Source organism: Nostoc sp. FACHB-152 (assembly GCF_014697475.1).
Classification (GTDB): domain Bacteria; phylum Cyanobacteriota; class Cyanobacteriia; order Cyanobacteriales; family Nostocaceae; genus Nostoc_B.
This window is the reverse complement of the sequence record NZ_JACJRV010000042.1, coordinates 1-57,671: the sequence shown is the minus strand read 5'-3', so window position 1 is coordinate 57,671 and position 57,671 is coordinate 1. Positions and strand designations below refer to the sequence as shown.

The following is a 57,671-nucleotide window of genomic DNA, read 5'->3' as shown; positions in this document are numbered from 1 at the left end:
TGTTTTACTCCGCCAAAATCAATTAACACCAATTGTTCCCAACCTGTTCTAGCTTGAGTTGGTGGTGCAGTTGATGCTGGTATCCGCAACATTAGATTAGAAGGTTTAATGTCGCGGTGAATAATTTGGCATTTGTGCAATTCTTGTAAAATCTTGACGGCTTGGGTAAACCAATTCAATACTAAGTTTTCAGGGCAGCCTTGAGGATAGCTATCTAGTATTTCATCAAGAGTCGGCCCATTAATTTTTTCCATCACCAAGCAAGCTAATTGACGCTGTTTGGGACTGGACAAATTTACCTGAAAGAAACCATCAGCCTCAACTCTCGGAACACCGGGATGCTGCAAACTAATTAAAACAGCTGCCTCTTGCGTAAACAATTCTTGGGCTTTTGGTGAATCTTCCACCAACACTTTTAATACTTTTTCTGTCTGGGTCTTTTCATCCCAAACTGTGTAAATTTGAGCAAAACCACCGGAACCTAATGGCTGTAATGGCACGTAGCGGTCTAGCAGCTGTAGCAATGCGCCACAACTGTTACAAAATTTGTTTCCCCAAGGTTGGGGATAAGGTCGTTGACAATCAGGATTTATGCAGTGAACCGCTACATTGCCGTGCATCAAGGTTTTTAACTGTTGAGTTTTATCAGTTGCTCAAATAGTTGTCAAATGGTAGTTTTTTGCACTTGTATATTTCTATACATTTACGTGAATCTCGGAAAATGCTCACTTTTTATTATCCCTTGTCATTTTTATATGTTGCCAAAAGTTACCAAAAAATCTATGGGATGAACTCGGTTTAATAGGCAAGAGGGAATAGGCAACAGGCAATAGTTAGGTTAGTAACAAAACTAGCCTCGCCAAATTTCTTCTTACTTCTGCTCTTAACATTAGAATGAGAATTAATGTGACGTTATTTTATAGTCAAAGTGTCAGACTCTCTGCCATTGCGCGATCGCTACCTCAGTTTAATTGATGAAATTGTGCAACTTACCCTCCAGGGCAAGATTAGCTCTGTGGAGATGGTGTACCAAATGTTGCAAAAAGGCATAACATCTGGTACAGGAGAAATATTTGAGCTAGCTGTGAGCGATCGCTTGAGTACCATCCAAAGTCAAGTTGATAGCGAGAAGGACGAACTGAAGAAAGCTAAGGCTAATCGGAGTTTGAGAGCAATTAAAACAATTCAAACTCAATGGCAGCGATATTATGAACAAAATCAAGCCACAGAAGCGATCGCTTTAGCAGTTAGAGATATCACCACAGCCGCAGCCGATGAACGCCTAGCTACATTCCTGCGTTTGACTGACCCTAATCAAAAGCAACCTTTTAATTCATCTCAATTACAGCAACTAGCTAAAGCTTTACTACAATTTGCCCAATTAGATACTGATATAGAACAAATCTCACAAGGTATTACTCGTGGTTTGGCTGCTTGGCAAAGACTTCAAGACCACTTGATAAGTTGGATGTACGAACAAAATCGGGAACTAGGTTTTGGCGGTGTACCTGGAGAAAACGGCCCTTGGGCAACTTGGGCAAAGAAAGTTAACAGTGAATTACCGCAAGCTTTGTTTCGTAGCCTAGCAGGAGAACAATCAGCAATTGAATTTGCCGAACAACGTAGTATTACCCTGAGTGATTGGGTAGAAATGGCGTTGATTTTACAGTATTTGCAACGAGGGTTAGTTAGTTGGTTTGATCAACAACCATATAATGTGCAAGCAGGGTCAAAATTATCAATTTCTACTTACTTGACTTTTGCCGTGGTTTGGAGTCAGTTAGCAAGTGGTTTTGGTAATACTGCGGCGGTGTATGGTAATGGTGGTTCGCAAATGATGCTGCAAATTCTGCGAAACTTTGCCCAACGTCCATATTTCCCTCTTTACGGTGGGATTTTCGCTTCATTTTCGGGTAGTTATTTGCGAAATGCCCTGGACTATTTAGATGAACCTCTACGAAAAGTCGAGGGAACCCAAGAAAAAGCAAGAATATTTACACTTTTAGGCTATTCACAACGCGCATTAGGACAATATCAACGCTCTATTAAATTTCACCTGCAAGCTTTGGAAATAGCGCGAAATGCAGGCGATCGCCCTTGTGAAATTGCCAATCTCAACCACCTCAGCCGGACTTATGTACAAGAAAAAGATTATGCTGAGGCGATTAACCATAGCCAACGAGCATTAATATTGAGTCGGCAAGCAGGCGATCGCACTGGTGAAGCCAATGCGCTGGTCAATTTAGGTTACAGCGAAGTCATGCAAGCACAACAGTTGGAACAAATTGAACCAGAAACTTATGAAATGCCAATTAATTATTTAGAACAAGGATTAAAGTTATTAGAAAAATTAGGCGATCTTCAAAGTAAAGGCTTGTGTTTAAGTAGTTTAGGTATTGCCTATTTAGTAATTGGTGAAGCCCAAACCGCTATCAAATATTTAGAAGAAGGTTTTAAAACAGCCCAGATTTCAGGAGATTTATATCTTCAAGGACGCAATTTAGCTTCCTTATCCGAAGCGTATTATCATTTACAAAATGCAGAGAAAGCCATTTACACTGGTGGCTTGGGAATGTATCTTTTAGAGCAGATTGCATCAAATGAATGGCGGCAACCAGCAGGTTTATTAACAATTTTGCAAGGACAAATAGGCAAAGAAGCATTCCAAAATTTCTGGCAACAACAGCGTGCAAAAATCATTGCGATTATTGGCGTTGATGGGTATGATTACATCCCACAATTGTTGATGCGATATCAGCAAGATATTTAATTAAATTTTTTAGAGTAAAAAGTGCTAAAAATTAAGCTGCTGATAGCAATAGCCAGTTTAGGGACATCGCTGTTTTGGCTAAGTGTGCGTTCTTCTCCAAATTCAATATCTTCTGCTATACCAACAGTTACACCATCCCCACCCAAAACCATTCGCTACTTTGAGCGCAATTTACCCCAAGGTATAGCTCATATTTTGGTGATTCCAGGCAATAGCAGATTTGTAGTAACTTCAGCAATATCACAGAAGGTAAACACTGTAGAAGAATTTGCCCAAAAACGTCAAGCGATCGCTATCTTAAATGCTGGCTTTTTTGACCCAGCCAACCAAAAATCTACATCTTACGTGGTGGTCAATGGTCAATTGGTAGCTAATCCTAAAGATAATGAGCGTTTAGTAAACAATCCCAAATTAAAGCCCTACCTGAATTTAATTTTTAATCGTACCGAATTTCGTCGCTATTTATGTGGACAAATTACGCGTTATGCGATCGCTTTGCATAACCAATCACCGCCAGCAACTTGTCGCATAGTTGATGCTATTGGTGCTGGCCCAAGGCTTTTACCACAACTGACATCATTATCAGAGGGTTTTGTCGATAATGCCACAGGACGCGATGCACTAGGGAGTAAACAGCCCAACGCTAGAACTGCTGTAGGTATTACTCGTGATGGCAATATTATTTTAGTGATGGTAGCCCAAAAACCTGCAAAACCCAATTCTGGTATATCTCTACCACAACTAGCAGACTTAATGAAAACTCTTGGTGCGGAAGAAGCGATGAACCTGGACGGTGGTAGTTCTTCTTCGCTTTATTTCAAAGGTAAAACCTTTTATGGGAAAGTTGATTTACAGGGAAATCCTATCAAGCGACCTGTAAAATCAGTTTTATTAGTTCAGGATAATTGATGTACTTGTTCTGTTTTTGGAAGATTAAGGAATTGGCACAGACCGTAATAACCTATCCACTACACTTCTAGCATTACGTCCACCTCTAGGAATTAGGCGATGGCAAAGAACGTAAGGCACAAGAAATTTGACATCATCAGGAATTGCATAATCACGCCCAGAAATAAAAGCTAACGCTTGGCTAGCTTTTTGTAATGCCACAGTACCGCGAGGACTCACACCTAAAGTAATTTCCTCATCATGTCGTGTAGCCCTTACCAATTCCAGAATGTACTGTTGCAAAGAAGTTTCTACTCTTACTTGAGAACAAATTTGGCGCAATTCCTGTAATGCTGCCAAAGTAATGCAGGGGTGCAACTCATTATTTCTACCTTGCTGGAGATTTTGCAGCATTTCTAATTCTTCTTGCGCTGAAGGATAACCCAAACTCAAAGAAAGCATAAACCGATCCATTTGAGCTTCTGGCAAGGGAAAAGTACCTTGATACTCAATCGGGTTTTGGGTAGCAATCACAAAAAATGGCTGGGGAACTGGACGCGAAACACCATCTACTGTTACCTGATGTTCTTCCATCACTTCCAGTAAAGCCGACTGGGTGCGGGGTGTGGCGCGGTTAATTTCATCAGCTAAGAGTACGTTGGCAAAAACTGGCCCAGGGAGAAATGTAAACTCACCGCTTTTAGGGTTCCAAATGTTAGTCCCAGTAATATCTGTAGGTAGCAAATCAGGAGTGCATTGCAGCCGTTGAAATTTGCCATCTAAAGAACGAGCCAGGGATTTAGCCAGCAGCGTCTTACCAACTCCAGGCACATCTTCTAATAATGCATGACCACCACTTAACAAGGCAACTAGAACCAAGCGAATTGCTTCATTTTTGCCAACAATGGTACGAGCCAGATTTTGTGTTAAAACTTCAATTTGTTCTCTCATGCACCACAGAATAAGTAAGGAATGGGCTAATAGGAACTGGAATGGAGAACAACCTATGCCTTATTCTCCATTCCTGACTTACAGTATTCCCATTCCATCATTGGAAGTTACCATTACTCACTCAAAATTTTCCGAGCGATAGTACAATCCTTTTGAATCTGGGTTTTTAGAGCTTCTAAAGACGGAAATTTTTGTTCTGGTCGTAAAAAATCAATCAGTTGCACAGCAAGTGTTTTACCGTACAAATCGCCAGCCCAATCAAACAGATGTACTTCCACAGATGAATTAGCACCATTAACTGTAGGGCGATTACCAATATTCATAACTCCCAAAATCAACGGTGGCGTAGTTGTGTCTGGTGTTTCACTTACAATGTTCACCCGCACAGCATAGACACCTTGACGGGGTAAAAATTTATCCCTAGGAATTTGGAGGTTCGCAGTCGGAAAACCAATCGTTCTACCTAGTTGTTGACCTTGAATCACAACACCGATGAGGGTGTAAGGTCTTCCTAAACATAGGTTGGCTGTTTTGATATCGCCACTTTCGAGAGATTTACGAATCAGTGAAGTGCTAATAGGAGCCTCCAAAGTCGGATGATCAGCGTGAATCTGTAATGGAACGATGGTGACAGGAATGTTGTACTTGGCTGCGAATAATTGCAAATCTTGAGCGGTACCTTGACGCTGTTTGCCAAAACAAAAATCTTGCCCAACGCTAATTCGCTGACATCGCAATTGTTGTACAAGAATTTTATCGACAAATTCTTCAGGAGACAAAGCTGACAGTTCTTTGTCGAAAGGTAGTAATACTAACTGTTCGACTCCAAAAGATCGCAATTGTTGAACTTTTTCATCCAGTGGAGTCAACCAAGTACGGGGCTTACCCGTAAAAAACTCCTGCGGGTGCGGATGAAAAGTGACAACTGTCGAATATGTACGTTCTTGTGGTTGGGTTTGTGGAGCGATTAAGTTTTGGGAATCTGTTGATATGCCGCTCTCTTGCCTTTTCTGGCTCTCCTCATCTTTGCTGCCAGCTGACTGTAAAATTGGCTGAATCACCTTTTGATGGCCAAGATGCACGCCATCAAATTTGCCCAGCGCAACAGTAGTTGGCGTTAGAATCGATGCGGTTGAAGAAGCAACCCACACAGAACATCCATTTTGAGACAAATTTAGCACGTAGATTCTGGAATTTGAGGTTTATTTAGCTATTCGCCACAAGTAACCTCATGGTACACCGCTTAAAGTTAGACAAACTGTATGGACTGGGCTGTAGGAATTCCCCACATTTGAAGCCTAGAAACTAGCTTCTACCATTAATTTTCTATGTGTCGGTCTGCACTTTGATCAACCCATAGGTTTGTCCTCAAGTTGTCGCGGCTTACTCTGGAGGTAAAATCTCGCGCTGATAGCTCTTGATCACCAATCTAATCTAAAATCTACAATTGCTTGGCAGACAACTTTCACCCAGCAGATTTACTCACAGAAAAAGATTCGGATAAGGGGACTGACACAGGCACTTGGAGAACCATTCCTTCCCGTGCCATAATTGCATCGGGAAACTTCTGTAATGCTTCTTTTCCTACAGCATCCAGAAAATCATCATTGTGAGCAGGATCATGGTGGAAGATGACCAGCGTTTTGACGTTAGCCTCTTTGGCGATTTTCACCGCTTCTTGCCATGTGGAGTGTCCCCAACCAATTTTGGGTGATTTTGGCGAATAATATTCTTCGTCAGTGTAAGTACAATCGTAAATGAGAATATCCGCATTACGTGATAGCCATAAAACATTTTCATCTAATCTGTCGGGAAAATGCTCGGTATCGGTAATGTAAACAGCCGCACCACCACCCCAGTTAACTCGATATCCAACAGCTTCGCCTGGATGATTGAGTGATGCTGTTTCTATGGTAATGTCATTAATATGGATTGGTTGCCCTGGTTTGACATCGTGGAAATGCAAATTAGCTTGCATAATCTGCAACGGCACAGGGAAATTAGGGTGCAGCATCTGGTCGTTGAGACGCTGCTCTATAGTTGAACCATCAGGTGCGATCGCGCCATAAATATGAAAGTTGTTACCCTTGACAAAGCCTGGGACGAAAAAGGGAAACCCTTGCATATGATCCCAGTGAGAATGGGTAAAAAATAAGTGTGCGTCTATCGGCATTTGGCGCAATAACGATTGCCCCAAAACGTGCAGCCCTGTACCACCATCGAAAATTAAGCGTTTACCGCCCGCTTGCATCTCAATGCAAGGGGTATTGCCGCCATAGCGGACAGTGTGTGGACCTGGACTGGGGATGCTGCCGCGAACGCCCCAAAATTGCACGGTAAAATGTTTCTCTATCCTGGACATGGGTGTTGCTTGCTGGACTTAGCGGGCGATTAAGAACAAAAATGTTCTTAGTTTGGTTTAGTCTATGCTGTCTTACCACATTTGGTAGAGAATGTGTTTCTTGGTAGAACAGCATACCCTGTTTAGGGTAAATTGTGTAAGCTTAACAGGAATACTGCAAAGCAGTTATGTGATTTTTTCTGAGACTATATGTATCAGTGTTATCAAATTGCTCCTACTTTATAGCCTAAATTTTGCTGTTATGCATTAATTTGTAAAAGCAGGTAGGAGAGCATAGATAGATATTCTAGGTTTTGGTTGATCAGATTCATTCCGTATTTGCCTTTAGCTAAAATGTGTATAAAATAATCTAGTCTAGAGGAATTTCCCAATAAGATAATTTCTCAAGTCCTGTTGGATAGGTGAGATTGTATTGCAATGGCGTAATGCTGATGTAGTTTTGGCGAATGATATGCACATCAACGGGAATATTTTGCGGTAAATTAAGACCTTCTGGAGGCTCTATATCCTCTAAAACTTCACCTGTTAACCAGTAGTAAGTCTTGCCACGTGGGTCTGTACGCTTGTCAAACACATCTACATAGCGTCTGACACCTTGGCGGGTAAAAGTGACTCCAGCAATTTCTTCCCACTTGACAGCAGGCACATTAACATTCAGCAACATTAAATCTGGTAAAGGTTTAGCTGCGAGTTGGTTTACCAGGATTTTGGCAAACTTAGCAGCTGGGAGAAAGTCTTTATAGGTGTGGCTGGCAAGGCTGAAAGCAATACTGGGAATGCCTTCAATTACCCCTTCCATTGCTGCCGAAACGGTTCCTGAATAGAGAATTTCAGTTCCCAAATTAGCACCTTGATTAATACCAGAAAGCACCAAGTCGGGCGGAGATTCTAGTAAAGCCCAAAGTGCGAGTTTTACGCAGTCTGAAGGAGTACCATCACAAGCCCAAGCTTTAACTGCGGGATGAAAAATTGATTCGACAATTTCGGCGCGAATTGGCTGGTGCATGGTTAGTCCATGCCCCGTTGCCGATCGCTCTCTATCTGGACAAACTACAGTTACATCATGGCCGGCTTCTGCCAAGCAATTAGCTAGGGTACGAATACCTAAAGCAAAAATACCGTCATCATTGCTAATGAGTAATCTCATAGGCTAATAATTTACAGTCAACTGTTAATGGTCAACACTTAAAGACCGATTGTCAGTGTTTAATATCACAACTTAGAAAATAAAATTCATGCTCTCATGCTCAATCGCCTCTAAACTGGTAAAAAGAAATATGGTTATTTGTCCTCTGTCATTTGTCCTTTACTAATGACTAATGACTATTGACCAATGGCTATTGACTATTGACTATTAACTAATGACTAGCAATTTAGAAGCTCAACTTTTAGCATTACAGCAGGAAGGAGAACAAGCGATCGCTGCCGCAGATACCCTAGAAGGCCTAGAGGAACTCAGAGTTAGCTATCTGGGGAAAAAGGGGCAGCTAGGGGCGCTATTGCGAAGTATGGGGCAGATGAGTGCAGAGGAAAGACCGAAAATTGGTGCGATCGCCAATACAGTTAAGGAATCCTTGCAAACTAGTCTAGACAAGCAACGTGCCGCTTTAGAAGCCGCCAAAATTCAGGCACAGCTAGAAGCAGAAACGCTAGATGTGACAATGCCCGGAATTTTCCGTCCCCAAGGTCGCATTCATCCCCTCAATGGCATTATCGACCAAGCATTCGATATTTTTGTCGGTATGGGCTACACCGTAGCTCAAGGGCCAGAAATGGAAACCGACTATTACAATTTTGAGGCTCTCAATACGCCACCCGACCACCCTGCCCGTGATATGCAGGATACCTTTTACCTGCCAGACGGTAATTTACTGCGGACTCATACTTCCTCAGTGCAAATCCGTTATATGGAAAAAGAAGAACCACCAATTCGCGTTGTGGCTCCAGGGCGAGTTTATCGGCGTGATAATGTAGACGCAACGCACTCAGCAGTTTTCCATCAGATAGAACTTTTAGCCATTGATGAGGGGCTAACTTTTACAGACCTCAAAGGCACAATTAAGATGTTTTTGCAAGCCATGTTTGGTGATTTGCCGATTCGCTTCCGTGCCAGTTACTTCCCGTTTACTGAACCTTCGGCTGAAGTCGATTTACAGTGGAACGGGCGTTGGCTAGAAGTTATGGGCTGCGGGATGGTTGATCCCAATGTCATGAAATCTGTAGGCTATGACCCAGAAATTTACACTGGATTTGCTGCTGGCTTTGGTGTAGAACGCTTTGCAATGGTGTTACACCAAATTGATGATATCCGCCGTTTGTATGCTAGCGATTTGCGGTTTTTACGGCAGTTTTAAAATAGTCAAGAGTCTATAGTCAATAGTCAAAATCAAGTAGCTATTGACTAGATTTTTGATTATTGACTCTACACAAATTTATTAGTTTTAGTCTAGCAAATACTCAATTACTATCAATGGAAAACTAAATTTAACTGAATAGGTGATTGCTTAAAATATTAGTACACAACTCCGTAAATCCTAGCTTTTTTAACGCAAAGGTACTCTGAGGTTAGCGCATTCGCCGTCAGGCGTTACCGCAGGGTAGGTGCGCGGAGGTTTTATCAACAGCAATTATCGCAATTTCCACAATGCCAGTTAGCTGCTTCTTGAGTGAAACCAAAGGCTTCTAATAAAAACTGCCAACGACATTGTTTAGTTGTTAAATATTGCTGCATTTGTTTGGTAGCGTGTAATTGTGTAGGCGGTTGTTTTTGCAGTTTTGATTCAATAGAATAATGGAAAGGATCGAGCCATTTTAGCTGTCCGCTACTGTGGAGTAATGCCAGTGCTACAGATGCATCGGGAAATTGCCGCGTTACTGTATTAATATCGCCTTGTTTTGGCAGTTTTTTAACTAATTGTTGTGCTGTTTGTAATTGCAATCGCATTTTTTCAGCAAAAAACTTTTGTCTTTGTTTATCTCCTGAATCTAACCATCCTGTAGGTTCACTCACCAGTGTTAGTGCTTCTGCTGGTTTACCATCTCGTCCTGCGCGGCCTATTTCTTGCACATATTCAGATAGTAAATGTGGTGCGTGATAGTGGATAACCCAACGAACATCTGGTTTATTTATCCCCATTCCAAAGGCGCAGGTACAAACTACAAAGGGGATTTTGCCACCTAACCAGCTTGCTTCGACTGCGCGGCGTTCGGCTGCACCTAGTCCAGCGTGATAACTGGCTGTAGCATAACCCATCTGGGTTAACCATGCTGCTAAATCTTCGCTATCTCGGCGGGTACGAACATAAATTAAGCCAGATTGTTGCGATCGCTTTTGAATAAACTGGAGTAATTGTTGTTGTCTTCCTCGTGGTGTCCAAGCTATGCGGACGCTAGGATGCAGATTAGCACGGTAGGGATTAAGACGAAAAATTTCAGGTTTTTGTAATTGTAAAACTGTTTGAATAATATTTTGAGCTAAGGGATCTGCGGTAGCAGTAAAAGCAGCAATACTAATTTTTGTTCCTGGTGGTTTTGATTTGAGTAATGCAGGCCTTACTGCTCCTAATCTGCGGTAAGCTGGTCGAAATGTTTCTCCCCATTGCACTAAACAATGCGCCTCATCAAGAATTAAAGCGTTGATTTGCAATTGTGGCTGACACAATCTTTCCCAAACTGGTGGACTTAATAAAGTCTCTGGTGATAAATAAAGTAATCGCAGTTTTTGTCTTTCTAGTGCTTGCAGTGTTGCACGACGTTGGGATGAAGACAGTTCGCTATGCAAAAGTGCTGCACTAAGATGGCGTTGACGTAGTTCTTCTACTTGGTTTTCCATCAGTGCCACCAAGGGAGAAACTACTAATGTTAATCCTGTTTGTAATAGTGCTGGCAGTTGGAAACAAATCGATTTACCTCCACCTGTCGGCATAATAATTAGTGCATCTTTTTGTGCTAATAAACTGCTGATTATTTCTCCCTGTGGTGGGCGAAAATCTTCGTAACCCCAGATTTTTTGGAAGGCTGCACGAACATCTTGCCAAGATGTTTTTACGGGTTGATTCATAATGAGAAATAGTAGATGCGCCCTTGTTTATACATCTTGAATATGCCCTAATTGTGAATATAACTGCTGTTATTGAACATAAGCTTCAGTAATTTCATCATTATTTTATTGCACAAGCATTCAAGTCCTATTTTAGTTATTCATAACATTGTTGAATAACTGTTGAAATATGCAGCAAATTAAAGTAGTCATTATTGCCTATTTATTAAACACATAAAAAATTTATTATGATTGAAAAAATTACAGGTGAGCATACAATACTCGAAGCTCTGGAAAATCTTTATACTAACTCTTTAACAGTTGAAGAAGCTTTAGAGATAATATGTAGTGTTTTTAAGGAAAACCTTGCCCAATTTTCAGCTATAGAGAATATACATAATGCAGGTAAAATTGCTAATCTGCTTTCTGCGAAGCTTTTTCCATCTCGCATACTGAGCAGAGTTGTATTGCAATGGATTCAACAGGGACGCTATCAAGAATTTACTGATGATCCAGACTTTGAATATGCTGTTTTAAGAGGCTGTGCAGTTTTACTTTGGATTGTAATGAAGGAAAAACCTTCTAAAACGCTGAGTATTTCATCAGAAAGATTATTTAAATATATTGATGATATAGGTGCATTACCAGACGATTATATTGAATAAATAATAGTATTGATAACAATAATTTCTTGTCTCGCGCAAAGGCGCAAAGCCGCCAAGATTTAAAATTCACTTGTCTATTAGGTAGAATTTTTTTATACCAGAGGTTTAATGTTTTCAGATATCGCTGATATTTTCTATGGCAAATATTTCTGCTGATAATTCTCCTTGGGCAACTTTTGTAACAGAACCCGTCATAGAGATATTAAAGTCATCTTTGATTTGAATTAAAATTTCTCCTCCAGGCATTTGTACGGTAATAGAGGAATCACATAAACCAAGTTTATGGGCAACAGCCGCCGCCGCGCTGCTACTACTACCTGAAGCTAAAGTGTAGCCAGCACCTCTTTCCCAAATTTCAATTTTGATGGTGTTGCGATTTAGTACTTGCATGAATTGAACATTAGTGCGATTGGGGAAGAGGGGATGAGTTTCTAATATTGGTCCATACTTTTTAGCGATCGCTGCATCAACTTCAGCTAAAGGAATAACACAATGGGGATTGCCAATTGTGGCTGCACAGAAAGTAAAAGTTGCATCGTCAAGATTGATTTGTTCTTGGATTACTTCTCGGCGATCGCCAACTACTGGGATATCATTACTCCAAAAGCTAACTCGTCCCATTTCTACCTGAACTGTTCTCCCTCCATCTTTGATAACTGATTGCACTACTCCGCCTACTGTTTCTATAGAAAATGGTGCTTCATTAACTAGTCCTTTATCCCATAAATAACGCGAAAAAATCCGCAGTCCATTACCACTTTTTTCTGCTTCACTTCCGTCTGGATTGAAGATACGTAAAGCAAACTGTGCTTTTTCTGAGGCTAACGGCCCCAACAAGATACCGTCAGATCCAATGCCAAAATTTCGATGACAAATTATTTTGATTTGTTCAGGGGTTAAGGGAAACGATAAATCTTGGGGATTGATTACTAGATAGTCATTGCCTAAAGCATGATATTTGTAAAACTTCATCTCAACTTATCCATTCGATTCTATGGCTTGGGCTAACTGCTGCACAAAGCTTTGATGTTCGGTAGAATTTAGCCCAGTTTGTAATATAGTTAATACCTGTTGCATATTACCAGCTAGCAATGCAGAGGCATCTAACCACAATCCTGGAAAGGCTTGACTTTGAAATATACCTGCTTCATTGGCTTGAATATTGATATATTCTCCTGCTTCGAGGCAGAACCAATCAAGACGTTGCTCAAACACTTGCCACACAATGTATTCTTTAATTCCATTGCGTCGATAAGCACGTTTTTTGTCACCTAAATCAACTGTGGCACTACTAGCGGCAATTTCGGCAATCAGTTCTGGTGCGCCTTCTACGTATCCATCCTGGCTAAACCGTGATTGCCCACCTGCTTGAGAATCAATCAATAATACCGCGTCGGGTTGGGGTTCGTTGTCTAAGTCAAGGCGAACAGTTGGATTATCACCAAGACGCACTCCTGGGGTAGCAATTTTGTAATTCCATAACCAACCGATTAAGTCGGCGTGAGGTTCAGCATGGGGTTCAAAACGCAGAGGTGAGGCCATATAAACAGTTCCTTCAATCAATTCAGCTTTTTTTAATTTGGGCATCGCATTGTAGCGACGTTCAAATTCAAAGCGCGTCAAGCGATCGCCATTTTCTAATGGAGGAACTGTCAAACGTGGAATCATAGTTATGGCAGTAAAGTTTACTTTTATCCTACAACAACTACAATTTTGTAAGTTATGCCGATAATGGTAGCTGAATCACAAATTCAGTACCTTGACCTGGTGTAGAGTTAACTGCAATTTTACCACTGTGTTTTTCGACAACAATTTGCCGAGCGATCGCGAGTCCTAACCCCGTGCCTTTTCCGACTGCTTTAGTAGTAAATAAATGGTCAAATATTTTTTGTTTGACTTCTTCAGTCATGCCAATTCCATTATCAGCGATGGTAATTTCTACTTGGTTTTCCTTTAATAAAGTCGTAATTGTAATTCGGTTGGGATTGGCTTGAATATCCTCAAACATTCGTTCTTTATTCGCTTCTTCTAATGCATCAATAGCATTAGCTAGAATATTCATAAATACCTGATTTAATTGACCAGGAAAGCAGTCAATCTCTGATAAATTGCCATATTCTGTTACAATTTCAATTTCTGGACGCTGTTCATTAGCTTTCAACCGATGTTTGAGAATTAAAATTGTGCTATCAATACCTTCATGAATATTAAATAAGACTTTGTATTGTTTATCAGCACGAGAGAAAGTTCTTAAACTAGTGCTAATATTTTTCAGGCGATCGCAAGCCATAATCATGGCATCAATAGCCTTGGGTAAGTCTGCTAAACTAAAATCTAAATCAATTGTCTCTGCATGATCTAAAATTTCATCACTAGGATTGGGTAGACTTGCTTGATAAAGTTTTAAGTGTTCAACAATATCTGCAATGGTAGGTTGAGTTTGTTTAAGGCTGCTATAAATAAATCCTAACGGATTGTTCATTTCATGAGCCACACCAGCAACTAAATTGCCCAAGGCAGACATTTTTTCACTTTGGACAATTTGTAATTGTGCTTGTTGTAAATCTTGTAATGCTTGCCCAGCTTGTTGATAAAGCCTAGCATTTTCTAGGGAAATAGCAGCCTGGGACGATAATAAGTTAATAACGCTGAGGCGATCGCTTGTAAACGCTCCACTAACTAAACTATTTTCTAAATATAAAATTCCAATTAATTTACCTTGATTCAAAATAGGACTACACAAAACACTCTTTGGTTGATAAGTAGCAATGTAATTGTCTGCTACCCAATTTACGTTTTGGGCGATGTCATCAATTAATAGAGTTTCTCTAGTCTGTCTAACTGCATAAATTAATTTACTAGGAACCTCTTGACTACTATCTAAAGCAATTGCTGTTAAAGGAATCGGTTGTTCTGTTTCTAAGTCTTCTGCTGTTGCAATTGCTGTAACTCTCCAAATATTTTCTTCTGGCAATATTAAAGCAATTTTATTAGCTCCCGAATTATGTAACAAAATTCGCATGAAGCTGGTAATCAAGCTATTTAAATCAATTTCTCTAGAAAGTACCTGAGAAACTTTCAAAATAGCAGCTAGATCGAGATGTGCGGTAACACTGGAACTATGAGAACCAGAGGATGAAACTGATGTTTGATTTTTATGATTCGTTACGCTGTGATGAGTAACTGTTTCCAGAGGATTAATGTTAAGTTGACGTTGTTGCAGAATTGGTTGCAACAGTTGCGGATAATTTTTTTCTAAATCATCAGTTTTTGCTTTCGCTCCCCAGCGAGCATAACAATAGTAAGCTTCTTGCATATAGGTTTGGGCGATCTTTTCTTTGCCCCAATTTAAGTAAAATTTTGCTGCTAGCTCATTACTTAATGCTTCTTCTTGAAGATATTTATTTTTTTTAGCTGCTGAAATAGCACGTTCATAATACTCAATTGCTTTGAGCATATCTTCCATGACTCGCGCGGTTTCTGCTGTAACTAAATCATACTTGTGTTGAAAATTCATGGGAGCATGACTAGCACAAAATTCCATGATTTCTTGATTGGCTAATACTTGATTTAAATAATGCTCTTGTTGAGGGCGATCGCATTCAGAATATTGAGCCAGCAAGGACAAGGAATAATAAAAATTATGAGCAGCAACTACTAATAAACCAAAGGCTCCATCGCTATACTCAATGGCTTGCTCTGCATTAATTACAGCTAGTTTATAGTTGCCGAAAGTGTAAGTAGTAATAGTTTTTGCAAGATAAATTGTAAATAACGACTGATGATTGTGTGTATTATGAAGATGCGATAATGTCTCTATTTCCTCCACATCCCAACCAGTTAACTTACATTTATTAAATGATTTGCCCAATAAATTTAAAGTAACTTGTCGCCAAATTTTGGCATAGTCAAGGCAATGCTTTTGTTTAAGTTCTACAAGTATATTGATATATTGTGCTTGTCTTTTTTCAACAGTATCTAAATCCTCCCCAATCAGTAATAAATGGGTACACTCAGCCATCATCGAATAGGCGGCGTGTTCAATATCTCCAAATTCAAGCCCACTTTGTATACTGTCTTGTAAAAATTTAAGTGTGTTTTCACCATGCTCTTTATAAGCACAGATAAAAACACCAAAAATCATATAAACTCTAGCACTCACCGCTTGACTTTGATGTTGCTCTAAAAGCATTAAAGATATCAAGCCAGCATGATAAGCATTATCAATGTCTTTGATTACCGCACAAAGAAGTACACTATAACACCCATAAACAAAAGCAGCTAAAGATGAATTTCCCTGTTCCTGACAAAGATTGAGCATTGTTAGTGTTACCGATGGAAACATTTCTGGTTTCACATGATGAACAGCAGGCGTAATACTCATGAGCAACTGTATCCCAGCTAGAGATTCGGGATTGCTCATGTCGGGAATATCAACTAACTTTTCTAAAGATGGTAGTTGATACCAAGAATTTACCTGTGATAAATCAAGTGATATCAAAGAAATTTTTAACTGTTCTAGGGCTTTAATTCCAGTTTCAATAGCTTTAACTTGTTCATCTTGAGCAATATATATTTGAACTATCAGTTCATAAGCTTTAATTCTGTCTAATATCTGTGTGGTTTGCTGTAATATTATCTGGGTAAGGTTCAGTGCTTGTTCAAAGTTAGTGTTTAAATATTCTGCGTTTGCCGCTTCTTCATACAGTGCTAGGGTAAGCCCATACTGACTTTGCCAGCTATCTATTGCTAACATTTTTATGCCTACCATGAGATATTCAACGGCAGCAGTGTAAGCGGTAGAGGTCTTGGCTTTGCGTCCAGCCAACAGATTCAATTGAGCTAGTTGATTTCGTTCTTGCTGTTGAGTAACTAAGTTCAAACCTATGTTTAATTGGCTAACTATTTGAAATATTTTTTCTTCTTTTTCAGTTTCAGAAATATTATTGATTAGTAGTTGACCTAGTTTTAAATGAGTAGCTTGTTTCTGTTCATTGGGAATTAAAGAATATGCTGCTTGTTGGACGCGATCGTGCAGAAATTTATATGTAACAGACTGAGATATTCCGGAAGTAACTGTTTGTCTTTCTTGTCCAACATAAAATTTATAAATATCATCTCTAGGTAAAATTAGCCCTTCTTGTAAAGCCTTCCATAAACAAGCCGCTGTTTCTACCTCATCTTGTTCTGAAACAATCGCCAAAGTTGCTAAATCAAATTGATCACCAATACAAGCAGCTAGTTGCAATACATATTGCGTTGATAGTGGCAATTTTTGCAGTTGAAGTGCCATAAAATTGACAACATCATCTGTAACTGCTTGCTGAGTAATTTGTGAAATGTCACATTGCCAACAGCCTAATTCTAAATTAAATTGAATTAATCCATCGTGATGTAATGCTTTGAGAAACTGTGTGGTAAAAAATGGATTACCTTGGGTTTTTCTAAATATTAGAGTAGAAAGGTTCCATGCTATCTCTTCTGGGCATTTTAGAGTATTAGCTACTAACTTATTGATTTGGATTTGACTCAGGGATTCTAAAGTAATTGAGTTAATAGTTACTCCTGTTTTTTGCAATTCACTCAAAGCCAATATGAATGGATGTGCTGAGTTAACTTCGTTATCACGATATGCACCAATTAATAAAAGATGCTGGGTATCAGCCATTAATAGCTGCATTAACTTTAATGATGCCGAATCTGCCCATTGCAAATCATCTAAAAATATGACTAACGGATGTGTGACGGTAGTAAATACTTGAGTAAATTTTTGAAATAATAAGTTAAAGCGATTTTGTGAAGCGTTTCCTGATAATTGGAGTGCGGGTGGTTGTTTACCAATAATTTGTTCTAATTCGGGTATAACATCAATAATTACTTGCCCGTTGTCTCCTACAGCATCTAATATATTGCATTTCCATTGCTCAATTTGGGTATCGCTTTCTGTTAATAATTGACCCATTAAATCTCGAAATGCTTGCACAAATGCACTGAACGGAATATTCCGATTAAACTGATCAAATTTGCCTTTAATAAAATACCCACGTTGTCTAACGATGGGTTTATGAATTTCGTTGACAACTGCTGTTTTACCAATACCAGACAAGCCAGCTACCAACATCATTTCTGTTGCACCTTGGCTGACTCTATCAAAAGCTTGGAGTAAGATTTCTACTTCAGCTTCTCGACCATAGAGTTTATCAGGGATGATGAAGCGATCGCACACATCTCTTTGAGCAAGGGGAAAGTCTTCAATTGAGCCTGTTTCTTTTAGTTGTACCAAGCACTTTTCTAAGTCATACTTAAGACCTAATGCACTTTGATAGCGGTCTTCAGCATTTTTTGCCATTAATTTCATGACAATATTCAAAAGAGCTTGAGAAATATTTTTATTCTTAACGGAAGGAGGCGTTTTCGCCAGATGACAATGTACTAATTCCATTGCATCATCTGCTTGAAAGGGTAATTCTCCTGTAAGTAATTCGTAAAAAGTTACGCCTAAAGAATAAAAATCACTGCGGTAGTCAATACCCCGATTCATCCGACCTGTTTGTTCTGGAGAAATATAAGCAAGTGTTCCTTCTAAAATGTTAGGGCTAACAAGAGTTTGAGTTTCTCTTGTTAATAAAGTTGCAATGCTAAAGTCAATAAGTTTAATTTGTTTTGTCTCTGGATTAATTAATATATTGCTCGGTTTAATATCTTTATGAATAGTGTTATGGCGATAAAGTATATCTAAGGCATTGCAGAGAGCGATCGCTATTTGTAAAAATTCTTGTAGAGATGTGATAAATTGTGTCTCTACACACCATTCTTTCAAGGAAATTCCCCTAAAGTCTTCCATTACTAACGCATAGCTATTTTGATATGGTTCTAGGCTATAAGTTTGAATAATTAGGGGTGAGTTGATATTCTTGGCAATAGTATATTGATTGCGGAACTGTACAAGTTCACTAAAACTCGGATAAAGATTTTTGAGTAATTTAATAACTACAGGTAGTGAGTCAGCTTCTCGATATCCCCGATAAACAAGGGTTCTGGAACCATTGTAAAGTTCTTCACTGATTTGATATCCGTAAATACTGACTGGAGTCATAAGTACAACATTAAAGTTTGAAGATTTATAGACTTAGTGTTCCCAAAAGGTTTACACAAATCTAGAAATGTCAAGTAGTGATATAAAACTTTAATTGATGACTCCAGATTATTACTTAAATAGAATTAATTCAGCACCTTTAGCACTGGCACACAAGTATTAATTGTTGAGATTATATAAAGAGATCAAGGGTGTAGAGTCAGAATTTTTGACCAAGCCCGCAATGGGAACGGGTGTAGGGTGTAGGGAAAGAGAATTCAGCCCCAAAGATGAAGGTACAAGCCCCTGATTTTAATCATGGAAACAAAAAAGATGTATTTCAAGACACGTCGATGCTCAAAACACAGCGTCCTTGCTTGAAACCCCTGCTTTTTAGAATGGAGTTCCCCACACCCTACACCCTATACCCTGTTCATTTCTTCTTGCTTTTCTTTGGTTTGCAAGGATGCATAAAGACGATTTAACGCATTAACATATGCTTGCGCTGATGCAACTATGATGTCTGTATTGGCTGCATGGCCGGAAAAGACTCTCGACTCATGGCGTAGACGAATAGTTACTTCCCCAATTGCATCAATCCCTGCGGTTACTGACTGCACAGAGAATTCAATTAGCTGGTTGGGTACGTTTACTACACGGTTAATTGCTTTATAAACTGCATCTACTGGCCCAGTACCGATGGCTGCATCGGTTAATTCTTCGCCATCTGGGGTGCGGAGGGTGACTGTAGCTGTAGGACGAGCGTTGCTACCGCAGGAAACTTGCACTAATTCGACGCGGAATAAATCGGGAGCTTGTTGAATTTCATCATTCACAATTGCTTCTAAGTCCCAATCAGAAATATCTTTCTTTTTGTCTGCAACTTCCTTAAACCGAACAAAGGCTTTGTTTAGTTCGGTTTCTGATAGTTCAAAGCCTAATTCTTTCAAGCGCGTGCGAAAAGCGTTTCTGCCAGAATGTTTACCCAATACTATTTGATTGTCTGTTAACCCAATCAATTGGGCATCCATAATTTCGTAGGTAAGTTTATTTTTTAATACCCCATCTTGATGGATACCAGATTCATGAGCAAAGGCATTGGCACCAACAATTGCTTTGTTTGGTTGTACGAGCATTCCTGTCAAACTAGAGACTTGACGGGAGGTTTTGTAAATTTGTCGGGTGTCAATATTGGTTAATGATTCTTCAGATTCAACTGGTCGTCCTAAGAAGGGATTAAAGTATTGTCGGCGGACGTGTAATGCCATTACTAATTCTTCTAAAGCCGCATTACCCGCACGTTCACCAATACCATTGATGGTGCATTCTAATTGCCGTGCGCCATTTTTTACTGCTTCTAAAAAGTTAGCAACTGCCAAGCCTAAATCATTATGGCCGTGAACGGAAATAATTGCTTGATTAATGTTGGGGACGTTTTCTTTAATGCCCTTAATTATTGCACCAAATTCACTGGGAGTTGTGTAACCAACTGTATCAGGAATATTAACTGTGGTTGCACCAGCTGCGATCGCCCGTTCTAATACTTGATACAAAAACTCCGGATCGGAACGTCCCGCATCTTCTGGGGAAAACTCCACATCATCAGTGAAACTTTTAGCATATGCGACCATTTCTTCCGCGATCGCAATTACTTCTGACTTCGTTTTTTTCAGTTTGTATTGCAGGTGAATATCAGAAGTTGCAATAAATGTATGAATTCTGCCCTTCGCTGCCCCTTTAATTGCTTCTGCGGCTGTTTTAATATCATCGTGTCTAGCTCTTGCCAAACTACAAATTACCGGGCCATTCTCTGTGCCGACAATTTGAGCAATTTTGCTGACTGCTTCAAAATCTCCAGGACTAGCAAAAGCAAAACCAGCTTCAATAACATCCACTCCTAAGCGGGCTAGTTGCTTGGCGATCGCCAGCTTTTCATCTATATTCAGCGTTGCGCCTGGACATTGTTCGCCATCTCGGAGTGTAGTATCAAAAATGATAATTCGCTCTGGTTTAGTCATCTTTTTAGCTCGTTGTTTAGTTGTAATTCTTATTTTGCTTTAAATATTTGTCACCTTAGGGTTTTACTCTAATTTTTGTAAATATTTATTGCTAAGGCACTTGACCATCTACTTTTTCTATTCGGTCTCTAATATCATTTAAATCTATATATCTATCCGTAGCATTACGCAATTCTCTAGCGATCATTCCTTCTGTAGACACTACTGTAATATGTGTATTTTTAGATCTTAATAATTCAATAGCTCTTTCAAAATCCCCATCACCACTAAATAAAACCACCCGGTCGTACTGGTCTACAGTATTAAACATATCTACTACAATTTCTATATCTAAATTAGCTTTTTGTGAATAGCGTCCGGAAGTATCATCATAATATTCTTTGAGAATTTTCGTTCGGACTGTATATCCTAAACTGATGAGAGCATCTCGAAAACCTCGTTGATCTTGAGGGTCTTTTAAGCCAGTGTACCAAAATGCATTAATTAAAGTTGTTTCTGATTGCTCGTGTTTAAAATATTCTAAAACTCGCCGTGGATCAAAAAACCAACCATTTTTTTGTTGAGCATAGAACATATTATTTCCGTCTACAAAAATAGACAGACGATTCATAGGGGAACCCATAAAAATTTACACCTAATATATAGAAATGAATTTAGATTGAACAATAAATTATAGCAACTCTTAAAACATAAAATTCTTAATATCTCTGAAGTAACTTTTCATGTATGGCTTTTATCCTACCTCTTTCAAAGCATAAATTTGGCACTAACATAAACCCAAGCTGTTGGGTGTTCAACAGTTTAACCTCTATCACTATATAAATACGTCCTCTGATCAAAATCTACCAATAAAGTTGACTGAGTAACAGCATAGTTAGTTATATAAGTGTCAATTTTACTCCTAAAGAGGTAAGGCATAGGTCTGAAAGGAAGATATTTACTGTTGGACAGATATGAATAAAGTTGAGTTAAGTTAACTTATCGGTTAAGGCAATTAGGGAAATCATAGCAGCAGGGAAGTACAAGAGAGATTTCAAGTATATTAATCCACATATAGGTTTTACTGTTAACAAAAGCTCAGATTTTTAGATATAGAACTTAAGGTTAAAGGTGGAAGTCACCTAAAAGTAAGCTTTCTGGATATTATTTCTAGGAAGCTTACTGTGTCTCCAGAAATGAGAATTTTACCGCAAAGCAATATAGAGTCGGAATATTTCCGGCTCCACTCAAGGGCATAATCTCTACAGGGATGTTAATTCAAGAGTCAGCCAGACATTAGGTGGGCTGAGAGAGTGCTAAGTTTGGGTTGGCTTAACCAACTGTGCAGACTAACAGACAATAGATTACAAATGTATAAGCTTCTCATTTAACTTTGATATCAATGTGTTTTTACTAATAAAGGGGACTGAATAAATAAATTAAAGTTGTACGTAAACCAATTATTAACATGATATGGCAGAAGAACCTACATCTAGCGCGAATAAAAAATATGTCTCTACTGCCAATATAGCGTCAGGCAAACCCACAAAAGTAACTCTCACAGCATCTAACCAATCTCAACTCGTGGCTCGCTTCAACCATTTTTTAGTGGCTGCTTCCACAATTGGAGCAGCATTAATGGCTGCTTCTGGTTGGGGCTGGGTTAATTTGATGGAGAGTCAGACAATTTCTGCATTTTTTCAACTGCGGGGAACGATAGTACCGCCAGCCGATATCGTAATTTTGGCTATTGATGATCAATCAATTTCAGTTCCCAAACAGTACTATAATTTAAATCCACAACAGTATGCCTACCTAGAACCACTGAAATCTTTTCCGTTTAAACGTGCTGCTTATGCTCAAATTATCGAAAAATTAGTCAAATCTGGGGCGCAGGCTGTTGCCGTTGATGTAGTTTTTGATACGCCAAGTAGCTATAGTAGCGAGGACGATCTCCAACTCCAAGCTGTATTAAAAAAATATGGTAGTAAAGTGACATTAGCAGCACTCTACGAAAATTCTGAAAGCCATCAAGGCACGTTTATGCAACTGACTTTACCGCAAGACATATTTCAAGTAGGTTCAGTTGCTTATGGGTCAGTAAATTTCCCTCTAGAGGCAGATGGCAAAGTTCACAAATTGGCAAGTGAATTTTCTAAACTTTTAGCAACAGATAATGTTTTGACAGAGAAAGTAGCTTCTTTTGATGAAGCAGTTTTAAGCACAGCACAAATAAAATATCCCCAGCCAAAAGGCGATCGCATTTATTTTTGGGGGTCGGCGGGAACATTTGAACATATCCCTTTATGGTACGTCCTTGATTCACAAAACTGGAATAACTATTTGCAACAAGGCCGAGTTTTTCAAGACAAGATAGTTTTGATTGGCTCAACAGATAAGTTAAACAATGATTATCATCCGGTAGCTGTTGCTAATATAGCCGAACGGATGTCTGGGGTGGAAATTCATGCCAATGCGATCGCTACTTTAATGCAGAATAAAGCGATCGCTCAAGCAATTTCTAGCCCTGGTTTGGCAGGTTTATTTGTGTTGATTTTAGTAGGCGGTACAGTCTATGTTGTTAGTAAAACTAAGAACAATCTCAAAAGATTTTTGGCAAGTATGGCTGTAGCCTGCATTTGGGGAGGAATTAGCTATTTCAGCTTCATCTATGGTCAGTTAATTTTCCCGACGGCTATACCAATGATAGCGATCGCATTTAATGGATTGTCTTTTCTAGGAACGGAAATGGCCAGAGAAAAGATGAGAACCCGCCAATTAGTAACTATTTTTCAAAAATATAAAACATCTCCTGTTGTCCAAGAAATTATTAGCCAACAGAATGACCTGCAAGATTTACTCCAGCAAAGAGATTTAGCCGTATCAGGAAAAATCCTCGCCGGACGCTACAAAATTGTCAAAGTTTTAGGTTCTGGAGGGTTCAGCGAAACTTACATTGCTGAAGATTTGCAACGACCTAGTTATCCCCACTGCGTTGTTAAGCAACTCAAACCAGCCAACACGCAATCCAAAAGTTTAGAACTAGCTAGACGTTTATTCAACTCAGAAGCACAAACCCTGGAAAGATTAGGTAATCACAACCAAATTCCCCAACTGCTGGCTTATTTTGAACAAGATAATGAATTTTATTTAGTACAAGAATATATAGTGGGTCATTCCTTAGCTAAGGAACTACCTTTAGGTTACGGTTTGCCAGAAATCGTAGTCATCCAAATTATCAGGGAATTATTGCAAATATTAGTATTTGTTCATGAAAACGGTGTCATTCACCGAGATATAAAACCCAGCAATATCATCCGCCGAGATATTGATCACAAGCTAGTATTGATTGACTTTGGTGCGGTTAAAGAACTATCCACACCTCAAATTGAAAATATAGATCAAACCCCATTTACTATTGGGATTGGTACTAAGGGTTATGCACCCAGCGAACAATGTTTTGGTCGTCCCCAATATAGTAGTGACATTTATGCGATCGCGATGATTGGTATTCGAGCCTTAACTGGAATTCCACCCCATGAAATCAGCAGAAGTGAAGATGAAGAGTGGCAATGGAGACATAAGGCTTTTGTCAGCGATACCCTAGCTGAGATTCTCAGCAAAATGGTCTTGGATGATTTTAAGCAGCGATATCAGTCAGCATTAGAAGTGTTAGCAGTGCTTGATGAATTGACAAGTTATCAGAATATTAATACTGTGCCGACAGATAAATCTTTGATCAATACATTTGATGATTCAGACGCACCGACTACACCTTGGCCAGGCAGTTGAAAATAAAAAAGTTAGTAGCGATCGCACATTGAATAAACCCTATTATATCATATCCAGCTAATCATTTCTGATTCCATACATCTGTGCAGAAACGGCAAAACTCTCTCCCCTGCCCATCTGCCACCCTGCGGCCTTAATGATAAGTCTTTAAATAGAAATTACCTGCTCAAATGTGAGTTGGTCGAAGATTTCTTGGATGCGTTCGCGTAAAGCTTGTAAAGAAGAGAAAAGTTGATTTTTAAGTGGTTTCTTGAGGAGTTGCCAAAGTCTCTCAATCGGGTTGATTTCAGGGGCTGATGCTGGTTGAAACAGAGGAATAATATTTTCTGGCCAACAGATCTTTGAACTTGTATGAGCAGGTGCTTGGTCAACCTGTAAGATAGCGTAATCCGAGCCTAATTGTTGAGATAGCCAGTCCAAGAACTGTTGAAAACATTCGCCATCCAGTTTTGGGTACTCATAATGTTGTGGTCTCCAGTCAATGGTTCAATTGCACCATAAATCCACGCATTTATCCCGTGGCCATTTCACCTCAACAGTAGGTTTAACACCGGAAGCGGTAATCACTTTTCCAGTGAGAGTAGTGAAGTCCAACTCTTGGAATATGCGCCTTATGTATTAACAGGCTTTTTTTGGAAACCAATTGTGAATTTTTTAGGGATGTTGTTCAATTAATTAGGTCGGTAGACTACTTGCACAAATATTGATTTTTAACGTGTGGAGCAAGAGTCTTGATGCAAGAAGCCTATGAAAATTAGAGGCGATCGCCAAAAACTAAACCCGCCGAGACGGGTTTTTTAATTAATTATGTGAATGGATAAAGGCGGGTGCGGGAATTGAACCCGCTAGTCCCCGGAGATGGTGGAGACGTTAACCGATAACCCTAAATTCTTCGTCCCAAAGGGCAAGTTGCGAACAAGGGATAACCCGCCGAGAAGTGTGAAGTATGAAGTATGAAATTTTATACTTCATACTTCAGCCTTTTTACAGTTCACCTGTCGCTAGCATTTGGATGATGCGAGGTGTACCAGGGTCAAATCCTGCTAAATCCCAAGACAGTGGATCTTTGGGATCTACCAAGGTGATGCGATATGGTGTCAAGGTGACGTATACAGCCTTCACATCTGGATTCACTTTTTTGCGATACTCCTTCAAGGCTTGACTAGGATGCTTATATCCAGCCCAGCTTTCTGAGTCAGTCCAGAAGCAGACTACATCAGCTTTGAACTTGTTTTTAATCATCCAGTCGTAAGCTACCGACGCATCTGTACCACCGAAGTTTTGGTTGCTGGCTTTACGCACAGCCGAACTAAAACTATCTTTGGCAGTGATATCTAAGTCCCGGAATTCGGTAGCAAAGCCGCGAATCATGTAGTTTTTCTCGGCTTTGGCTGTGACAAGTGCCATTGTGGTGGCAATTTCACAGCAACTTAGCCCCATGTCTGCAACTAAGCTACCCATCGAGCCGGAAACGTCTACGGCGTGCATGAAGACTTTGCCTGTGGGTTCTACGACATCAAAAGACAACTCAACAGCTTTTTCTAAGATGTCTACAATGCGAGGAACTGGGTTCCAAGTTTTCTTGCTGCGTCCAAGTCTGCCGCCAGACTCGTAGGTTTTGAGGGCTTTCAAAACATCGATTGGGTGAATGCGACCTTTACGCAGATGTTCTTTGTTGTTGAGAACTCCTTCCACACGCCCTAAGTTTGCACTTTCGTCAGCACGTAATACACCCAGTTCAGTTAATGAACCCAGGTTACGCAACATTGCACCGATAGGCATTTCTTGAAATAGCAACTGCCAAGCTTGCTTATCCATATTGCCCACGGGTGCAGCCATTTCGTGGGTTAAGCGTCCTTGCAAAATGGCTTCATGAGTTTGCTCAGGGTTGCGCTTGAGCCATTCATACCACCAAATCTGCGCTAACGCTTGTGAGGGTATCTCTGTTGGTAATTCTGACCAACCTCTGACAACCCATTCAAATAATTGACGGTGATTTTCTGTGGGTGGTTTGACGTGGAATAAACGCAAAGCATCGCGGTTGGTGAAGCCTTGGCGTTGTTGATATTTCAACAGTTGATAAGCTAAACCCTTGACATCTTCCCGTGATAGCCAAGTTTTACCTGCTTCCCGCACAACTTTACCAAAGCCCCGCAGAGATTTGGTGTAGTTCAGCCATTCGTAGAAGTGACTACCTGTGCGAACAACTTGAGGAAAGATTTCACCAAAAGCTTGTTTTGCTTCCCCTGTTTCACCCATTGATAGCAACACTAAAGCAAGGATAGGTGCGCTGTTGTTAATAGCGCGTCCATCGCTAGCATAGAGAATTTCTTCGGCGACACGGCTGGGATTTTCGGCAACAGCTTGGTTGACAACCGCTACAAAATCTTCAGTTAATTCTTGTTTACCAGCATAGTAAGTGCTTTGGGCTGTCCCAACTAACAGACAACGCCGCAGCATTTGCCAAATGCCAGCATCAAACATCCAGCCACCAGAACGTCCTTGAATCATCTCGGATTCCCGTCCGGGGATGGGCTGATTTTGTGGGGTGGTTGTCTTGTTTTTAGTGAAGAACTTATAGTTCATGGCTTCATCTCCCAGCCCTTGCGGGCAAAAATGAAAGGTGGCAGGGTAGGAATCGAACCTACAGCCCTCCCGATTATGAGTCGATAACCCTCATTCGTCGGCCTTTGCAGGCAAGGAGTGAACAAAGATGTTTTTGGCGCTCTACCATTGAGCTACCTGCCACATGAGAATTTAAAAGTAGGTTTGGTGTGACGGGGCGGGACCTGAACCCGCAAAACTTACGTTGCTAGATCCGATAACCCTCAACTCTTCGGCCTTTTCAGACAAGGTATGAATTAAGGCTATTTTCAAGTGCGTTTACCAATTTCGCCACCCGCCACATATAAGATTGTGAATTTAAAATTTAAGCTTTGCCTAAAGGGTTTTTACGGATTTTTTCATTAAGAATTATGAGATTTAGACTCAGCATTTTGTTTAGGTGTAGCGGAGCAGGATTTTCACCTGCACCTCCAGAAATTTTTCTCAAGGGTGTTTTAAATTATTTGCGATAACCCTCGATATGTCGGCCTTTACAGGCAAGGTGGGCGCTCTGGTATTTGAGCTATCCGCTACAGTTTGGGGCTAACTCCTTTGGGAAAATCAGCTTGTAGTATTTAATGTAGTATATGTAGTATTAAACGTCAATAGGTTAGGTGATTTTTTCTTGAGGGGAAGCGAGGGATATATTTTTAAACGCAAAGGGGTGCGGAGATTGACGCGGAGTTTGTGTAGGGAAATATTTCTTAATGTTTGTGTAAAATTTTTGTCTTGGCTGAGGATTTGTTGATATGGCAAAAATTTTTTGCTTGTTTTTGCCGAAAATATGGGTTGGTTGAGTGTTAAAAGGTTTAGATTGGCGATCGCACTCCTGTATTTTTCCGTAATTTTGCCAAAAGATACAAAAACACGTCCCAATTTTTGCCAATATAATATATTATTTCCCAAAAAATTCGCTTGGCAAAAATCGGCATGAGTGAAAAAACAATGGAAAGTGGCGGGAAAGGTTTTCTCGTTCTACTTTTGCCAATATCGTTTTTAATAGTTTTCCTGGTTTCTACCTGGAGATTTTTGCTGGCGCTAGTTGTTTTGATTATTGGTTTCAATATTTGGCAGCAATATCAATGGCAACAGTGGTGTCAGCGAGTTAACCCGGTTTTCCATCAGTTGGTTCGGGAAAACCAGGGAAAACTTACACCGATGGATTTGGCAATTCGAGGTGGTTTTCCTGGCCCAACGGCAAAACGCTATCTCGATGGCAAAGCTTCCGAGTTTGGTGCAAGTATAGTGAATGCTGGCTCAGGCAATGAAGTGTATTACTTTATTACAGCTAGTATTCTGGGTAATATCCTTGACAGTAGCGAACCTGTCAAAGTATTATCCCCTCAACCTGTGACTACGGCGGCGCGATCGCTTTTAGCACCGCCAGAACCTCAGCCAGTAGCCGCCGAACCAGAATCAGAAGTTGAATTAGCACCAGTAGCGACTCATGAAGCAGTCAAACCAAATTTAGCAAAACAATTAATGTTCGGCTCGCTGATTCAATCGGAACTGGCGAAACGGTTGAATGTTTATTCCAGCACTGTGTACAAACGACGTAACGATCCAGACTTTCCGGAATGGAGTCGCAACCGCGACCCTGATGGTATAGCTTGGACTTTCTCGGAAAAAACTAAGGAATTCTTTCCTGTAGAAGAGTGATGAATAATTAAGAGTGAAGGCTAAAGAATAAAACTTCAGACTTCACACTTTAGACTTCATACTTCTAACCCAACCGCTTCGGTGATGGAATTTAATTTGTTTTGTTCTAACTTGGATAGCAAACCAGTCAAGATTCGACGCACCATCATTGGGCCTTCATAAATCCAGCCCGTATAGACTTGAATTAGGCTGGCTCCCGCAGTAATTTTTTCCCAAGCATCTTCTGGGGAAAATATGCCCCCAACCCCGATAATGGGAATTTGCCCTTGGGTTTGCTGCCAAATAAACTTAATTATTTCTGTGGAGCGATCGCACAATGGCGCACCACTAATCCCGCCAGCTTCTTCTTGCGGTGGTTTACCAGTTGGGTAAATTATCTCTGTTTTCAGTCCATCACGGCGGATTGTGGTGTTTGTGGCTATGATTCCTGCTAACTGATAGGTTTTAGCCAATCCAATAATGTCGGCGATCGCTTCCCATTCTAAATCAGGTGCTATCTTGACAAATATTGGTTTATATGTATTGTTTTCTTTTTGTAGTACGTCCAAGATAGCACCTAGCATGGCAGCATCTTGGAGCGATCGCAATCCGGGAGTGTTGGGTGAAGATACATTCACCACAAAATAATCGCCTAATTCTTTAAGTAAGCGAAAACTGTTGAGATAATCTTCGGCGGCGGTTTCTAAAGGTGTAATTTTAGATTTGCCTAAATTTATGCCGATGGGTATCGAATGATTGAACTCCTTGTTTTCAGTTAGCCTAGCCGCCATTGCTGCTGCACCCTGATTATTAAAGCCCATACGGTTAAGAACAGCTTGATCTAAGGGTAAGCGAAACAATCGGGGTTGAGGATTACCGGGTTGTGGATGAAAAGTGACAGTCCCTAACTCTGCGAAGCCAAAACCAAAGTTAGACCAAATTTTTGCTCCTACCCCATCTTTATCAAAACCTGCTGCCAAACCGAGCGGGTTGGGAAAATTTAACCCAAACAAATTTTGTTCGAGACGGCGATCGCGCAGACACAAAGACTGCTGTAAACTGTGATTGATTAAGCCAGCAGGAGCATTATTTGTCTGTGATAACCAATTTAAACTGCGAATAGCCTGCTGATGTAACCACTCTGCATCTGTTTTCAGAAAGTTGAACAGTAGCGGACGAAGTGCAACTTGATAAATATCCATGTGAAGAAGGGAGTAGAAAACTTGTTGACTAGATAAGCCAAGAAAATATAGATTAGGACATTTTGAGAGCGTAAAAGTCAGGAACACTAATTTTTTCACCTCCCTCCTTGAAAGTGCTGAGTAAAAATACTAGTCTCTAGCCTCTAGTCCCTCTTTCATCCTGATTTTTGCCCAGCCATATATAACTTAGGCTGCTTTTTTGGGCATCTTATATATAAAAAGCGATGTTAACCAAAAATCCAATGGGGCAGCCACAAAGACCAATAGCCGCCGAACAACAGATCATTGCTTTAGGACGTGTCCTCCAAACTATCAGAGAAGAGGATAATATTGACGTTCTGATTGATACGACTATTTCTTATATTAAAGAGCAGTTTGACTACAATCTGGTTTGGATTGCTTTATATGACCGTCTAAAACATACATTGATTGGTAAAGGCGGCATTGCACCTGATGGTGACAATAAATTTTTACGCAAACAAGTTCCACTTAGCCCTGGCGACCTTTTAGAACAGGTAGTGATTGAACAACGTCCCTTGGGTGTTGCAGATTTGCGGCTGGAACCTCGTGCCGCCGAATGGCAGGAAATTGGCAAAAAATTTAGTATTCAGGGAACGATTGTTTTACCTATTCGCTACAAAGACCGTTTTTTAGGCTTGTTATTATTTGGTTCGGAACGTTGGGGATATTTGTTATCAGGCGAAGCCAAAGCTCGTTTATTAATGGTTTTAGGCGAATTAGGGGCAGTGCTTCATCAAAAAGAAGTGAATTTGCAGCAACAGCAAACTAAGCATCTTGATGAACCATTATTATACTTACTAGAAAATTTACGTACTCTCAATAACTTAGACCAAAAGCTGAAAGCAGTTGTCCAGACAACACATCAATTTGTCTACCCTAGCCGAACAAATATTTACTGGTTTGAGCGACAAGGACGTTATTTTTGGTGTCGGATGAGTAATCATCTGGCTAATATTGGTAGGCAAAACAGTCAGCAGCAAATAGCTGCGGGGATGACAGTTCAGGATTTAAGCGAATTTTATTATGCTTTGTCAGTCAATCAAATTGTGTTGATTGGTGATGAGCGCAGTTCCCTAAAAAGCCATTTTACTGCCAAGGTACTGGAACGCTTACAGGTGCGATCGCTGTTAGCCGCACCTATTCTCTGGCAAAAGGAACTATTAGGTTTTCTGGCGGTGGAAGCTAATGAACCCCGCATCTGGACGGAAGCAGACAAAAACTTTGTTCAGAGTGCCGCCGGGTTAATTTCTTTAGTTGCGCCCACCGAAACTATGGAAAATACCGTCAAGCAAATTCAAGATGATGCCCAATTAACTAGCCAAGTTGCCCAAGCTATTTATAACGATGATGACCTGGATGCAACTTTACGCAATTGTGCGACTAAAGTTTTAACGCGTTGCTCGGCTACTCGCTTTTTACTATTACAATACAATTCTGATTTAGATAACTATCAAATTATTTTTCAAAGTCAGCCACAAAATCGCCGACCTTTAACATTGACCTTAAATGCTCTCAAAGATATGGATGAGCAGATGTTGAAGTTAGCAAAAACGGCGGTAGAGGTAGAAAAAGTAGAAGAAGATTTGCGGTTTTTTAACTGGCGACCTGTCTTATTAGAACATGGAATGCGATCGCTGTTAGTTTGTAACTGCGCTCAAGGTCATAAACCAAACATACTTTTAGTAATTGCCCATGAAACCAATCGTAGTTGGTCAACTTTGGAAAAAGAATTGTTATGGGCTGTCGGTCAACAAATTGGCGTGATTGCACGACAGTGGCAACTCCAATCTGATACTGTACAACAGCAGCAAATTCTGCATAGTGTTCAGCAATGCTTAAGTATCCTGGAAAAAGCTCAAAACCCCACAACTCAGTCAGGAAAAAAACATCTAGAACGCATAGCCCTAGAGCAAATAGCCCATATTCTTAATTCTCCTTTGGCTGTGCTGTTATCGTGGTTGCCGGGTGAGAATTGTGCAGAAATTATTCCCGGAGTCATTCATGATAGTCGGTTTGGGGTGGTAGCAGACAAACTAATCCCGATTGAGACTGAGGCTTTAATTCAGTGGGCATTATCCAAAGATGATTATGTGTGTGTGTATGCAGATGATTTACCACTAGAAACGAGAAAATGGTTAAATGGTCAAAGCATTGGTCAAGTTTTAGCGATCGCACTTCGGACTCATGCTGATTATGCACCTACAGCTATATTATTAGTTGGCGATCGTCGAGACAGACATTGGACATCACAAAGCCTGAATGCTACAGAAATGTTGGTGACACAGTTAGCTTGGTCGCGTCGTCAACAGCAAATTACTAAACTACTAGAGTCTGCAAACCAAGAATTGCGACAACTCAATTGGTACAAACATCGTCGGCTAGAAGAAATTCAAAGAACAGCAACACAGCTATTAACCCAGATACATGATTTAGGGATTCCCACTAATGAACTTACACAAAGCCGCTATAAGCTATTACTGCGGCAATTAGACCATACAACAGCTGCCATGACCGCCCTAGTCAAACTTGAGCAGTGGCAGTTGCATCAGAGTCATGAGACAATGCCCATAGCCACCTTGCTGAAGCGATCGCTTGAACGAGTTGACAATCTACTGAAACAACGTAAACTTTGGGCAGGTGTGCATGGTTTAGGACAATCCGCTACAGATGCAGATTCCGGAAACACTGGGATATTTCTCAAAGGATTGCAACCTTCTAGTTATCCATCATCCTTAGCGATCGCTGGCGATATAGTGAAATTTGAATTAGTACTGTATGAAGTATTAGTTGCCGCCGGGAACCGTTCTCAAAGTGGTGGCAGAATAGATATCTGGTGTCGCCGCTTAGATGATAAGCAGTTAGAACTGTCAATTACAGACAATGGCATTATTGAACCGCACCTATTAGCAGCACTACAAAATCATCAATCCAAAGATATACTAGCGGTTTCACCACTTAACCAACCACCGGGTTTACATCTGCTAATTTGCCAACAGCTAATGCAGCAGTTAGCAGGAGAGTTACAGTTCTATCAGTTACCAGATCATCGGGTAGTTAGTCGTTTACTATTACCATTAGCTGTTGAGCAAATTTGATTAGGCATCTGGTTCAACACCGAGCGAGCGCAATTGGGCAATTAGGCGTTCGGCGCGTTGACGTTCTTGTTCTGCACGCTGGGATTCCTGTTCGGCACGTTGACGCTCTTGTTCTGCACGCTGGGATTCCCGTTCGGCTCTTTCATCACCACTCAACAATAAATTTCCTTGTAAATCCCACCAGCGCAGCCAAGGTAATTCCACGTTTTGATATTCTCCCTGCCATATACCTATTTCAACCCTCATAGATTCTATTGGATAATGCCCACGTTCATTTGCTGTTAATAATTGATACTTACCACCAATTAATTCATAAACTTCTATACTGGCTTTTTTCGCTTCATAAATACCGTAAAAAGCCGGACGAATTACCTGTTCGTAAATCCAGAATTTACCTTGCCAAGGAGTTTTATCTCTCTCTTCACTGCCATCTCCAGAGACAAATTCTAAAACAATTAACGGAGCGATATGTTCTCTCCAAAATACATAAGACCTGCGTGTTAAACCATCAAGCAAAGGCGGCACATTTGGTACATAAAACCAATCTGGTGCTTCTGCGCCTTTCTCTAGGGGGTCGGTTAAAGACCAGTAAATACCTAAATCCTGACCAATACAATATTGACCATCAGGATGTAATTGTTTGAGAACTGGCGTAATCGAGTCAGTTAGTACAATGCTTTGGGGATGTTCTTGCCAATTTTTCACAAATTTACCGTCTGATTCCGGTAGCTGTGTATGGTCTGGAAAAGGAGTAAGTTCCGTTGATTGATTAATTGCAGAGGTCATAGAGCTACCTTTGCAGGGATAAGGGTTGTTTTTTAGTTTAACAATCGCTCGGCAGATTGTAGAATCAACCCACAATGGCAAATTGTACTTTAACTCTGTGTTCGGCGTAGGAACGGAACTTTCAATTGTAATTCCTGTGTAAATTTTTACTCTGATTAACAAAAAACTTAACATATTTGGGAAAACTAAATCTGTAGATTGTAACGATTTAGCAGTATGGTCAGCCTAAGAGTCACCATTCCCGGATATCACATAACGGAAGAACTGTACAACGGTTCAAGAACCCAGGTTTATCGGGGGTATCGGCAAAATGACTCATTACCTGTAGTGGTCAAACTGCTGAAAAACCCTTTCCCTAGTTTTAGTGAATTGGTACAGTTCCGCAACCAGTACACCATCGCCAAAAATCTCAACTCACCGTTAATTATCCAAACCTACAGCCTAGAACCTTATCAAAATGGCTATGTCTTGGTGATGGAAGACTTTGGGGGAATTTCTCTTCAGGAATGGGTATTAGCCAGAAACTTGCAATCTTTAACAGAATTTTTACCGATAGCGATCGCGCTATGTAACACCTTAGAAATACTTTACCGCGAGCAGATTATCCATAAAGATATTAAACCCAGCAATATTTTAATCAACCCACAAACAAAACAAATTAAATTAATTGACTTTAGTATTGCATCTTTGTTACCAAGAGAAACCCAAACTCTAATCAGTCCCAATGTTTTAGAAGGAACACTGGCTTATATTTCTCCAGAACAAACAGGCCGGATGAATAGAGGAATTGACTACCGAACTGACTTTTATTCTTTAGGAGTCACTTTTTACGAATTACTCACAGGAGAATTACCTTTTCAAGCAGACGATGCAATGGAGTTGATACATTCTCATATTGCGAAAACACCTCCGGCAATTAACAGTAAAAATATTCCTCATGTGCTTTCTGATATCGTCATGAAATTGATGGCAAAGAATGCTGAAGACCGTTATCAGAGTGTATTAGGGCTAAAATTTGATTTAGAACATTGTTGGCATCAGCTAAAAGAAACTAATAAGATTAACAGTTTTGAAATTGCTCAAAGGGATCTGTGCGATCGCTTCATCATTCCCGATAAACTCTATGGCAGAGAAGCAGCAGTAGATACTTTATTACAAGCATTTGCCAGAGTTAGCTTAGGGGCAACAGAAATGATGCTGGTAGCAGGCTTTTCTGGCATTGGAAAAACTGCTGTAATTAACGAAGTTCATAAACCGATTGTTAAACAGCGTGGTTATTTTATTAAGGGTAAATTTGACCAATTTAACCGGAATATTCCTTTGTTAGCATTTGTCCAAGCTTTTCGCGATTTAATGGGGCAATTGTTAACAGAAAGCGATACTCAAATTCAGCAATGGAAAAACAAGATATTAAATGCTGTTGGCGACAGTGGACAAGTAATTATTGATGTAGTTCCTGAATTAGAACGCATTATTGGTAAACAACCATTAGTCCCAGAACTCTCAGGAACAGCAGCCGAAAATAGGTTTAATTTAATATTTCATAAATTTACCGCCGTCTTCACCAGCAAATCACACCCCTTAGTCATCTTTTTAGATGATTTGCAATGGGCAGATTCGGCATCATTAAAGTTAATCCAACTATTAATGGCTGATACAGAGCATCTATTGTTAATTGGTGCCTATCGTGATCATGAAGTCACACCAATACATCCATTAATATTGACTTTGGGTGAAATTGAAAAAACACAAGCAACAATTAATACAATTACCTTAGCACCTTTAAGCCAAGGGCAAATCAATCAATTAGTTGCTGACACACTTAAATGTACAACAAAATTGGCATTGCCTTTAGGATTATTAATATTTCAAAAAACCCAAGGTAATCCGTTTTTTGTGACACAGTTTCTCAAAGCATTGCATCAAGATAAACTTATCAAATTTAACTTTGAGTTAGGCGGTTGGGAATGTGATATTACACAAGTAACTCAGCAAGCAGTTACAGATGAAGTTGTAGATTTTATGGCATTTCAATTACGAAGACTGCCTTTCTCAACTCAAAACATTTTACAGTTAGCAGCTTGTATTGGTAGTGAATTTGATTTGGCAACTTTAGCCATTGTTTCGCAAGCATCAGAAATCGAAACAGCTACTAATTTATGGAAAGCATTGCAGGAAGGGTTGATTTTACCAATCAGTGACATTTATAAGTTTTATCAAGGAAACACAAATGACAGATTAGTAGGAAAAAATGACCATAACAATCAACAATTAGCCAAATACAGATTTTTACACGATCGCGTCCAACAAGCGGCTTATTCTTTAATTCCCGATCGCCAAAAACAGAAAACTCATTATCAGATTGGACAACTACTGCTAAAACAGATTTCACCCGCAGCCAGAGTTGACCGCATTTTTGAACTGGTCAATCAATTAAATCACGGGACTAGTTTAATTACACAACAAACAGAGCGAGAGCAACTTGCACAACTTAACCTCACCGCCTGTCGTAAAGCCAAAGCCGCCACTGCTTATCAAGCGGCTCGTGAATACATCACAGTGGGAATATCACTGTTAGGCGAAACAGCTTGGCAACAACAGTATGATATGACCCTCGCGCTGCACGAACTAGCGGCTGAACTAGCAATGCTCTGCGGTGACTTTGAGACGATGGAACAGTTCATTAATATTGTCATCCAACAAGCGCACTCCTTACCCGAACAGGTTAAGGTTCACTGCATTAAAATTCAATCTTACATATCCCAATATAAATTTACTGAAGCGATCGCGATCGCTCAAAGCATCCTGCAACAGCTTGGCGTTACCTTTCCTGAAACACCCACACCCACAGATATTCAACAGGTATTTCAAGAACTCGCCCAACTAATTGGCAAGCGGGAGATTGAAGATTTAGTTAACCTACCTGTAATGACGGATGAGGTAAAACTTGCAATTGTGCAAATTGCCAGTAGCATTATCTCTGCGGCGCATCTCACGGGTTCCCCTTTGCTACCATTACTCGTTGCGTTGTCAGTGAAACTATCAATTCAACATGGCAATACATCTGTTTCAGCCTTTAACTATGCGATGTATGGCATTATGCTGTGCAATATGCTGAAAGATGTAGATAAAGCAGTCAAATTTGGTCAGTTAGCACTGCAACTCGTCTACAAATTGGATGCTAAAGAAACTAAATCTGAAGTCTTAGCGGTACTGGAAGCATTTCTTCTGCACCGCAACTCTCATATCAAAGACACCTTACTACTTTCTCATGAAGGTTACGCGACTGGACTGGAAGTAGGAAACATCGAGTTCGCTGGAAATAACGCTATTAATTTTTGTCTTAATTCTCTTTGGTGTGGTCAACCACTGGTCACTTTAGAACAGGAGATTAGCACCTATTGTCATGAGTTGCTACAACTGCACCAACTGACCACAGCGAATCGCTGTCACATTTTTTGGCAATTTGTCTTAAATTTATTAGATTTGTCAGAAAATCCCACCATTTTATCAGGTGAAGCTGTTCAAGAAACAGAATTTCTCCCCATGCTGCTGTCTACCAACGACTTATTTGGAGTGTATTGGTTCTATTTGAGTAAGCTGACACTCTGCTTTTGGCTTGGAGAAATTGAGCAAGCGACAAACTACGCAGTCGAAGTTAGACGTTATGCAATTGCTGGTGCTGGATTTGTTGGTGAACCTGCGTTTTATTTTTACGATTCTCTGATTGTTTTATCACAGTTGAGTTCAATTCCCGACGAGAAATCAGAAACATTCCGGCGTATAGCAGAAAATCAAACGCAACTACAGCATTGGGCGTACTATGCGCCGATGAATCACCAACATAAGGTTGATTTGGTAGAAGCAGAGAAATATCGGGTATTAGGATTGCTATATGAAGCAGCAGATTATTACGATCGCGCCATTTTTGGAGCTAAAGCCAACGGTTACATCCAAGAAGAAGCTATAGCTAACGAACTTGCAGCTAAATTCTACCTCAATTGGGGTAAAGATAAAGTTGCGGCAGGTTATATGCAAGAAGCTTATTACTGTTATGCTCGTTGGGGTGCTAAAGCTAAAACTAACGACTTAGAAAACCGCTATCCTCAACTGTTGCAATTGATTCTGCAACAGCAAAAACTGAACTTTAACCCCCTAGAAACTATCGCCTTTCATCCAGTCGTTTCATCAAATCGGACTTCTATTAGCGACAGCACTAGTTATTCTAACGTTCTGGATTTTGCCTCTATCTTTAAAGCCACTCAAGCAATTTCCAGTTCTCTGAAATTAGACGAACTCATTGCCAGTCTGCTTCAAATTATCCTGGAAAACTCTGGCGCGAAAAAAGCTGTACTACTACTTCAAGATTCTACTTGGCAAGTTCGAGCCACTGCTTTGATCAAAGATGGAGAAATAGAGACTATTCTTGAAACACAATTACTAGAAACTTGCCAAGATATTCCTGTCAAACTCATCCATTACGTTAGAAATACCCAGCAAACAGTTGTCATAGATAATGGCAAAACAGATATACCAGGGGTAATTGGGCAATATATGCTAATACATCAACCCCAAAGTGTACTGTGTACGCCAATAGTTAATCAAGGGCATTTGGTGGGTATGCTCTACCTCGAAAATAAGTTAACTTCTGGGGTATTTACGAGCGATCGCCTTTCTATTTTAAATTTCTTCTGCACACAAGCCGCAATTTCTTTAGAAAATGCCCAATTATATAATCATCTCCAAGAGCGAGAAAAGTTTCTCACTAGTATTTACGCAGGTATTGGCTGCTCTATTTTTGTGGCTGATGTCCGAGATAATGGTAGGTTTGAGTACACAGGATGGAGCAAATCTAGCGAACTAGCAAGTGGTATTTCTCTTGCTGAAGCTTTGGGTAAAACTCCACAAGAATTACTAGGTGTTAATGAAGGTGAGAAAGTATATCAAAAGTATCTGCATTGCTGCCACAATGGAATACCACTTACCTATGAAGAATGTCTGCAATTGCATGGACAGGAGACTTGGTGGTTAACTACACTTAGCCCCTTAAAAGACGAGGCTGGCAAAGTTTATCGCTTAGTTGGAACAACTATTAATATTAGCGATCGCCGGCAAGCCGAGAAAGCCGTTACAGAAAAATCTCAAGCACTCGCTACAGCTTTAGAAGATTTAAAAAACACCCAATTACAAATGGTACAGAATGAAAAAATGTCTGCTTTAGGTAATTTAGTTGCCGGCGTTGCTCACGAAATGAATAATCCTTTGGGTTTTATTTCAGCCAGTCTTAAACAAACTCAACCTACGATAGCTGATATTGTTGAACACTTGAAACTTTATCAAGAAAGTTTACCTAACCCTAGTGATGAAATTAAAGACCATGCTGAAGAAATCGATTTAGATTACAGCTTAGAAGACTTACCCAAAGTAATTGATTCTATGATTATCGCTTGCGATCGCCTGAAAAATATTAGCACCAGTCTCCGCACTTTCTCCCGCGCTGATCAAGATTACAAGGTACTATTTAATATTCATGAAGGTATAGATAGCACAATTTTAATTCTTAAGCATCGCCTCAAAGCTAATGACCAACGCCCAGCTATAGAAGTTATAACTGAATATGGCAATCTACCCCAGATTGAATGCTTTCCTGGGCAATTAAATCAGGTATTTATGAATATATTAGCCAATGCAATTGACGCTTTAGATGAATTGAGCTTGAAAGTAAATCGAGTCTTAAAGCTGCAAATTTTTCTTCAAACATCGGTGCAGGATAAAAGCGTTGCAATTAAAATTGCAGATAATGGTGTTGGGATGGATGAAGAAGTAAAGCAAAAAATATTTGACCATCTATTTACTACGAAAACTGTAGGAAAGGGAACAGGTTTAGGCCTGGCGATCGCTCGTCAAATTATAGTAGAAAAACACGGTGGTTATATTCAATGTAATTCTTCTCCAGGGCAAGGTACAGAATTTGTCATCTTAATTCCAATTAAATAGTCAATTAGAGGAAAATTCATGTACAACAAATCGCTCGAAGAAGAAATACTTTTTTTACGTCAGGAAAACGCTATTTTAAAGCAAAAAATAGCAAAATCTACCAGTGAATTTCAAGCAGAGATTGCCAAACTAGAACAAAAGCTGCAAGCATCTCAACTCCAGTTAGAAAGCAATACTTCTCAAGCAGAATTACTGGCAATGTTTAATGCCATAGAAGATGTAATTCTGGTTGTTGATGCTGAGGGGCGATACTTGAAGATTGCTCCTAGTTGTGCGCCGTCACTGTACAAACCTTCTGCAGCAATATTAGGTAAAACTGGTCATGAAGTCTTACCTCCTGACCTAGCTGACTCTTTCCTCGACTGTATTCAACAGGTACTTAAAACTAAAAAGACTGTAAAGATAGAATACAGCTTGCCTTTAGGTAATCAAGAAGTTTGGTTTGAGGCTAGTGTTGCCGTTATGAACGAGAATACGGTAGTTTGGGCAGCCAGAGATATTAACGATCGCAAAGCCACGGAAGCGGCTTTACGTCAACAAGAAGCCCAATATCGTAGTATCTTCGAGACTGTTAATGATGGTATTAGTGTTGTTGATTTAGATACTGGTAAAATTGTTGCTGCTAATCCTGCTTTTTGCCAGATGCATGGCTATACTCAAGAAGAATTTTCCTACTTAAACCCCACAGCCTTTGTTCATCCCAACTCTTTTTCGCAATTTGGAGAATTTATCAATACCATCAAGATGGGAGGTGAATTTCACACTCAATCTGTAGATATCCACAAAGATGGAACTTATTTTGATATAGAAGTCACAGGGAAACTTTTTGACTACAATGGCAAGCCTCATGCACTTTCGGTAGTGCGAAATATTAGTGAGCGTAAACAGGCAGAAAAAGAGCAACGCCGACTATTAGCTATTTTAGAAGCAACCACTGATATTGTAGGTATGGCTGATGCCGACGGCAATAGTTGCTATCTCAACCAAGCAGGTCAGAAAATTTTAAACATTCCCGCTTCAGAAACCAACAAGTTTCATATTAGTGAGGTATCAATATCAGACAACTTCCAGACTGAGATTATGCCTACCGTAATTAAAGAAGGAATTTGGTCGGGAGAATCTATATTTTGCAGTCGTACTGGAGAAGCATTTCCAGTCTCTCAGGTGATAATTGCCCATAGAAATGAACAGGGAGAAATAGAATTCTTCTCAACCATTGCCCGTGATATTCGCGATCGCCAACAAATTGAAGTGCAACTGCGACAACAAGCAGAAGATTTAGCCCAAACTCTAGAAGAACTTCAGCGCACTCAGGCACAAATGATTCAAGCAGAAAAGATGTCGAGTTTGGGAGAACTAGTTGCCGGAGTTGCTCATGAAATTAACAACCCTGTCAATTTTATTCATGGTAATCTCAGTCATCTTGAAGAACATACTCAAGATTTATTGCGCGTAATTAATTTATATCGATCTAATAATCTACCCGAATTTGAAATGTTATGCGAAGAAATTGATTTAGAGTACATTCAAGAAGATTTACCAAAAATATTAAGGTCTATGAAAGTTGGAACTCAGCGCATCCGGCAGATTGTGCTATCGCTACGTACATTCTCACGCATGGATGAAGCTGAATTTAAAGCCGTGGATATCCACGAAGGGATAGACAGTACTTTAATGATTTTGCAACATCGCCTCAAAGAAAAGCCCCAATTCCCTGAAATTCAAGTAATCAAAGAATACACCTCATTACCGTTAGTAGAATGCTACGCCGGACAACTCAATCAGGTGTTTATGAATATTCTCGCTAATGCTATTGATGCCTTAGAAGTGGGAATAGGGAAAGACAAACTGCCGACAATTACAATTACTACTTCGGTAATTGATGTTAATTGGATAAAAATTGCGATCGCTGACAACGGTATGGGAATGCCGGAGCAAGTTAAACAAAGAATTTTTAATCCATTTTTTACCACCAAGCCTATAGGCAAAGGGACAGGTATGGGATTGTCCATCAGTTATCAAATCATTACCGAAAAACACGCAGGCAAATTAGAATGCCACTCCAAACCAGGGCAGGGAACAGAATTTGTGATTAAAATTCCAATTCAACAGGTAGGTTTGCAGATTTCTTGAATAGTGCAATTATTTAGAAGTTATTTATAAAGTAAAAATGAAATGGCTGTAGGGTGTGCTAGGCGGATATTGCCGATATAAATTGTCACGAAAAAATTATAAATTCTTAAATGTTGCCTAACGACAACAAATTTGTAGGAAACTGGTTATAATTATTTTCCGTCTGAATCGCAAATTAATTTGAAATATTCACTGTATTTATATGGGGCGTTATCGTTCTAAATCTGACCTACCTACAAAAATCTGCCCGGTATGTCAACGTCCCTTTACTTGGCGGAAAAAATGGCAAGATTGCTGGGACGAGGTGAAATACTGCTCAGAACGTTGCCGTCGTCGCCGTTCTGATGCAAAAACAGAATAAGAGGTAAAGGCTGAAGTATGAAGTATAAAGTGTGAAGTGTAAAATCAACTGTAAATCAGACGCAAATAGCGCATATATATAAATGAAGGTACAGGTGCAACCTAAATTAATTATTCATGGAGGGGCTGGTAGTTCTCTCCACGGCAAAGGAGGCGTAGAATCAGTACGCCAATCGCTCCAAGCAGTTATAGAAGAAGTTTATGCTTTGTTATTGTCGGGAGCAAATGCTCCTACCGCAGTGGTACGGGGTTGTCAACTGTTAGAAGATAACCCCCGCTTTAATGCTGGTACTGGTTCGGTGCTGCAATCTGACGGTCAAATTCGGATGAGTGCAGCTTTGATGGATGGGATGTCAGGGCGTTTTAGTGGTGTGATTAATGTTTCACGAGTAAAAAATCCCATTGAGTTAGCTCAATTTTTACAAACCTCTCCAGATCGCGTGCTATCAGATTACGGTTCAGCAGAACTAGCACGGGAGTTACAAGTTCCAAGTTACAATGCTTTAACTGAGTTGCGCTTGCAAGAGTGGATTCAAGAGCGTCAAGATAATTTTAAAAGAGCTATGGCTGGGGTAGTAGCCGAGCCAGAGTTATTGGAAACTAGCAATGCTGGGCGCGGTACGATTGGCGTAGTAGCGTTAGATAGTCATGGTGGTCTGGCCGCAGGTACTTCCACTGGCGGTAAAGGCTTTGAACGCATCGGTCGGGTTAGTGATTCAGCAATGCCAGCCGGGAATTATGCTACTGGTCATGCGGCTGTTAGCTGTACTGGGATTGGCGAAGATATTATCGATGAGTGTTTAGCACCCAGGATTGTCGTGCGGGTTACGGATGGGATGTCGCTCAAAGATGCGATGCAACGTTCCTTTGCTGAAGCCCACGAACATCAAAGAGATTTAGGGGCGATCGCCTTAGATGCCAGTGGTGCGATCGCTTGGGGTAAAACTAGCCAAGTCTTACTCGCCGCCTACCACGACGGCGAAAAGTTTGGCGACACTTTAGAAATGCCTGTTGGCACACAAATTGGCTGTATAAACTAGCGTTAGAGACGTTGCATCGCAACGTCTTTACTTGTTTTTTCGCCAACCTGGTTTGACTACCTGACGGCTACGGGCAATTACTAAGCTATCATTGGGAACATCTTCGGTGACAGTAGAACCAGCAGCCACGTAGACATCATCACCTAAGGTAACTGGAGCTACTAACACGCTGTTAGAACCGGTTTTGGTGCGATCGCCGATTTTAGTTTGGTGTTTCTTCACGCCGTCATAGTTAGCAGTAATTGTACCTGCACCAATATTGACTTGTGTGCCAGTAGTCGCATCACCTAAATAAGAGAGATGGGCTACATTGGTCTTATCGCCTAACTGGGTATTTTTTAACTCCACAAAGTTACCTATCCGGCAGTTATTACCGACTTGGGCATGACCGCGTAAATGAGCGTAGGGGCCAATCCGAGTTCCTGATTGCACAATACTATCAGTCACCACAGAATATTGGACTGTAACGTTTTCACCCACCTGGCTATTCTCAATTAAACTTCCCGGCCCAATACGGCAGCCTGTTCCAATGGTGGCGTTTCCCCGTAGATGAGTTTGGGGTTCAATAATCACATCGGGTTGTAATTCTACAGTGTCATCAATGGTGATGCTGTTCGGGTCGATGAGAGTCACACCTGCCATCATCCACTTTTCTTTGATGCGCTTTTGCAAAATTTCGTAAGCTGTGGCTAATTGTAGGCGATCGTTTATTCCTAAAATTTCTTGATAATCTGCGACATCCACGGCCATAACTTTCCCGACTTGAGTCACAGCATCGGTGAGGTAGTATTCTTTCTGGGCATTATTAGCTTCTAAATGAGGTAATACTTTGGCTAAGTCCTGCCAACGGAAGCAGTAAACCCCTGCGTTAATCCGTCGATTTTGCCTTTGGGCAGGAGTACAATCTTTGTCTTCTACAATTTGTTGGACTATATTTTCACTATTACAAAAAACTCGCCCGTAGCCTTTAGGGTCAGGTAACTGGGCTGTAAGGATAGTGGCGGAGTTTTGATGTTCTTGGTGAGTTTGCCATAGCTGTTTGAGAGTTTCGGTACGTAACAGTGGCACATCACCATTCAGTACAAGTAAATCTCCGGTGTAGCCTTCCAGATGAGGGAGTAATTGCTGGATGGCGTGACCTGTTCCCAATTGAACTGTCTGTTCGATAAACTCCAAGCTGGAGTCTGACTGCATAGCGGCTTTCACTTCTTGAGACTGATACCCGACAATCACCATTCGTCGTGAGGGTGAAAGCGGTTCTACACTTTCAAGAACTCTTTCTACTAGCGATCGCCCACCTAAAGTATGTAAAACTTTGGGTAAGCTTGATTTCATTCTTGTGCCGCGTCCTGCCGCTAGAATTGCTACAACTACCATAATCAAAGCTATGAACTATAAAGTATAAAGTATAGGATTTCACGCTATCCTATCCCTGCCTATCTACAGGTTTTACCTGAAAGTACAGCCTTTATAGCGGGGAACTGGCTGGAAAGTATTTTAGAACTTACGCATGAGTTACGGAATAACCTAGACGCGCTAGCGGCTTCCCGTACTCCTTCTCTCTTTGGGAGAAGGGTAGAGTACCACAAAGACGCAGAGAAGCCAGTGCGTTGCGCGGCTTTGCTGACTTGTAGCAACTGGTGCGTCACGGAGAAATAAGAGTTTGAGAGATATTTTGCGTAAGTCCTATTGATGTCTAAACTATGCTTTTACTGCTATGTTTTTCAGACTTTTCTATTATTTACTGTTGTAAGCACGAATAAATTTAGCAAATTGCTGCATCAATTCAGGATTACGCCAACCTGCGTTAGTTTCTTCTTGCATTACGGCTAAAGCTTCTTCGGTGGTAAAAGCTTTTTTATAAGGACGTTCGCTAGTTAGAGCATCATAAATATCAAGTATTTGGAAAACTTGGGCCAGGTAAGGAATTTCATCTCCTTTTAATCCATCGGGATAACCTGAACCATTCCATCTTTCGTGGTGATGGCGAATAATGGGAATTACACCCCGCATACTACGCAGTGGTTGACAAATTTTTTCCCCAATAATCACGTGCTGACGCATCATCTCCCACTCTTCTGGAGTAAGTTGCCCTTTTTTCAGCAACACTGCATCAGAAATACCCACTTTACCAATATCGTGAAGATAACCACCCCAGATTAAATCTCGCATTTGAGAGCGAGAAAGATTAAGATATTCCCCAAAAGCTTGCCCTATCTTGACCAACCGTTCGCAGTGGTCGCCTGTATTAGGGTCACGGCTTTCAATGGCTCTAGCAATAGAAAATAAGACTTGTTCAGCGTGGTCTAAGTCTTCATTTAACCGCTTTTGTCCTACTAGAGACTTCGCACGCGCTGCTAGTTCTACACGGTCAAAGGGTTTGGTGAGAAAATCATCTGCCCCAACTTCGATGCCGCGAATACGCGATCGCCGATCATTCAATGCTGTAATAAAAATTACTGGAATTAGTCTAGTATTTTCATCCTGCTTGAGCAACTGACATACTTCAAATCCATCCATTCCTGGCATCATTACATCCAGCAAAATCAAATCTGGCTGTTGTTGTTTTACCATTACCACCGCAGTAGCACCGCTATCTGCTTCAATTACTTCATAACCTTCCATTGACAACAAAGCCGCAGCTGTCATTCTACTAGCAGTATGGTCGTCTACCACTAAAATTTTTGGTGCTTCAGCATCAACGCCATTCACTTTGGAGCCTTTACTTTGTAATGTTTTTGATATTGATGTATTGAATCCACAATTAATCTCCGGTTTTTTCCATGCAGATCCTACTTGAGCAGGATCAAGTATTACTTCTTCCTGAGATAAGCTGAGTGGATAATTATCTGAGTTTTGCCATTCTATTTTGCGATTTTCTTCTACATTCTTATGTATATTTTTTATGTTATTTGATACACTAAAACTCTGTTCATTATTGTTGATCAACTTGGAACTCCAGTGAATCACAAAGGCACCCCATTTTTTATAATAAGTGAGCAGTCTTTCTCTACGAAATTAATTTTATGTCTGTTACTATAGTTTACTTTGTCTTTCTCCAAGATTTCTGTACTAACATTAGATTAATATTGTAAATAACGCAGATTATATTTTTTTACAAAAATAAAATAAATATTTAGATAAATTTTGTTATCAAACTTCCTAAGTCTTGATTTGAAAATACTAATTTAGTACAAGATTTGACTCAGTTTTTCTTGAGTATTTTTTAAAATTACAGGCGTTACAATATTAACTTGAACTCATTTAAATTGCCTAAGTTATATTTTAATAGTTTCATTAAATTTTAGAAAGAGTAAGTTTTTTGTCAAAAATTTTCACTGACTAAAAATTTACTTAATTTAATATTGCTTAACATATATTATTTAATAGCAAAAGTTTTCAACTGAGTAAAGGTGTTAACTAATGGTTTTGGTTGATAATATAAGCCTTCGTTTGGTCATTCTCCTAGCTATTAACCGTAATTACCTTAATTGGGCAACATTGTAACTACCTCATTACATTACACAAATTTAAATTAAAAATTATGACATTAATATGGATCAGATCACAAAAGAAAAATTTAACGATCACAGTTATCGACTCAACGAAGAATTACGGCTAATAAAATCATTGGGTTGGTTATTCAATAACCAACGTTTCCGCCAATGGGAGGTAGGTTCCAACGAACAGGATTTTTGTTCTTGTTGTCGCCGCGTGATGATTACAGAGGCAGAATCTTTTAATTGCGGATCGCGGTAAGGAATAGCCGCACGAGTTTGCAAATGTTCTTGTTCTTCTAAGGAGAGAGGAGGGAGTTCGGATGAGAGGGAATGATCATTGATTTTTCTACCTCCTTCATCTCTAGGGTATGCGGCTAAGGTACCTGGCGATCGCCTGCCAACAGGAGGAGTAGAACCTATTTGTAAACCAGCCAATATTAGTGCTGTGCGAACAGCCGCAGCACAAGAATAAGTTGCCAGCAAGCCATTCTTGTGTAAAGAGAGTGAAACTTGTTTCAGAAATTCAACAGTCCATAGCTGAGGACACTGAGGCGGGGAAAAAGGATCTAAAAAAATTGCATCTGCCTGGAAACCCGATTGATTTAACTTTACAATCGAGATTCTGGCATCACCGATCATTAACTTAGCGTTGAGGCATTGTGTTTGTATTTCCCCTGCAAACGCTAACCGAGTCAAAATGTCTGAGTATTCGTAATTCCAGTTATCAAATAAGTGATTGGCGATCGCCGCCTGGGGTACAGCCGGATTTAGTTCTAAACCGATTAATTCCACATGACAACTCGGATTTATTGCCCAAATTGTCTGTAAAGCGGCTGCGGTGTTGTATCCTAGACCATAACAAATATCTAGTAACCGCACAACTGGTTTTTCCGCAGCTTGAGCCAATTGCGTCGGTTCCACAAATTTAAAATAACTCTCCTGTTTAGCTCCAAAATGACTGTGAAATGACTCGCCAAACTCTTGTGAGAAAAAGGTGAAAGAACCATCCGCAGTTACTTGTGGTATAAAGTTATCAAATTCTGGCATCAGATTTTTTATTAATTAGTAGCTAATAAATGTAATTAAAGCTTTGAGTTTTTATGGTTGATATCCAACTTTTTGTTTCCCCAGTATGGCTTGTTGAACATCTTAACGATTCACAAGTTGTGATTGTGGATTGTCGCTTTTCTTTGGCTGATCCACAATTAGGACAAAAACAATATCAAACAAGTCATATCCCAGGGTCATTTTACCTAGATTTAAATCAAGATCTCTCCAGCCCTGTAGGGAAACATGGTGGCAGGCACCCTTTACCGGATATTAACCATCTAGCTCAGAAATTATCAGCAATGGGGGTAAATTCTCCAGAAACTTTAGTTGTAGCTTATGATGATTCTCGCTTGGCTTTTGCATCTCGTCTATGGTGGTTACTACGTTATTTAGGTCATGAGCGCGTAGTTGTGATGAATGGAGGCTTTAGTGCATGGCAACAAGCCAGTTATCCAGTTACAGATGTCATATCAAAACCCGAAACAGGTAATTTTATTCCTCAAATTAAAAACGAACTGGTAGTAGATATTGAAGTAATAAAAAGCCGCAAAGATTTACCACAGGTAGTATTAGTAGATTCGAGAGAGAGCGATCGCTACCGGGGTGAAAGGGAGCCAATTGATAAAATAGCTGGTCATATTCCTGGCGCAGTTAACTATCCTTGGCAAGAAGTTACAGATTCATCAGGAAATTTACTTTCTCAACTAGAACAACAACAAAGATGGGGAAACATCGCCACAGCCGAAGAAATTTTAGTTTACTGTGGTTCTGGTGTAACTGCTTGTGTGAATTTGCTTTCTTTAGAATTAGCTGGCATTCGTACAGGTAAACTTTATGCTGGTAGCTGGAGCGATTGGATTAGTTATATGTAGCAATTAGTTATTTGTTATTGGTCAAGAAGCAGCGCAAAGCGCGTCTACAAGTCGGGAAACCCGCGATCGCGCTCTGCCTCGCCTTTGTGCGAAACAAAAAAATAAGGACTAATGGCTAAAGACAAATAATAAATTCTAGAATTCTCCTAGCTTCAAATTGTAATAAACAGTCAAAAACCAACCATCAAAATCAATATTTTTGTCTGTAGAGTCACCAAAACTGATGCCACTTTGTAAATTTAAACTACTGGCATCAGAAACACGGTAAAAAATATGTCCAAATATGCGATGGTACTCGTCGTCTCTTTGCCGTTGCGTAAAGTCTGACAAGTTAAACTGATAATTTATCCCAACTTGGAGAGGTTGTTGTACCTTATAATTTAATGAAACCCAAACAGAATTAATTATCCGGCTACGGTTATCAGGTTCAGAAAAATTGGCACTAAATTGGTAAAAGCTATCTAGTGATAATTTAGAATTCAATGGGTCTCGCCTTCCCAAAGACAGCCGTAGTGAGTTTTCATTTAAAAAGCGATCGCCTGCGGCAAAACTGTTGCTATTCCTAGCATAGAAAAATTGTTGGTTACTCCAAGCAAGTTCCCCGTACATCCTTGACGAAAATTGTTGATAAAGTCCAATGTTAAAACTGAGTTGGTTGTAATTGAATTTCGATTGCTCTGTATAGCGAATTAAGTTACCATCAATTGAACCGTTGATATAAGTCTTGGATGTTAAAGGAAAATAGGCCGATGCCAATCTGAGTCCATAAAACATTAAGCCATCTTCTGTGGGGAAAAACTCAGACGAAAAAATGTTACTTGAATAGAAATAGCCTACCTGAGCTTGTAGAGAACCTATAGGTTTAAACTTAGCTACTGGCTGTTGTATTGGTGGGGTTGGCTGTCGTGGCCAAGGTCTTGGCTTAATCAGTAATTCAAGTTCTTGAAGGTCATTAGCCTCAGTTCTTGGCTGTGTTTGTGGCAAAGGTCGAGGTCTTACCTGTAGGTTAAGTTCCTGACGTTTATTATTACTAGGATTTGATCTTCTTTGTTGCAATAGCTGCCTTAATCGCTCTAACCTTTGTGATCTATCGGTTGAAGGTTCATTAAAAAGTTCTTCTATAATTACTGGTATTGGCGAAGACTCAGGAAATACTTTTGGCTGTCCTTCTATTTGTGGTAGATCAGTATCTCTATTAGTATCTTGTGGCTGGGGTAATGGTTGATTATCTGGAGTTGTTGGTGATGCGGGATTAGATTGGGCAGTAAGTGCTTTTATTTGTAGTAATTTTGAGGGTATATTTTCTGCTGTTACTAAATAATGAGGCTGCCGTATTTGTTCATTAAAGTCATGTAATTTAATACCCCACGCTGCATTTTCTCCAATACAAAAATTGCTTGCACCACTCAAAGTTAAGAAAGTTACAGAAAAAAAATTTTTCCAGTCCTTTGGTTGCATTAACATTTATGCTTGATATACAAAAAATCTCACAATTCAGTTTTATGATTAAAAATCTAGAAAGTATATTCATCGAAACAAATTAGTTAATTTTGATATTATTTTTTAATACTTGTAGATTTATTAATAACTTAATGACTAAAATATTTAATTAAATTTACTTTAATTTAATTTAAGTTATAAAGTTAACAATGTCAAAAGTATAATACTGCGGTACATATAGCCCCTTATGCGACATTAAATAAATTATCCCAGTTTTGATATATTTATGTATATGAAATCTTTCCGCTTTTTGATATTTAGTTTATTGGGAGTTATATTCATACCTTTGCCCAATCAGGCAAATGCGACGACTCCCCTAACGCGCGCTGAAATTCAGAACTTGCAAAATTTCGTACAACTGCTACCTAGAAACAACAAAAAACGCCCAGCACGCAAATTAGATCCAATAGTTCCTGGTGATGGATTAGCCACCGGTAGATCATCTCTAGCAGATTTGCGTTTCAACGATGGTTCTTTAGCACGAGTTGGGGAAAGGGCGGTATTTCAATTCTTACCTAAGGTTCGGAATTTCAGGTTGTCAAATGGAACGGTATTGTTGCTGATTCCACCAGGAAGAGGACAGACAAGGATACAAACACCAAGTGCTGCTGCTGCAATTCGAGGTTCAGCCTTATTTGTCCGCTACGACCAACAAACAGACATCACAGTTGTTGGCGCACTTACAAATAGCGGTATTGAAGTCTTTAACCGAGAAGGTTCTCAAAGTCAGGTTTTGGCAGCAGGACAACTGATGGTGATAGTTAAAGGTCAATTTCAAGGTTTATACGATTTTGATCTGAGAACTTTTTATAAAAATAGTGATTTAGTTGAAGGCTTAAATTTAACCAAGCAAAATATTACACCCAATCCAGATCCAGCGATCGCCAGTGTTCAAGTTGAAACTGCGGCAGCTTTAGCAGTACAGTCGCCTGTAGTTGGTCAAGGTGTGATTGAAAACCCATCTTTTCTAGAATTATCCGCTAATTCTCCAAGTTCTTCCACCCAAAGTACTGCTTCTGATAATTCTCCAGTTAACTCCTTGGTAGAAACAGGACAATTTTTACCAGATACGCTTAATGAACCAAACAATAATGACAACATCATAAATCCTGATCAGCCAATTCCAGATAATAATTCTGGCAATCCCACAGGTAATAATCCGGGGAACAACCCAAGTGGGAGTTCTGGCAATCCCACAGGTAATAATCCAAGGAATAACCCAGGCGGGAACCCCAGTAATCCCGGTAATCCCACAGGTAATAATCCGAGGAATAACCCAGGCGGGAACCCCAGTAATCCCGGTAATAATCCTGGTAACAACTCAGGTGGTAATCCCGGCAATCCCACAGATAATAATCCCGGCAATAACCCAGGTAATCCCGGTAGTAATCCTGGTAACAACCCAGGCGGAAATCCCGGTAATCCCGTAGATAATAATCCCGGCAATAACCCAGGTGGGAACCCTGGTAATCCCGGTAGTAATCCTGGTAACAACCCAGGCGGAAATCCCGGTAATCCCGGTAGTAATCCTGGTAACAACCCAGGCGGAAATCCCGGTAATCCCGTAGATAATAATCCCGGCAATAACCCAGGCGGTAACCCCGGTAATCCTGGTAACAATCCAGGCGGGAATCCCGGAAATCCCGGTAATCCCGTAGATAATAATCCCGGCAATAACCCAGGCGGTAACCCCGGTAATCCCGGTAATAATCCTGGTAACAACCCAGGCGGGAATCCCGGCAATCCCACAGATAATAATCCGGGGAATAATCCAGGCGGGAATCCTGGCCATAACCCAGGAGAAAACGAATATCCTGCTCCTTAAAATTCTTAAAAAAGAAACTAAATCGGTAATTTATAGTTATCGATTTAGTTTCTTCCTCGTAATTTAGAAATATCTACTCTTTAGTAATTACAGCCTTGCAATACATTTATCTTCATGGTTTTGCTTCTGGGCCTAAATCTGCCAAAGCACAGGCTATATGCGATCGCTTTGCTAAAATTCAGACACAGCTAAAAATTCCAGACCTAAATACTGCTGACTTTTCTCAGCTAACAATCACGCGTCAAATCAATCAAATTGCGGCAGAATTTCCAGATGATTCTGCACCAGTCACCTTAATCGGCTCAAGTTTAGGCGGCCTAGTATCGGCTCATTTAGGACAGCAATACCAACAAGTGCAACTCTTAATTCTATTAGCACCAGCCTTTGGTTTTTTATCACATTGGTTGCCAAAGCTAGGAGATGAAGCAGTCAAGCGTTGGCAAGATGAAAATTATCTTATGGTCTACCATTACGGGGAAAAGCGATCGCTACCTTTGAGTTACGATTTCGTTACAGATGCACAACAATACCAAGAGGATAAGTTACAACGTCCTATTCCAACGCTGATTTTGCATGGTATGGAAGATGAGGTTATTCCAATTACCGCTAGTAGAGACTTTGCGCGATATCGTCCTTGGGTAAAGTTGATAGAACTCGATAGCGATCATGCTTTAGCAAATGTCACAACAGAAATTTGGCAAGCAATTTGCCTGTTCTGTCAGTTACCGTAACGCGGTAAAATATGGAACTCTCCCATTATTCAATAACATAGTCATTCGTAATTTTAATTAATGACTATTGACTAAAAATTATGCTTCCTTTTATCCGCTCAGATTTAGCCCAATTCACTGCTTACAAACCTCACCCCAGCAGTAATACATCTGAACCAGTCACCACACAGTTTGACCGACTGGATACAAATGAAAGTCCTTATGATTTACCACCTGAATTAAAAGAAAAACTAGCCTGGACATATCAAGAAGTCATAGAAACCAATCGCTATCCTGATGGCGGACATGAGCAACTAAAAGAAGCGATCGCCGAGTACGTGAATGAATCGGCTAATCTCTCTCCAGCAGTATTTACATCTGCCAATATTTCTGTAGGGAATGGTTCAGATGAACTAATTCGCTCTTTATTAATCGCTACTTGTCTGGGAGGAGAAGGTTCAATTCTAGTAGCTAATCCCACTTTTTCTATGTACGGGATTTTAGCGCAAACTTTGGGCATTCCAGTAGTGACTGTAGGCAGAGACGAAACCAATTTTGAAATAGACTTAAAAGCTTCAAAGTCTGCAATAGAACAAACTCAACATCCACCTATTCGGGTAGTTTTTGTTGTCCACCCCAACTCTCCAACGGCGAATAAGCTAACTAAGGCTGAGTTGACATGGCTGAAAAGTTTGCCAGAACAGATTTTAGTAGTAATTGATGAAGCTTACTTTGAATTTAGCCAAGATACCTTAGTCGGTGAATTGGCACAGCGTCCTAATTGGATAATTTTACGCACATTTTCTAAAGCATTTCGTTTAGCTGCACTGCGTGTAGGATATTGTATTGCTCATCCAGAAGCGATCGCTATTTTAGAAAAAGTTCGCTTGCCTTACAATCTTCCTAGTTTTTCGCTAATCGCAGCTAAGACAGCTTTGCAAAACCGTCAACTCTTACTCAGTGCAATTTCACCAACACTCACTGAACGAGACAAATTGGTCACAGTTTTGTCGCAATATCAAGCATTACAAGTTACAGAAAGTGCTGCTAACTTTCTTTATCTGCGTCTTAAACCCAATACTTATAACTCACCAGATACTGCTTTAAAAAGCATACATCAAAAACTCACAAGCTCTGGCACACTTGTGCGATTACTTCCAGGAGGATTGAGAATTACTGTTGGGACGGCAGAGGAAAATAACCGTACCTTGGAACGAATACAAGCCGCTTTAGCGAATCTTGAATCTTAACTATATATACAGCAGTTTTCGCCCCAATAAGTTACATTACTCTAGCCTAAGAGCCGCTTTTCCTTATCTACTTGTACTGCACTCAAACGAAAAACGCTGTATTAGTAATTAATATCGAATATCTGCTCCGCCGCCCAAACGGCGTACGATACTTACAGTCTGTGGCAATACTCCTACTAAAAGGGCAAAAGCTTTATCCGGCAAATGAGCCACCACCTCTGGGGGAAAATACTGTTCAAACTGATCTAAAATCTTTTGAACTCGCTGTTGAGGAACTGAGTTTTCAGTAATCTGTTTGATCAACCGAATCCATTGTCGGCGTATTAAATAAGCTTTTTGACGCTCTTCATAGGATTCGGGAGTTAATAAAGATAAATTACCAATAGGCAGAGCGATTTGACAATCACTATCGTAGTCCCCACCTACGGCTGCTCCCGGCCCAGCAAATTCTGCATGGTAACGTTTAAAAAGTATTAATCCATTTCGCTTCCGACTGTTGATAATAAAAACCTTCCCACTGTTCAGCAGTGTGAGGATATCCGAGCCGCACGATTGCTCAGTTCCATCTAGCATCACAAAATGGTCAAGGAAACTAGTGTCGGGGTAATAAGTTGAAACCATAGTAGTTTGATAGCGTAGTCGCTTTTCGCTATCCATGTTTTCTATAAATTTTGAATAATTTAGTAGTTGTTTGCACTTCAAGCGATAACTTTGAATTAAACGAAATTAAAATCTTTGTGTTTTTTATTGTTAAACTTTTTTGTCAGTTTAGTTATGATAAAGGACAAATTATTATTAATCTGCAATTTATGTGATTATATTTTATGAGATTTAGCGTAATTTGTCTGCCAACTATTCTAAAAAAAGATTAAAGTTTTTATAAAGATGAATAAATCAAATGCAAAGTTATTATGAGGTAGATTTTACCTACCAGCGTAATTTCACTGATGACTTTATCATATTATATATTTTATATTAATTAATTTTAAAACTTTGAAGATTAAATAAATTGTATGTATGTTATTTTTCCTTACAAATAAAATAGACGTATTTATATTTTTCATCAGTTACATGATTAAAATTTTTGGATGTTAGCTACTCTATGACTAGTAGTTGATTTTTTTAAAATCTCCCTAAATGTGGAAATACAGAAAATTGAAGATAGTATTTCTACTTAACCACCTAAATAGTAACGATTAATGAGAGAATGTTGGAATTAAAGTCAAAAAGTGCCGAACCCAAGTTTTAGCCTGCAACCAAAATTGGATTAAAAACACATTTTTATCGTACTCAAATATTATTTTAGTTTTTAATTACCTGAGTTTTGAGTCAAGCTTGTTGGTGCGATCGCCTTATCATAATTTTGAGCCATACCCAATAACTTAGCTGATTGAATCAACAGCCAGGTGCTTGTGTAAGAATAAGTGACGAGGACTTTTGAGAAAAAATAAATTCCAATTATATTCTACTTTGTGCATCCGATATCCTAATTTAAAATAAAGTTGCCTCGCCTGATGATTATCTTCCAAAACATGGAGATATAAGTCTTGATAACCCCACTCTTGGCAGATATTTTCACAGCTAGTCAGTAATCTTGAGGCCACACCATGCCGACGGTATTGTTGGTCAACAGCTAAGTTAGACAGATAAAGAAAACTTTTACCACCTTGTTTCCAAGATTCATGGAAACGCAAGCCCAGTTCTACGGTTCCTACTAACTTATGAACCCCAGCATTAGTAACGTCAACCGCAACTAAACAAATATGATGTGGTGCAGATGATGACAAACGCTGTCTGAAGTCCTCATAAATTCCTAAACGTAGTAACGGAAAAGCCCATCCCCAGAAACCATTTTGAGAGTGAAAGCTTTCGGCAATAATTTGAGCAATACCAGCCAAATCAGCAGGTGTAGCCGCACGAATATGGAATTGTTTGGCAACTTGATTAGCGGCGGATGTGATTGGTTGTTCGTGGTATGAGTTAAAAAACCAGGATGTCAAGGTTAGTTTAGTATGAATTGCATTTAACGAAAATCTTCTCAAATATCCTAAAACACCTTTTGCTACTGTAAATACAATTATTTTTATATACTTAAAATTTCAAGAAATCATTATAGGTGTTGTAGGTTCTTCTGTAAGTGGATAACACACTCAGCATCTTTCTGCACAATAAATCACATCAATCGTCACAAGCAACCACATCCACTTCAGAACTTACAGCGTATTGCAAACGTATGAGGTACAGTAACAAGGGATTGTAACCCAGTTCTTTAAATCTGTACGATTAATAAAATCAACTAAGTAGAACGGCGTAAATATTTGTAGTTGGGAAAAGGCAGGAGGCAGGGGGCAGCTATGCTGGAGAAAACAGGGTTTCTGCCTGATTAACCTTTCTTAACATAGTTTTGTTTTTTCCCACCTACTTACTTACACTGGCAATTAGATGTGTATGGCCAAATGAAAGCGACTTCTGTCGGCAGTCATGGCTTTGACTAGCTAAAGGATAATTATAACTCCCAAACCTGAGAAGGTTTAAGGAAAACAATGCTCTAAGTATTTTCACTATGGTTTATAGGCAAAATAACTTTTAGTGTTCATTCTACTTAGTTGCAGTTAGCTAGTGACCTTAACCCAGTACACAATATCTTAATTAAAGAAAAATTAATTTGCAATTATCACCATATAGTTGTGCAACTGATGGTTATGCCTGCTAAATTAGAAAAAACTCATGGTCTAATAGTATACTTTGCTTTTAAAACGTATTGTTGTGATATGGCTCACTCCACCAAGACCAAAATAAAGAAAATTTACCTGCAAATGTTAGTACAACTGTTACAAAGGGCAAACTTAATATGCAGCTTAAGTCGTGTTTTTCAACCAGACCAGATGCTGTATGTAGTAATGTAAAGCTCTCACTGGAGGTAAGAACAAACTTGGCAAGCATCAGCTATGTCACCAAACAACTAACCAGCAAAGCAATTGTGCTATGTCAGAGCAAGTGGCAACCATTACAAACTATTGAGGCTAATTGCTATGAGTAACAAATATTACACTCATCAGTCATCTAGGCCAACAGCCATATTAGTTAAAATGCTCTGCTCTTACCTGAGGAAGAAAAATTTCTTTTTGATCAGATTATTCTTTATCCAACTGCCGTTGCAGCAGGAAAGCGGTGCATGAAATCTCAAGTAAAAAGTAAGCCTAAAATTTTGGTTGTTGACGACGAACCCGACAACCTAGATTTGCTTTACCGCACCTTCTATCGAGATTATAAGGTGCTGAGGGCAACCTCTGGGCCTGCGGCGCTAGATCTGCTGGCACAAGAAGGAGAGGTCGCAGTGATTATCTCCGATCAGCGAATGCCAATCATGAGTGGAACCGAATTTTTGAGTTTGACAGCCACTCAATATCCCGATATCATCCGGATTATTTTAACTGGCTACACTGATCAATACCGTTGCCAAAATAAGAGCATGAAGAGGTAGGGCGTTTCGTAGTAGAGTTGTTGTCTCTCACAACGACAACTCAAAAACCACTAGTCGCCCATGCC

At 39.9% G+C, this 57,671-nt stretch carries 37 protein-coding genes, 2 tRNA genes and 1 pseudogene (1 of these 40 running past the window's edge); 16 read left to right on the top strand and 24 right to left on the bottom strand.

Features of this window, described 5'->3' with window-relative positions; all coding sequences use genetic code 11:
- A protein-coding gene (locus H6G76_RS22810) for a serine/threonine-protein kinase (RefSeq protein ID WP_190705974.1) crosses the window boundary here: on the bottom strand, positions 1-620 show its start. The gene continues 1,132 nt to the left of window position 1, outside the view; 620 of the gene's 1,752 nt are visible here — the first part of the coding sequence; it begins with the start codon at positions 618-620; its stop codon lies off the left edge, out of view.
- A 308-nt stretch (positions 621-928) separates the two neighbouring features.
- Here H6G76_RS22810 and H6G76_RS22805 point away from each other — a divergent pair, with 308 nt between their 5' ends.
- Positions 929-2,770 carry a tetratricopeptide repeat protein gene (locus H6G76_RS22805; RefSeq protein ID WP_190705939.1) on the top strand — a complete coding sequence of 614 codons (1,842 nt, stop codon included), beginning with the start codon at positions 929-931 and terminating at the stop codon, positions 2,768-2,770.
- A gap of 21 nt (positions 2,771-2,791) precedes the next feature.
- Positions 2,792-3,679 (top strand): phosphodiester glycosidase family protein, encoded by an 888-nt coding sequence (locus H6G76_RS22800; RefSeq protein WP_190705936.1) that lies wholly within the window; start codon positions 2,792-2,794, stop codon positions 3,677-3,679.
- Between the two features lie 24 nt (positions 3,680-3,703).
- On the opposite strand, the gene H6G76_RS22795 is transcribed toward H6G76_RS22800, so the two are convergent.
- The 4 genes from H6G76_RS22795 to surE form a co-directional block, all read right to left on the bottom strand.
- Positions 3,704-4,609, bottom strand: coding sequence for a MoxR family ATPase (locus H6G76_RS22795; protein WP_190705933.1), 906 nt, complete (start codon positions 4,607-4,609; stop codon positions 3,704-3,706).
- A gap of 113 nt (positions 4,610-4,722) precedes the next feature.
- Positions 4,723-5,790 carry a bifunctional riboflavin kinase/FAD synthetase gene (locus tag H6G76_RS22790; protein ID WP_190705931.1) on the bottom strand — a complete coding sequence of 356 codons (1,068 nt, stop codon included), beginning with the start codon at positions 5,788-5,790 and terminating at the stop codon, positions 4,723-4,725.
- 284 nt (positions 5,791-6,074) lie between these two features.
- On the bottom strand, positions 6,075-6,971 hold the full coding sequence (locus tag H6G76_RS22785; RefSeq protein ID WP_190705929.1) for an MBL fold metallo-hydrolase: 897 nt from the start codon (positions 6,969-6,971) through the stop codon (positions 6,075-6,077).
- 349 nt (positions 6,972-7,320) lie between these two features.
- Positions 7,321-8,118: a 5'/3'-nucleotidase SurE gene (surE, locus tag H6G76_RS22780; RefSeq protein ID WP_190705926.1), complete on the bottom strand. Its 798-nt coding sequence runs from the start codon at positions 8,116-8,118 to the stop codon at positions 7,321-7,323.
- 214 nt (positions 8,119-8,332) lie between these two features.
- Here surE and pheS point away from each other — a divergent pair, with 214 nt between their 5' ends.
- Entirely contained in the window at positions 8,333-9,325 is a 993-nt protein-coding gene (gene pheS, locus H6G76_RS22775) for a phenylalanine--tRNA ligase subunit alpha (protein WP_190705924.1), read from the top strand.
- A gap of 263 nt (positions 9,326-9,588) precedes the next feature.
- Here the strand turns inward: pheS and H6G76_RS22770 are convergent, their stop codons facing one another.
- The gene (locus H6G76_RS22770) at positions 9,589-11,031 is read right to left on the bottom strand and encodes an ATP-dependent DNA helicase RecQ (protein ID WP_190705921.1); all 1,443 of its coding nucleotides are present in this window, start codon (positions 11,029-11,031) and stop codon (positions 9,589-9,591) included.
- A 227-nt stretch (positions 11,032-11,258) separates the two neighbouring features.
- On the opposite strand from H6G76_RS22770, the gene H6G76_RS22765 reads away from it, so the two are divergent.
- A complete protein-coding gene (locus H6G76_RS22765) occupies positions 11,259-11,675 on the top strand; it encodes a hypothetical protein (RefSeq protein WP_190705918.1) in 417 nt (138 codons plus the stop codon).
- A gap of 114 nt (positions 11,676-11,789) precedes the next feature.
- Here the strand turns inward: H6G76_RS22765 and dapF are convergent, their stop codons facing one another.
- From dapF to H6G76_RS22740, 5 genes are all read right to left on the bottom strand, one after another.
- Entirely contained in the window at positions 11,790-12,647 is an 858-nt protein-coding gene (dapF, locus tag H6G76_RS22760) for a diaminopimelate epimerase (protein WP_190705916.1), read from the bottom strand.
- A 6-nt stretch (positions 12,648-12,653) separates the two neighbouring features.
- Positions 12,654-13,343, bottom strand: a complete 690-nt coding sequence (locus tag H6G76_RS22755) for a Uma2 family endonuclease (RefSeq protein WP_190705913.1) — start codon at positions 13,341-13,343, stop codon at positions 12,654-12,656.
- Positions 13,344-13,395: 52 nt separating this feature from the next.
- On the bottom strand, positions 13,396-18,771 hold the full coding sequence (locus H6G76_RS22750; protein ID WP_190705911.1) for an ATP-binding sensor histidine kinase: 5,376 nt from the start codon (positions 18,769-18,771) through the stop codon (positions 13,396-13,398).
- 401 nt (positions 18,772-19,172) lie between these two features.
- A complete protein-coding gene (locus H6G76_RS22745) occupies positions 19,173-20,768 on the bottom strand; it encodes a 2-isopropylmalate synthase (RefSeq protein ID WP_190705908.1) in 1,596 nt (531 codons plus the stop codon).
- 91 nt (positions 20,769-20,859) lie between these two features.
- Positions 20,860-21,390: an NYN domain-containing protein gene (locus tag H6G76_RS22740; protein WP_190705905.1), complete on the bottom strand. Its 531-nt coding sequence runs from the start codon at positions 21,388-21,390 to the stop codon at positions 20,860-20,862.
- Positions 21,391-22,220: 830 nt separating this feature from the next.
- Between H6G76_RS22740 and H6G76_RS22735 the strand changes: the two genes are divergently transcribed.
- Complete coding sequence (locus H6G76_RS22735) at positions 22,221-24,539, top strand: CHASE2 domain-containing protein (protein WP_190705904.1); 2,319 nt, start codon at positions 22,221-22,223, stop codon at positions 24,537-24,539.
- 147 nt (positions 24,540-24,686) lie between these two features.
- Here H6G76_RS22735 and H6G76_RS22730 read toward each other — a convergent pair whose 3' ends face one another.
- From H6G76_RS22730 to H6G76_RS22710, 5 genes are all read right to left on the bottom strand, one after another.
- Positions 24,687-25,022, bottom strand: coding sequence for a transposase (locus H6G76_RS22730; RefSeq protein ID WP_397333765.1), 336 nt, complete (start codon positions 25,020-25,022; stop codon positions 24,687-24,689).
- Positions 25,023-25,523: 501 nt separating this feature from the next.
- The gene (locus H6G76_RS22725) at positions 25,524-27,125 is read right to left on the bottom strand and encodes a TROVE domain-containing protein (RefSeq protein ID WP_190705898.1); all 1,602 of its coding nucleotides are present in this window, start codon (positions 27,123-27,125) and stop codon (positions 25,524-25,526) included.
- Positions 27,126-27,162: 37 nt separating this feature from the next.
- Positions 27,163-27,287 (bottom strand) — tRNA-Ile (locus H6G76_RS22720).
- Positions 27,288-27,313: 26 nt separating this feature from the next.
- Positions 27,314-27,444: transfer RNA gene (locus H6G76_RS22715), tRNA-OTHER, on the bottom strand.
- 260 nt (positions 27,445-27,704) lie between these two features.
- Positions 27,705-28,049, bottom strand: a complete 345-nt coding sequence (locus tag H6G76_RS22710) for a hypothetical protein (RefSeq protein WP_190705895.1) — start codon at positions 28,047-28,049, stop codon at positions 27,705-27,707.
- Positions 28,050-28,073: 24 nt separating this feature from the next.
- Between H6G76_RS22710 and H6G76_RS22705 the strand changes: the two genes are divergently transcribed.
- Positions 28,074-28,802 (top strand): SPOR domain-containing protein, encoded by a 729-nt coding sequence (locus H6G76_RS22705; RefSeq protein ID WP_190705892.1) that lies wholly within the window; start codon positions 28,074-28,076, stop codon positions 28,800-28,802.
- Between the two features lie 56 nt (positions 28,803-28,858).
- Here the strand turns inward: H6G76_RS22705 and H6G76_RS22700 are convergent, their stop codons facing one another.
- Positions 28,859-29,983 carry a quinone-dependent dihydroorotate dehydrogenase gene (locus H6G76_RS22700; protein WP_190705889.1) on the bottom strand — a complete coding sequence of 375 codons (1,125 nt, stop codon included), beginning with the start codon at positions 29,981-29,983 and terminating at the stop codon, positions 28,859-28,861.
- Positions 29,984-30,207: 224 nt separating this feature from the next.
- Here H6G76_RS22700 and H6G76_RS22695 point away from each other — a divergent pair, with 224 nt between their 5' ends.
- A complete protein-coding gene (locus tag H6G76_RS22695; RefSeq protein ID WP_397333763.1) occupies positions 30,208-33,099 on the top strand; it encodes a GAF domain-containing protein in 2,892 nt (963 codons plus the stop codon).
- On the opposite strand, the gene H6G76_RS22690 is transcribed toward H6G76_RS22695, so the two are convergent.
- The gene (locus H6G76_RS22690; protein ID WP_190705885.1) at positions 33,100-33,885 is read right to left on the bottom strand and encodes a Uma2 family endonuclease; all 786 of its coding nucleotides are present in this window, start codon (positions 33,883-33,885) and stop codon (positions 33,100-33,102) included.
- A gap of 216 nt (positions 33,886-34,101) precedes the next feature.
- Here H6G76_RS22690 and H6G76_RS22685 point away from each other — a divergent pair, with 216 nt between their 5' ends.
- The 4 genes from H6G76_RS22685 (at position 34,102) to H6G76_RS22670 (ending at position 43,415) form a co-directional block, all read left to right on the top strand.
- Complete coding sequence (locus H6G76_RS22685) at positions 34,102-39,882, top strand: AAA family ATPase (RefSeq protein ID WP_190705882.1); 5,781 nt, start codon at positions 34,102-34,104, stop codon at positions 39,880-39,882.
- 18 nt (positions 39,883-39,900) lie between these two features.
- Positions 39,901-42,015, top strand: coding sequence for a PAS domain S-box protein (locus H6G76_RS22680; RefSeq protein WP_190705879.1), 2,115 nt, complete (start codon positions 39,901-39,903; stop codon positions 42,013-42,015).
- Positions 42,016-42,217: 202 nt separating this feature from the next.
- The gene (locus H6G76_RS22675; protein ID WP_190705877.1) at positions 42,218-42,376 is read left to right on the top strand and encodes a DUF2256 domain-containing protein; all 159 of its coding nucleotides are present in this window, start codon (positions 42,218-42,220) and stop codon (positions 42,374-42,376) included.
- Between the two features lie 82 nt (positions 42,377-42,458).
- Positions 42,459-43,415 carry an isoaspartyl peptidase/L-asparaginase gene (locus H6G76_RS22670; protein ID WP_190705874.1) on the top strand — a complete coding sequence of 319 codons (957 nt, stop codon included), beginning with the start codon at positions 42,459-42,461 and terminating at the stop codon, positions 43,413-43,415.
- A 27-nt stretch (positions 43,416-43,442) separates the two neighbouring features.
- Here H6G76_RS22670 and glmU read toward each other — a convergent pair whose 3' ends face one another.
- From glmU to H6G76_RS22655, 3 genes are all read right to left on the bottom strand, one after another.
- Positions 43,443-44,792, bottom strand: a complete 1,350-nt coding sequence (gene glmU, locus H6G76_RS22665) for a bifunctional UDP-N-acetylglucosamine diphosphorylase/glucosamine-1-phosphate N-acetyltransferase GlmU (protein ID WP_190705871.1) — start codon at positions 44,790-44,792, stop codon at positions 43,443-43,445.
- Positions 44,793-45,152: 360 nt separating this feature from the next.
- Positions 45,153-46,313 (bottom strand): two-component system response regulator, encoded by a 1,161-nt coding sequence (locus H6G76_RS22660; protein WP_397333764.1) that lies wholly within the window; start codon positions 46,311-46,313, stop codon positions 45,153-45,155.
- 695 nt (positions 46,314-47,008) lie between these two features.
- Positions 47,009-47,962 carry a tRNA (5-methylaminomethyl-2-thiouridine)(34)-methyltransferase MnmD gene (locus H6G76_RS22655; protein ID WP_190705865.1) on the bottom strand — a complete coding sequence of 318 codons (954 nt, stop codon included), beginning with the start codon at positions 47,960-47,962 and terminating at the stop codon, positions 47,009-47,011.
- 53 nt (positions 47,963-48,015) lie between these two features.
- Here H6G76_RS22655 and H6G76_RS22650 point away from each other — a divergent pair, with 53 nt between their 5' ends.
- Entirely contained in the window at positions 48,016-48,837 is an 822-nt protein-coding gene (locus H6G76_RS22650; protein WP_190705862.1) for a sulfurtransferase, read from the top strand.
- 135 nt (positions 48,838-48,972) lie between these two features.
- Here H6G76_RS22650 and H6G76_RS22645 read toward each other — a convergent pair whose 3' ends face one another.
- On the bottom strand, positions 48,973-50,295 hold the full coding sequence (locus tag H6G76_RS22645; protein WP_242056490.1) for a hypothetical protein: 1,323 nt from the start codon (positions 50,293-50,295) through the stop codon (positions 48,973-48,975).
- A gap of 268 nt (positions 50,296-50,563) precedes the next feature.
- Here H6G76_RS22645 and H6G76_RS22640 point away from each other — a divergent pair, with 268 nt between their 5' ends.
- The 3 genes from H6G76_RS22640 to H6G76_RS22630 all read left to right on the top strand — a co-directional run bounded on the left by H6G76_RS22640 (position 50,564) and on the right by H6G76_RS22630 (position 54,122).
- Positions 50,564-52,162, top strand: a complete 1,599-nt coding sequence (locus H6G76_RS22640) for a FecR family protein (RefSeq protein ID WP_190705856.1) — start codon at positions 50,564-50,566, stop codon at positions 52,160-52,162.
- A gap of 95 nt (positions 52,163-52,257) precedes the next feature.
- Entirely contained in the window at positions 52,258-52,893 is a 636-nt protein-coding gene (locus tag H6G76_RS22635; RefSeq protein ID WP_190705853.1) for a YqiA/YcfP family alpha/beta fold hydrolase, read from the top strand.
- An 80-nt stretch (positions 52,894-52,973) separates the two neighbouring features.
- Positions 52,974-54,122, top strand: coding sequence for a histidinol-phosphate transaminase (locus tag H6G76_RS22630; RefSeq protein WP_190705850.1), 1,149 nt, complete (start codon positions 52,974-52,976; stop codon positions 54,120-54,122).
- Between the two features lie 108 nt (positions 54,123-54,230).
- On the opposite strand, the gene H6G76_RS22625 is transcribed toward H6G76_RS22630, so the two are convergent.
- Positions 54,231-54,779, bottom strand: a complete 549-nt coding sequence (locus H6G76_RS22625; protein WP_190705847.1) for a hypothetical protein — start codon at positions 54,777-54,779, stop codon at positions 54,231-54,233.
- 725 nt (positions 54,780-55,504) lie between these two features.
- A complete protein-coding gene (locus H6G76_RS22620) occupies positions 55,505-56,122 on the bottom strand; it encodes a GNAT family N-acetyltransferase (protein ID WP_190705844.1) in 618 nt (205 codons plus the stop codon).
- 1,175 nt (positions 56,123-57,297) lie between these two features.
- Here H6G76_RS22620 and H6G76_RS22615 point away from each other — a divergent pair.
- A pseudogene (locus tag H6G76_RS22615) lies at positions 57,298-57,570 on the top strand (response regulator); the annotation flags it as partial.
- Positions 57,571-57,671: the final 101 nt, after the last annotated feature.

Bases quoted from the DNA above. Each gene is read 5' to 3' on its own strand.
- H6G76_RS22795 (WP_190705933.1), bottom strand. From the start codon at position 4,609: ATGAGAGAACAAATTGAAGTTTTAACACAAAATCTGGCTCGTACCATT.
- H6G76_RS22785 (WP_190705929.1), bottom strand. From the start codon at position 6,971: ATGTCCAGGATAGAGAAACATTTTACCGTGCAATTTTGGGGCGTTCGC.
- surE (WP_190705926.1), bottom strand. From the start codon at position 8,118: ATGAGATTACTCATTAGCAATGATGACGGTATTTTTGCTTTAGGTATT.
- pheS (WP_190705924.1), top strand. From the start codon at position 8,333: ATGACTAGCAATTTAGAAGCTCAACTTTTAGCATTACAGCAGGAAGGA.
- H6G76_RS22770 (WP_190705921.1), bottom strand. From the start codon at position 11,031: ATGAATCAACCCGTAAAAACATCTTGGCAAGATGTTCGTGCAGCCTTC.
- H6G76_RS22765 (WP_190705918.1), top strand. From the start codon at position 11,259: ATGATTGAAAAAATTACAGGTGAGCATACAATACTCGAAGCTCTGGAA.
- dapF (WP_190705916.1), bottom strand. From the start codon at position 12,647: ATGAAGTTTTACAAATATCATGCTTTAGGCAATGACTATCTAGTAATC.
- H6G76_RS22755 (WP_190705913.1), bottom strand. From the start codon at position 13,343: ATGATTCCACGTTTGACAGTTCCTCCATTAGAAAATGGCGATCGCTTG.
- H6G76_RS22750 (WP_190705911.1), bottom strand. From the start codon at position 18,771: ATGACTCCAGTCAGTATTTACGGATATCAAATCAGTGAAGAACTTTAC.
- H6G76_RS22745 (WP_190705908.1), bottom strand. From the start codon at position 20,768: ATGACTAAACCAGAGCGAATTATCATTTTTGATACTACACTCCGAGAT.
- H6G76_RS22740 (WP_190705905.1), bottom strand. From the start codon at position 21,390: ATGGGTTCCCCTATGAATCGTCTGTCTATTTTTGTAGACGGAAATAAT.
- H6G76_RS22735 (WP_190705904.1), top strand. From the start codon at position 22,221: ATGGCAGAAGAACCTACATCTAGCGCGAATAAAAAATATGTCTCTACT.
- H6G76_RS22725 (WP_190705898.1), bottom strand. From the start codon at position 27,125: ATGAACTATAAGTTCTTCACTAAAAACAAGACAACCACCCCACAAAAT.
- H6G76_RS22705 (WP_190705892.1), top strand. From the start codon at position 28,074: ATGAGTGAAAAAACAATGGAAAGTGGCGGGAAAGGTTTTCTCGTTCTA.
- H6G76_RS22700 (WP_190705889.1), bottom strand. From the start codon at position 29,983: ATGGATATTTATCAAGTTGCACTTCGTCCGCTACTGTTCAACTTTCTG.
- H6G76_RS22695 (WP_397333763.1), top strand. From the start codon at position 30,208: ATGTTAACCAAAAATCCAATGGGGCAGCCACAAAGACCAATAGCCGCC.
- H6G76_RS22690 (WP_190705885.1), bottom strand. From the start codon at position 33,885: ATGACCTCTGCAATTAATCAATCAACGGAACTTACTCCTTTTCCAGAC.
- H6G76_RS22685 (WP_190705882.1), top strand. From the start codon at position 34,102: ATGGTCAGCCTAAGAGTCACCATTCCCGGATATCACATAACGGAAGAA.
- H6G76_RS22680 (WP_190705879.1), top strand. From the start codon at position 39,901: ATGTACAACAAATCGCTCGAAGAAGAAATACTTTTTTTACGTCAGGAA.
- H6G76_RS22675 (WP_190705877.1), top strand. From the start codon at position 42,218: ATGGGGCGTTATCGTTCTAAATCTGACCTACCTACAAAAATCTGCCCG.
- H6G76_RS22670 (WP_190705874.1), top strand. From the start codon at position 42,459: ATGAAGGTACAGGTGCAACCTAAATTAATTATTCATGGAGGGGCTGGT.
- glmU (WP_190705871.1), bottom strand. From the start codon at position 44,792: ATGGTAGTTGTAGCAATTCTAGCGGCAGGACGCGGCACAAGAATGAAA.
- H6G76_RS22655 (WP_190705865.1), bottom strand. From the start codon at position 47,962: ATGCCAGAATTTGATAACTTTATACCACAAGTAACTGCGGATGGTTCT.
- H6G76_RS22650 (WP_190705862.1), top strand. From the start codon at position 48,016: ATGGTTGATATCCAACTTTTTGTTTCCCCAGTATGGCTTGTTGAACAT.
- H6G76_RS22645 (WP_242056490.1), bottom strand. From the start codon at position 50,295: ATGCAACCAAAGGACTGGAAAAATTTTTTTTCTGTAACTTTCTTAACT.
- H6G76_RS22640 (WP_190705856.1), top strand. From the start codon at position 50,564: ATGTATATGAAATCTTTCCGCTTTTTGATATTTAGTTTATTGGGAGTT.
- H6G76_RS22630 (WP_190705850.1), top strand. From the start codon at position 52,974: ATGCTTCCTTTTATCCGCTCAGATTTAGCCCAATTCACTGCTTACAAA.
- H6G76_RS22625 (WP_190705847.1), bottom strand. From the start codon at position 54,779: ATGGATAGCGAAAAGCGACTACGCTATCAAACTACTATGGTTTCAACT.